This is a genomic window from Rhodococcus sp. 06-1460-1B, from assembly GCF_002258475.1.
Classification (GTDB): Bacteria; Actinomycetota; Actinomycetes; order Mycobacteriales; family Mycobacteriaceae; genus Rhodococcoides; species Rhodococcoides fascians.
In genome coordinates this window covers 1-55,945 of sequence record NZ_NOYS01000019.1, presented here as the reverse complement: position 1 = coordinate 55,945, position 55,945 = coordinate 1, and the positions used below count along the sequence as shown (strand labels likewise).

Genomic DNA, 55,945 nt, shown 5'->3' with positions numbered 1-55,945 from the left:
GCCGGCCTGCTCAGCTACAGCTGCATCCCGGCACCCGTCGAGGAGCCTGCCGAGTAGTTCCTCTCTCCACGCTTTCTCCCCGCTGCGCCGCGACGATCCCTGCTGATCGTCGCGGCGTACTGCTGTGGAGGGGCTTCGCCCCATGTGAGTAGAAGTTCGTAGCAGACACCGAATTTCCATGCACGTGCGGCGCAGCCGCTCCCTCGGGAACAAATTCGCCACACCCTCCGTTGTGCAGGTCAGCAGCCTTGAGTGGATGAGGCTCAAGTTGGAAGTTGACGCAACAAGACGCGTTGTGCAAACTTGAGCGGAGTTCGCTCACCCAGGGACTGAACCCCAGCAATAACAGGAGGAAACATTATGGCTCGTGCGGTCGGTATCGACCTCGGGACCACCAACTCGGTCGTGTCCGTCCTCGAGGGCGGCGAACCGGTTGTCGTCGCCAACTCCGAGGGATCACGCACCACCCCGTCGATCGTCGCTTTCGCCAAGAACGGTGAAGTGCTGGTCGGCCAGCCCGCGAAGAACCAGGCGGTCACCAACGTCGATCGCACGATTCGTTCCGTGAAGCGCCACGTCGGCACGGACTGGACCGTGGAGATCGACGACAAGAAGTACACCCCACAGGAGATCTCCGCGCGCACGCTGCAGAAGCTCAAGCGCGACGCCGAGGCCTACCTGGGTGAGGAAATCACCGACGCGGTCATCACCGTTCCCGCCTACTTCGAGGACGCACAGCGTCAGGCCACGAAGGAAGCCGGCCAGATCGCCGGCCTCAACGTCCTGCGCATCGTCAACGAGCCCACCGCGGCAGCTCTCGCATACGGCCTGGACAAGGGCGACAGCGAGCAGACCATTCTCGTGTTCGACCTCGGTGGCGGCACGTTCGACGTCTCGCTGCTGGAAATCGGCGACGGCGTCGTCGAGGTCCGTGCGACGTCCGGCGACAACCACCTCGGTGGCGACGACTGGGACGAGCGCATCGTGACCTGGCTCGTCGACAAGTTCAAGGCTCAGAACGGCATCGATCTGACCAAGGACAAGATGGCGCTGCAGCGTCTGCGTGAGGCCGCCGAGAAGGCGAAGATCGAACTGTCCTCCGGGCAGAGCACGTCGATCAACCTCCCGTACATCACGGTCGACGGCGACAAGAACCCGCTGTTCCTCGACGAGCAGCTCAGCCGCTCCGAGTTCCAGAAGATCACCTCCGACCTGCTCGACCGCACCCGTGCGCCGTTCCAGGCAGTGGTCAAGGACTCCGGCATCGCCGTCAAGGACATCGACCACGTCGTGCTCGTCGGTGGTTCGACGCGTATGCCCGCAGTGTCCGAGCTGGTCAAGGAACTCTCCGGTGGACGCGAGCCCAACAAGGGCGTCAACCCGGACGAGGTCGTGGCCGTCGGCGCTGCACTCCAGGCCGGTGTGCTCAAGGGTGAGGTCAAGGACGTTCTGCTCCTCGACGTCACGCCGCTGTCCCTCGGCATCGAGACCAAGGGTGGCGTGATGACCAAGCTCATCGAGCGCAACACCACCATCCCGACGAAGCGTTCCGAGACCTTCACCACCGCTGACGACAATCAGCCGTCGGTGCAGATCCAGGTCTTCCAGGGTGAGCGCGAGATCGCCTCGCACAACAAGCTCCTCGGCTCCTTCGAGCTGACCGAGCTGCCCCCGGCTCCTCGCGGCGTCCCGCAGATCGAGGTCACCTTCGACATCGACGCCAACGGCATCGTGCACGTCACGGCCAAGGACAAGGGCACCGGCAAGGAGAACACGATCAAGATCCAGGACGGCTCCGGCTTGTCCAAGGAAGAGATCGACCGCATGGTCGCCGACGCGGAAGCTCACGCAGACGAGGACAAGGCTCGTCGCGAAGAGGCCGAGGTCCGCAACCAGGCAGAGTCGTTGGTCCACCAGACGGAGAAGTTCGTGAAGGACAACGAGGACAAGGTCGACGCCGAGCTCAAGGGACGCGTCGAAACCGCTATCGCCGACGCCAAGACGGCTCTCGCGGGCAGCGACATCTCGGCAGTCAAGGCCGCCGTGGAGAAGCTCTCGACGGAGTCGCAGGCTCTCGGCACCGCCATCTACGAGGCTCAGGCCAAGGAGCAGGGCGGCGCAGAGGGTGGCGCGCAGGCCGCTGACGACGGTGTCGTCGACGCAGAGGTTGTCGACGAGCCCGCCGACGACACGGACAAGAAGTGACGTCGGACAACACCGAGCAGGAACCGGTCACTTTCGTGGACAAGCGGAAGATCGATCCCGAGACCGGTGAAGTACGGGAAGGTGACGCAGTTCCGGAGCCCCTCGCGGGCACCGGTACTGCGCCCCAGCCCGGCTCGGTGGACGAAGGGACAGGCGAGATCGTGGTCGAGGCGGAGGACACAGAAGATCCGCGCGACACTCAGGTCGCCGAACTCACTGCCGATCTGCAGCGCGTGTCGGCCGAGTACGCCAACTACCGTCGCCGCACGGATCGGGAGAAGCAGACGGGAGCGGAGAACGCGAAGGCGTCCGTCGTGTCCCAGCTGCTCCCCGTCCTCGACGATCTGGAGCGAGCTCGCCAGCACGGCGATCTCGAAACCGGACCGCTCAAGTCCGTGGCGGACAAGTTGGCGGGGGTGTTCTCGAACATCGGTTTGAGCACCTTCGGGGCCGAGGGCGACGCCTTCGACCCGGCCATCCACGAGGCCGTCTCCCATGAGGGCGACGGCAGCAATCCGGTCGTCGGCACGCTGATGCGTCCGGGCTACAAGCTCGGCGAGCGCGTGCTGCGTACCGCGATGGTCGGTGTGGTCGACAGTGCTTCCGAGGGCACGGCAACAGAAGAATCGGACGCACCCGCGTCCGACGAGCAGTAAAAAGAAATAGCGCGAGAGGAGGAAACGCCCGGTGAGCCAGCGGGAGTGGATCGAGAAGGACTTCTACAAGGAGCTGGGCGTTTCCTCCAGCGCTACTGCAGAAGAGATCAAGAAGGCGTACCGAAAGTTGGCGCGGGACAACCATCCCGACGCCAATCCAGGTAACGCCGCGGCCGAGAACAAGTTCAAGGCGGTCAGCGAGGCGCATGCTGTTCTCGCCGACCCGGCCAAACGCAAGGAATATGACGAGGCCAGGCGGCTGTTCGCGTCCGGTGGCTTCGGTAGCCGCGGCGGAGGCGGATTCTCGCCCGGCGCAGGCGGATTCGGCGGCGGCGGCCAGACCTTCGACGTGGGCGACATCTTCGGTCAAGGCGGTGGCGGCGACGGCGGCATCGGCGATCTGTTCGGTGGCCTGTTCAATCGCGGCGCAGCCCAGCGCCCGCAGAGCAACCGTCCCCGACGCGGCAGCGATGTCGAGACCGAGACGTCGCTGCAATTCCGTGAAGCAGCGCAGGGTGTGACGGTCCCGTTGCGGTTGACCAGTCCGTCCTCGTGCACCACGTGTCACGGCAGCGGTGCGAAGCCCGGAACGAGCCCGCGGGTCTGCCCCAAATGCAACGGCCAAGGTGTCGTCAACCGAAACCAAGGCGCGTTCGGCTTCAGCGAGCCCTGCGACGACTGCCGCGGAACCGGATCCATCATCGACGACCCGTGCGTCGACTGCCGCGGCACCGGAGTGCAGAACCGCACCCGCACCATCACCGTGCGAGTACCCGCAGGCATCAGCGACGGCCAGAAAGTACGACTCGCAGGCCAAGGCGAGGCCGGGCTTCGTGGAGCACCGTCCGGCGACCTGTTCGTCACCGTTCGAGTCAAGCCCGACAAGGTTTTCGGCCGCACCGGCGACGACCTCACGGTGACCGTGCCGGTCAGCTACGGCGAATTGGTCCTCGGCACCACACTGTCGGTGCCCACCCTCGAAGGACGCGTGGGCGTTAAGGTGCCACCGGGCACCGTCGACGGCCGAGTGTTGCGGGTGCGTGGACGCGGCATCCCGAAGAAGTCCGGCGCAGGCGACCTGATGGTGACCGTCAAAGTTGCCGTCCCGCAGAAACTCGACGATGCTGCTACCGACGCTCTGAAGACCTATCTGGAAGCCGAGAAGGCCAGCGGATTCGACCCGCGGGCCGGGTGGGCAGGTGTGTGATGTCGGTCCCTCCCGAGGGCGGTTCCGCGAAAGCCGGTGGGACACAAGGTGATCCCGACGCGCAAATCTTCGTGATCTCCGTCGCGGCTCAGCTGGCCGGTATGCATGCGCAGACGCTGCGCACCTACGACCGACTGGGCCTGGTCATCCCGCACCGCACCACCGGCGGGGGTCGACGCTACACACCGCGCGACGTTGCGCTGCTCCGTGAGGTGCAGCGACTCTCGCAGGACGAGGGCGTCAACCTCGCCGGTATCAAGCGCATCATCGAGCTCACCAACCAGGTCGAGGCCCTGCAGGCCCGGGTCTCGGAACTGGCGCAGGAGGTAGCGAACGTGCACGCGAGCTATCGCCGCGACCTGGTGCCGATCCAACGCAACGCCCTGGTGGTCTGGAAGCCGAAACACCAGCGCTGAATTCGCCGCCTTCCCCGCAAACGCGCGCGCATTTGTCAGGTGCGCGCAGATTTGCCAGTGATTCGGTCACTTTTCCGCGCGCCTTCCCCGCAAACGCGCGCGCATTTGTCAGGTGGGCGCAGATTTGCCAGTGATTCGGTCACCATTCCGCGCGCGTTCAGCAAACGCGCGCGCATTTGCGGCATAGGCAGCGGCGAACCCCGCGCGCGTTTGCGAGACACCCGGCATCGACCCCTATCCTGGTCCGCATGCAGGCGTGGAATTCGACAGTCGTTCAGTACCATCGCCTTCGGAACGACCTCGCGGTGATCAGGCTCGAGGGCGACGCGATCCCGTTCAGGGCCGGGCAGTCGGTGTCCGTGACAGTTCCTCAGAACACTGCTCTGACGCGGCGATATTCGCCCGCCCTGCCGCCGTCGCTGGACGGCAAGCTCGAATTCCATGTGCGCGCGGTACCCGCGGGGTGGGTGAGCGGGTCGATCGTCAACGAGACCCGGCCCGGTCATGTCTGGCAGATCAGTGATCCGCAGGGCGGTCTGCACGTCGACGATTCCGGGCGTGACGTCGTCATGATCGCGGGCGGTACCGGTCTCGCTCCGTTGCGCGCGATTCTGCTCGATCTCACGCGCTGGGAGCGGCCGCCGAATGTGACGCTGTTCTTCGGCGGCAAGTCGCCGCGCGATCTCTATGCAAGCGACATGCTGTGGTTGATGGCGGCCGAGTTGCCGTGGCTGACCGTCGTTCCCGTCGTCGATCAGCTGCACGAGCCGTGGGCCTCGGACCGCTGGAACGATCGTATTCACGAGGAAATTGGTTCCAGCACATCATTTTTCGAGCCGGAGCACTGCTGGGAGGGTGCTATCGCCGACGTCGTCGCCGTGCAGGGGCCGTTCCCCGACAGTCAGATCCTGGTGTGTGGTTCACCCGGCATGGAGGCCGCCACCGTGCGCGCCCTCGTCGAGATCGGAACCCCGCTCGCAGACATTCGCCGCTGAAGCCGAAGCCGAAGCAGAAGCCGAACCGCCGCCCCACCACATCAGGGCAGTCGCAGTATTCGACGCAGATGCGCCAGGTCCTCCGGCGGTAGTGCCGTGAATTCCGGCGGCGGGGCGTCGGCGATCGCGCGGGCTTTCTCGGCGAGGCGGCGTCCGGTGTCGGTGAGTCCGATGATGCGTCGTCGACGATCGTGGGGGTCTTCGGTACGCACCACCAGGTCTCGCTGTTCGAGTTCGCGCACGTTCAGAGATACGTAGGGCACGTCGGAGGCGAGCAGATCGGCGAGTTCGGTGACCGTCCGATCGCCGCTCAACAGCTTGATCAGCAGTTTCGCCCGCAGGAAGCTCATTCCGGTGGCCTCGGCGACGGCCCGTCGAGTGTCGTGTACCTCGAGCATCAGCGCTCGCATCTCGCGCCAAGTCTGCGCTGCTTCGCTCGTCATACGAGCACCGGCTGGTCGATACGTTCGGCGGTCGATCGTGCCCATCGGCCGGTGGTGACCAGCGCGAGCACGGTGACAACCACGCCGGCACCGGCGATGACGAACCAGGCGGGCACGGCGGCTGCGGTGAATCCGTCGGAGATTTCTCCGACGATGCTCGCGGTGACGATCGATCCCATGACGGCCACGCCGAGCGACTGACCCACCTGCCTGCTGGTCGACGCGATGGCCGAGGCCACGCCGGCTTGGCTGCGCGGCATCCCGGACACTGCGGTGTTGGTGATCGGGGCGTTGACCATGCCGAAGGAGATTCCGAAGATCACGTATGCCGTCGCCAGCCAGGCGAAGGACGTCGTCGGCGTCGTTCTGGTGAGCATCAGCGCCGAGATCACGAAGCCGAGGCCTGCCACGAGCAGGGGGATGCGAGCCCCGAGGCTGCCGACGATGCGTCCCGATATCGGCGCGAAAATCAGCGTCATCAGTGCCATCGGCAGAGTGTAGAGACCAGCGTGCAGAGGTGAGTAGCCGCGAACGTCCTGCAGGTACAGCGTGTTGAGGAACAGGAACCCGCCGAGGGACGCGAACGCACACACGGCGATCACCGTAGCGCCACTGAACGGCGCACTGCGGAAGAACTTCAGCTGGATCAGCGGTTCATCGATTCGCGATTCGACCACCAGCAGCCCGACGAGAGAGCCGATCGCGACGGCACCCGTGAACACGATCAGCGGTGATCCCCAACCCTTCGCGGGACCTTCGATGATGGTGAAGACCAGGGACGCGAGGAACGCGAAGATGAGGAACTGACCTACCGGATCGAACTTCCTCGCGTGCTCGGCCTTGGATTCCGGGACGAACTTCAGTGTCATCGCCAAAGCGAAGATCCCGACGGGGACGTTGATCCAGAAGATGGACTGCCAGCCGGCGCTGGTGACGAGCACGCCGCCGAGTGCCGGTCCCGCGGACATCGAGATTCCGACGACGGCACCCCACATGCCGATCGCGCCGGCGCGCTCTTTGGGGTCGGTGAAGGTGTTGGTGATGATCGACATCGCGACGGGATTCATCATCGAGCCGCCGATGGCCTGCAGCATCCGGAAGGCGATGAGCCAGCCCAGCGACGGTGCGACGCTGCACAGCAGCGAGCCGAGCACGAACGTTCCGGTGCCGATCAGGAAGAAGCGTTTGCGGCCGTACTTGTCGGCCATCGACCCACCGAGCATCAGCAGAGATGCCACGACCAGCGTGTATGCATCGATGATCCATTGCAGACCCGATACCGATGCATTCAGATCTGCGCGCATCGACGGCAGCGCTACGTTGACGATCGTGTTGTCGGTGCTGACGAGAAACAGGCTGAGGCAGCAGATCCCGAGCACGAGATATCGGTGTCGTCGAGTCAGCTCGGCCACGTGCACCTCCGCATATTTGCTTGTACATCTACAACTATTACATGAGTACTCCTAACTTGTTCGACGAGCAAGTGGCGTCGGGCTGGTCGGCGCCCGATAGGGTGTGTGTCACAGACTTGCTCGACCCCCGATACCTGCTCGGTGAATGGAGAACAACAGTGGCTTCCGAGATCGCACCAGGCGACCTGGTTCAGGCGTCCGGGCATGCAGGCCCGTGGAAGGTGCTCGAGATTCGTCAAGGGTTGGCGTTGCTCGAGCATCACGACGGGCATCGGCTGTCGGTCCGGACGACGACGGTCGAAGTGGTGCGCAAGGCGTCGCCGCGCGAGGGCTCGGCTCCGCTGGAAGAGGCGGAGTCCGAGAGCCCCTCGCTGTTCGACGAGAGCTGACCTAGCGCCGCCCACCGTCGGCTGCGTACTTCTGGCGTAGCGACTTGGTCATCTGCTTGTATTCCCTCAACTTCTCGCTGCGCGCCCGCGCGTCGTGGCGTGACGTTGTCCAGGCGTTCTCCCGCAACAGCTTTCGGTAGTTACCCAGCCGGCGTTCGGAGAGTTCGCCTGTCTCGACGGCGGCAAGAACGGCGCAACCGGGCTCGTGTGCGTGCGCGCAGTCGCCGAAACGGCACAGTGCGGCCAGCTCGTCGATATCCGAAAAGGCGCTCGCCACTGCGTCTTCCGATCCTTGTACACCCACCGATCTCAATCCGGGAGTATCGAGCAGGGTCAGTCCCAGTCGTGGTACCGGAATCAATTCCCGACGCACCGTCGTGTGTCTGCCCTTGGCGTCCGCCTCGCGAGTGGTGCCGGTGGCGAACGCGGTGCTCCCGATCAGAGCGTTGCCGAGAGTCGATTTACCCGATCCCGACGGCCCGATCAGCGCGACCGTGCCGTGCAGATGCGCTGTCAGCGAGTCGATTCCATCGGCCGACACCGCACTGGTGCTGCAGACGGTGACACCCGGCGCGGCGGCCAGTACCGACTCTTCGGTGACGCGTCCGCTGTCGGTCTTGGTGATCGCGACGACGGGTACGCCGCCGCTGCCCCACGCCAGCGTGAGGTAGCGCTCGACGCGGCCGAGGTCGAGAACCGTGTCCGACGCGACGGTGACCACGACAGTATCGACGTTGGCACCGAGAACCTGTGCGGCCGAGGTCGATCCGGCACTGGCGCGAACTATGGCCGTCCGGCGGGGCAGGATGTCGATCAGCCGGAACGATTCCGCGTCCAGTGCCAGCCAATCCCCGGTGCAGAGGTCGCCAGGAGTGGAGCCTGCGGAACGACCGCTGACACTGCCGGTGCCGCGCGCGATTCCGTGCTCGGTGATGGCGTCGAATTCACCGCGGTCGACGCGAACCACGCGAGCGAGAACTGCGCTGTGAGAATGCTGTTCGAACTCGTCACGCCAGTGTTGGTCGAGTCCGTATTCGAGTAGAGAAGACATGCGAGAAGTCCTTCGTGGAGGAGGTGTGAGGGCTCGGGTGTGTTCTCGTCCAGGTGGCCACGATGCCCACCTCCTCACTTCTCGCATGCACTAAACCGTCGACGGCAAACTAACAGCCGTCGACGGTGGGGGTAAAGCGATTTATCTGACGAGGTTGGTGCCCTCGGCCGGTTGTGCCAGAGCGGACAGGAACGAGCGAGCCCAGCGGTCGACGTCATGGGCGAGAACCTGCCGGCGCATGGCTCGCATGTGACGCTTACCTGCCTCGGGTTCCTGTTCGAGCGCTCCGGTGATGGCGTCCTTCACGCTGTCCAGATCATGAGGGTTGCACAGGTACGCCTGGCGCAATTCTGCAGCAGCACCGGTGAATTCGCTGAGGACCAGCGCGCCACCGAGGTCGCTGCGGCAGGCCACGTACTCCTTGGCGACGAGGTTCATGCCGTCGCGCAGGGGAGTGACCAGCATGACGTCGGCAGCGACGAAGTAGGCGAGCAGGTCCTCGCGGGGAATGGGACGGTGCAGGTAGTGGACCACCGGGTGGCCCACCTGGCCGTACTCGCCGTTGATGCGTCCCACCTGCTGCTCGATCTCGCCGCGCATGGCGACATAGCTCTCGACGCGTTCACGGCTGGGCGTCGCCAATTGCACGATGACGTTCTCGGCCGGATCGACTCGGCCTTCTTCGAGCAACTCTCGAAATGCGTTGAGCCTAACGTCGATTCCCTTGGTGTAATCCAGTCGGTCGACGCCGAGCATGATCCGTTTCGGATTGCCCAGGTCTTTGCGCAACTGCTTGGCGCGGTCTCGGACGGCTTTCGTGCGCGACTTGGTGTCGAGGTCACCGGAGTCGATGGAGATCGGGAACGCTCCGACGCGTACGGTCCGGAACCCCACCTGGACGACGCCGAGCTTGGACCGCACACCGACGGTTCCGCGTGAGGTGGTTCCCCCGGCGAGGCGTCGGGCAAGGTAGAGGAAGTTCTGCGCGCCGCCGGACAGATGGAAACCGATCAGGTCGGCTCCGAGCAGTCCTTCGACGATCTCGGTGCGCCACGGCATCTGCATGAACAGCTCGATCGGCGGGAACGGGATGTGCAGAAAGAAGCCGATGGTGAGATCGGGCCGCAGCATCCGCAGCATCTTCGGGACGAGCTGGAGCTGATAGTCCTGAATCCACACCGTCGCACCCTGCGCGGCTGCCTCGGACGTCTTCTCCGCGAAGCGGCGGTTGACTTCGACGTAGGCGTTCCACCAGTCGCGGTCGTACTCGGGCTTGACGATGACGTCGTGGTACAGCGGCCACAGCGTGGCGTTGGAGAAGCCCTCGTAGTACTGGGTGTATTCCTTCTCGCTGATCGGCACCGGACGCAGGTGCAGGTCGTCCTCGACGAACGGCTCCACGTCGACGTCGGATACGCCGACCCATCCCACCCAGGCACCCTTGTTGGCGCGCAGGATGGGCTCGAGCGCGGTGACCAGCCCGCCGGGGCTGCGCTTCCATCGTGTGCTGCCGTCGGGAAGTGTCTCCAGATCGACCGGCAACCTGTTGGCTACGACGACGAAATCCGAACCCTGCGAGGCGTCAGCCACAACTGTCCAATCCGCTTGTTGATCCCTGGGTAATCAGCCCTGCGAAAACCTGTCAGTCGGTCTTCGCTACGGGGTCTATACCCAGCATCGACAACAACATGCGGCACTCGTCTGCATCGGTCGCATAGGCGGCGACGACGCGCTGGGCCTGACTGGCGGTCTCGTACTCGAGTGGGACGATGTCTTCGTCGGCGATGTCGTTGTCGGTCGATGTCTTGGCAGGCATGGTGATCTCCGTACTCTCTGCTGGACTTACTCGGTGTTCGCTGGTGCCAACTCTATGTAAATGTGACACCCCATCGCCACTTCCCGATGCCATAGGCTGCAGCGAATGATCGATTCTGTCTCGCTTCACCATGCTCGAAACGTGGTGGAGGCACCTTTCCCGGCCACCGGTGGCGCGATTCTGCGCCGCACCGTACGACGTCGTCGCACCCGCTTGATCGTCTCGTCCCTGCTCTTCGGGGTGCATCAACTGTGCGAAACGATGGTTCCGGTCGCGATCGGTCTGATCGTGTCGCGGGCGATCGACACCGGCGACGTGACGGCGATGATCGTCTCGTTGGTCGGTCTCGCGGCTCTGTTCGTCACACTGTCCTACGCCTGGCGCATCGGTGCCCGCATCATCGTCGTCGCCATCGAGCGTGAGGCCCACGATGTGCGGGTGGAGGTCGCCGGCCGCGTTCTCGACCCACGCGGACTGCGCACCGATCTGTCGGCCGGGGAATTGCTGACGGTCTCGACGTCCGATGCCGAGAAGGAATCGTGGATTCTCGACCTGATCGCGCGAGTCTTCGCGTCCGCAGTGGCGGTGGTCGCGTCCGCGGTGGCATTGCTGATCATCGACATTCCTCTCGGCCTGGCCGTCGTGATCGGCACTCCGGTGATTTTGATCGCGCTCCAGCGTCTCGCCCCGTTGCTCACCCGCGCGGCCACCGCACAGCAGGCCGAGATCGCCGGGGTCTCGGGAATGGCCACCGATCTGGTCAGTGGAGTGCGTCCGCTGCGCGGAATCGGAGCCGAGGACGCCGCGACCCAGCGGTTCGTGACGTCGAGCCGAACGGCACTGGCGGCCACGCTGAGGTTGGCCCGCGCCAACAACGTCTATCAGGGCCTGGCGGCGGCGGTCAACGCGTTGCTCGCCGTCGGAATCGCCGGTACCGCAGGCTGGTTCGCGTTGCAGGGCCGCATCTCGGTCGGCGAGCTGATCACCGTCATCGGGCTCTCGCAATTCGTCATCGAACCGCTGACCGGGCTGTCCAAGATCCCCGGCGTGGTGGCGATGGTGCGTGGCTCGGCCGATCGGCTCGCACTCGTACTCGGTGCCGACCACGTTCTGCCGCAATCCGATTCCGCTGTGCCCTCGGGTACCGAACTCGCCGTCGACGAGGTCGGGTTCCGTTCGCTCGACGGCCTCACCTTCTCAGCTGCACCCGGCGAGATGCTCGGAATCGTCGCCTACCGGCCGCAGGACGGGGAGGCACTCGCCCAGGTGCTCTCGGGTCAGATCTCCGAGTCCGACTACGCCGGAACGGTACGGATCGGCGGCATCGCAACAGGGGACATCGATCTCCGACGCGCCCGCGAGACCGTGCTCGTCGAGCCGCACATCACCGACCTGTTCGCCGGCACCGTTCGCAGCAACGTCACCGCAGGTCGCGCGCAGCCCGACGCCGAACTCGCCCGCGTGCTCGAGGCCTCCGCGGCCACCGATGTCGTCGAACTGCACGAAGCCGGGCTCGACCACGCCGTCACCGACCGCGGTGCCAGCCTCTCCGGTGGCCAACGTCAACGGGTCGCGTTGGCGCGGGCCCTGTCGGTCGACGCCCCGGTGCTGGTGCTGCACGACCCCACCACTGCGGTCGACGCCGTCACCGAGCACACGATCGCGCGCGGCATCGCCGAGCTGCGACACACCGACAGCGCGGCGCAGACCACGATCCTGATCACCACCAGCCCTGCGCTGCTGTCGGTGACGCATCGCGTACTCGTGGTCGACGACGGCCGCGTCGTCGCCGAAGGAACCCACCACGATCTCGCGTCCTCGGACGCGCAATACAAGGAGACGGTGCTGCGATGACCGCCCCCGAACTTCTTCCCATCGCCACCGGTGCCCGGTCGGGCCGATGGCTGTTGGAACAGCTGCGCCTGCGCAAACTCCGTACCGCGGTGACGCTGCTGCTCGGCGCAATTGCCGCGGCGATGTCGCTGGTGCCCGTCTACGTGCTCGGCGTCCTGGTCGACCGCGTCCGCGACGGGGCCGACTCGTCGACCATCGTCGGGGTCGTCGTCGTGATCGCGGTGGCAGCGGTCATCGGCGGTGTCGTCACCGGGTTCAGCGGCTACTTGATCAGTACCCTCGGTGAGGGCATCCTGGCGTCCCTGCGTGAGGCGGTCGTTCGACGCGCTCTCCGTCTGCCGGTGGCCACGCTGGAGCGAGTGGGCAAGGGTGACTTGCTCTCCCGCGTCGGCGACGACGTCGCAGTGATGGCCAAGTCGATCGGCGAAGTGATTCCACAGCTCGTCGGAGCATTCCTGCTCGTATGCCTGAGCATGATCACGATGCTCGGAATCGACTGGCGTCTGGGGCTTGCCGGTCTGGTGGCATTGCCGATGTATGTCCTCGCACTGCGCTGGTATCTGCCCCGATCGGCTCCGCTGTACGCGGCCGAACGAGTCGCTATGGGCGAGCGGGCGCAGTCCTTCGTCAGCAGCATGCAGGGCGCAAAGACTGTGCGCGCCTACGGACTCGAAGCAGAGCACCTCGGTGAGGTGGATCGAGCGTCGGCGAAAGCCCGCGACATCGGCGTCGACGTCTTCCGCCTGTTCACCCGTTTCGGCTCACGCAGTAACCGCGCCGAATGTGTCGGTCTGTCGGTGATCCTGCTGGCCGGATTCCTGCTCGTACGAGGCGATTACGTGACCGTCGGTGAGACCACGGCCGCGGCGCTGCTGTTCCATCGCCTGTTCAATCCGATCGGCACCCTGCTCTTCACGTTCGACGACATCCAGTCTGCCGGAGCTTCTCTGGCCCGACTGGTCGGTGTCGTCGACATTGCCGACGAGCGGCCGGTGGGCGACGGTTCCGTGCCTGCCGACGCCACCCTCGATGTCGTCGACCTGCGTCACTCGTACGACGGGGGTCACGAAGTACTGCACGGGGTCGACCTGCGTGTCGACGCAGGTGAGACGGTCGCGCTCGTGGGATCCACCGGTGCCGGGAAGTCGACGATCGCGGCCATTGCGGCCGGGTCCATGGCATCGACGTCGGGCACGGTTCGTGTCGGCGGCGCGTCCCTGGACTCGTTGGGCCACCAGGGTTTACGCCGGCATGTCGCGATCGTCAGCCAGGAAGTGCACGTCTTCGCCGGCCCTTTGATCGACGACGTTTTGCTCGCGGCACCGGACGCCGGCCGCGACGACGTGGAAGACGCACTGCGGACCGTCGGTGCCTGGGGATGGGTCGAGGCGCTCGAGAACGGCCTCGACACCGCCGTCGGCGAGGGCGGTCACCAGTTGACCGCGGCGCAATCGCAGCAATTGGCTCTGGCGCGGCTGGTTCTCGCCGATCCGGCTGTCGCGGTGTTGGACGAGGCCACCGCCGAGGCCGGCAGCTCCGGTGCCCGTGAGCTCGAACTGGCTGCGGAGGCGGCGACGAGAGGCCGCAGCACATTGGTCGTTGCGCATCGCCTCACCCAGGCCGCTGCAGCGGACCGCGTCGTGGTGCTCGAGCACGGGGAAATCGTGGAGCAAGGTCCGCACGACGAGTTGGTCGCTGCCGGTGGGCGTTACGCAGAGCTGTGGGAGGCGTGGCAGGGTCGCTGATTGCTATAGCAATTTGCCTATAGCTATTAGTTTTGGCTACGGTGTCCTCTGAAGATGGAGGAGGCCGACATGGCACGCGCAGGATTGACCGCGCAGCGCATCGTGGCAGCAGGAGCGGATCTTTCCGATGAGGTCGGCTTCGATCGAGTGACTGCCAGTGAGTTGGCGCGACGCTTCGACGTCAAAGTGGCGAGTCTGTATTCGCATCTGAAGAGCGCGCATCAGCTCAATGTCGGCATCGCTCTGCTGGCGTTGGAGGAATTGGCCGACCGGGTGGCAGAAGCGTTGGCGGGCAGGGCAGGCAAGGACGCGTTGGTAGCAGTGGCCGACGCGTACCTGGTCTATTCGCGCGAACATCCCGGCCGGTACGCGGCGACCCAATTTCCTCTCGACCACGAGACGGCGATCAACAGTGCCGGGGTGCGGCACTCGGCGATGATGAAGGCAATTCTTCGTGGGTATCACCTGAACGAGGCCGATCAGGTGCACGCTGTTCGATTGTTGGGCAGTGTTTTTCACGGTTTCGCCAGCCTCGAAGCGGCCGGCTCGTTCGCTCACAGTGCGCCCGACTCGCAAGAGTCGTGGGCCCGAATCCTCGACGGAATAGACACACTCCTACGGCAATGGAGGCAGGAACAATGAAGCCGATCTCCGAACGCGACATCAGATCGTCGTTCGTCAACTCGTCCAAGGGTGACGCCACTCGGCTTTCCCTCCCCGATATGTTCGACGAAGTGCCGTGGGAGGATCTCGATTTCCTCGGCTGGGGCGACCCGAAGCTGGCGGGACGAAGCTACATCGTCGTACCGCAGGAAGATCGACTCCGGGGAATTGCGTTGCGATACAAGGCAGGTGGCCCACGGACTGCGCAGATGTGCAGCATCTGTCTCACCACCCACACCAACGGCGGTGTGTCGCTGATGGCCGCTGCGAAGGCAGGGGAGTCCGGGCGACGCGGCAACACCGTCGGTACCTACATCTGCTCGGATCTCGCATGTTCTCTGTACGCACGCAAGAAGAAAACACCGGCCCTGGGACGACAGTTCAAGGAGGACTTCGACGTCGACACCCGCACGGCGACGGTGAAAGACAATATCGACGCATTCCTCGCTCGCATCGTCAGCTGATCGTCGCTCCGCTCCCGTCGTGCGCGTTGTGCGCCCTCAGAGGTACGCACAACGCGCACGACCTAGCTCTTTTTTCTGGACCGCTGTGGCCGCAAAGCTGTGAAAAGCCAAGCCGTTGCCGCGACAATTGCCAGACCCCAGCCCGCCATGCCGGCCCCAGGGAAGTCCAGTCTTGGGATGGCGAGAACCCCGAAGATCACCAGAGTGGCGAACAGCGGCGAGAGTCTGCGCTGGGCGCGGTTAGGTGGAGTGGACTCGGGTCCCGTTTGTCGCATGCGCATCTACCCGCCTTGTCGATGTGTTCGGCGAGCCTACAGTAAACCGGGCAGTCGGGCTTCGCTGGTGCGCCCCGGTCGATGCTCTCAGAGTGTGGCACCCAACGGTTGCAGCGCGCACCAGCCCCGCACCGAGAACACGGTGCGGGGCTGGAAGGGGTTGTAGCTGAGCTCGATTCGAGAGAATCGGGCTGTCAGTCCTTGTTCTTCTCCGCGATGAACAGCTTCTCGATGCGCTCTGCCTCGTCCTTCTTGGCGTCGGCTTCCTCGGATCGCTCTGCGGCCTCGGCCAATTCGGCCTCGGACGGTGCTGCAGCCAACTTCTCCTGCTTGTCGACCTGAGCCTGCTGAGTCTTCTTGCGGTCCTCGGCTGCCTTGGCCGCCGCGGCAGCTTGCTCGTCGGCCTTCTTCTTCTTTGCAGCCGCTTCGCGTTCGGCTTCCTGGGCGGCCTCGCGCTTGCGCTGCTCGGCCTCCTGTCGCGCGTCGCGGGCGGCTTCCTGGGCTGCGGCGTCGGCGGCCCGCCGGTCCTGCTCGGCGGTCTCACGAGCCGTCTTCAGGTCGGCGTCCGCAGCAGTCTTCTTCGCACGTGCCTCGGCGTCCAGGCGTGCTGCTTCGGCGCGGTTCTCGGTGCTGTCGACCAGCGTCTCGCCGCGATCGGCAAGGCTTCTGTCTCCCAACAGGTTTCCGACGGCACGATCGAGGGATCCGAGCGTGTGCTCGTAGGCGAGCCGCGCCGGTGATTCCGCATCCATCTTCACGACGACGTTGGTCTCGATGAGCTGCAACGGAATTCGTGCGATCTTGTACTGAAGTCTCAGGATGGTCAGTGGTAGGGCCAAAACACTCATGTAGTCGAACTCCTAGATCAGCAGTGGTGGGTCAAGCCTGGTTGCGAAGCTCTTCGGCTTTCTTGCGGTCGGCTTCGGCCTGCAGCAACGCTTCCTGGTGCTTTTGCGCAGCGACCATTTCGTCCGCATCTGCCGCGGCCTGCTCGGCTTTGCGCTCCTCGGTCGCTTCGATCTGTTCGGCCGTGGCGTCTACCTCGGCTGCCGCTCGTTCCTGCGCCACGGTCTCACGCTTGTTCTGTTCGGCCGCGGCCACCTGGGTCTCGCGAACACGATCTGCGTTCGCCTCGGCAACTGCCGCATTCTCTTCCGCGGCCTCGCGTCGACTGTCTGCCGCAGTCCGCACGTCGGCGAGCTCCTCCGCGGCCTCGGTGGCCTGCGCATCGGCGACGCGTTCGGTGGCCTGCGCCTCCTTGCGTTCGCGAGCCTGAGCGGCCTGCAACTGGCCCTCGGCCGTCAACGAGTCGTTGCCGGTGACAGCGCCGACGACCTCTTTGGCTTTGCCCTTGATCCCGTCGAGCATTCCTTTGCGTGCTTCGCCCGCTACGTTCTCGTCAGTCATGTAACTGCAGGTACCCACTGGCTGTTCGAGTAACCCCACGTCGACCTCGGACGATACGATCGCCGACGAAAGCATCAGCAGTGAGGAGACGTATGCCTATCGCGAAGATCAACGGCATCGACGTGAACTACCAGGTCAAGGGCAGTGGAGACCTGGTCGTTCTGATAATGGGCACCGGCAGTCCCGGCCGAGTGTGGGAACTGCATCAGGTACCGGCCCTCCTGGCGGCCGGCTACCGGGTGTGCACCTTCGACAACCGCGGTATCGCGCCGTCGTCGGAAAGTGCGACCGGTATCACCATCGACGCCATGGTCGCCGACACCGAGGGCTTGATCGAACTGGTCCGCGACGGTGCCGAGAAGGCCTTCGTCGTCGGAACGTCGATGGGCTCTCGCGTCGCGCAGGAGTTGGCTCTGAAGCGTCCCGATCTGGTTCGCAAGGCGGCATTCCTGGCCGGGCACGCGCGGGTCGACGAGTTCCAGAAGACGCTCGCCCAGGGCGAGCGGGCGCTCTACGACAAGCGCGTCGAGCTGCCGGGCACGTACTCGGCCGCGGTGACGGCGGTGATGAACCTGTCGCCCGCCACGTTGCGCGATGCGCGAACGGCTCGCGATTGGCTCGACCTGTTCGAGTTCTCGGCATCCTCACCATCCGCCGGGGTGCGCGCGCAGTTGGGCATGGACGACGATTTCGACCGCACCAACGCCTACCGGGCAGTGTCGGTGCCGTGTCTGTCGGTCGGGTTCGCCGACGATCGGATGATCCCCGCCTACCTGGGCAAGGAGCTCGCCGACGCGATTCCGGGGGCTCGATACGTGGAGATCGCGGACGCCGGGCATTACGGATATCTCGAGCGGCCCGAGGCCGTCAATGCGCACTTGCTCGACTTCTTCAAGGCCTGACGCCACCTGAGCACGACCTGCGTTGCTAGGGTCGTGTGGCACCTCACGGTGCAGACTTACCAATCAAACGTTCGCGACGAGTGAGGCGAGATGAGTACCAACCCGTTCGATGACGAAGACGGACGCTTCTTCGTGCTGGTCAACGACGAAGATCAGCATTCGCTGTGGCCGACGTTCTCCGAGGTCCCTCAGGGGTGGCGTGTCGTCTTCGGTGAAGACACCCGCGCTGCGTGCCTGGAGTACGTCGAGAAGAACTGGACCGACATGCGTCCGCGCAGCCTGCGTGAGGCCATGGAGGCCGACGCAGCTGCCCGCGCAGGTGCTGAGGGAACCCCCAGCACCGAGGCCTGAGTTCCGCCTCCTACGAAGGACTCGTACCGCGCCGCCGACGAACCGTCGGTCGGCGCGGTTCTTCTCTGCGGCGAAGCGTCGGGCGCAGTAGTTCCTCGGTGCGTGCCAGGATCCGGGGTCGACGCAATGTTCGCGCACCCCACTCACCCAATGTGACGCCCGCAGCCAGGCCACAGCCGATGCCGAACGCCGCGAAGAGCGAGCTGATACCGAGCAGCAACTGGTCGTTGAGAATCGCGTACAGACCTCGGTAGAGCGAGAGACCGGGCAGCAACGGAGTGATTCCGGCGACGGCGACGATGAGCGGCGGAATGAGCGCTCGACGCGCGAGGAGACCACCGGCGAATCCGACGACCGTGGCCGCGATGGCAGACGCGATGATCGGACCCACAGCCAACGTCTGTGACATCAGGTAGACGAGCGCGCCCGCGAAGCCGCCCATGAATGCAGCCGTCAGTGCGCGCCGCTCGGCGTAGCAGGCGAGCGCATAGAACAGTGACGCGGCCGCGCCGGCCAGGACCTTGGTGGGCACCTGTGTGATGTCCGGGGGCGGCAGGTTGCTGATCTGCGGCAGGTCACTTCCGATCAGAGCAGCCAGCCGCAGCGACGTGGCAACGCCGGCAATGATGCCGCCCGTCATCATCAACACTTCGAAGAATCTGGCCGACGCGGTGATCGGTGCCCCGGTGATCGCGTCCTGTACCGAGCCGACGAGTGAAAGCCCCGACAGCAGCACCGTCACCCCGGCACCGATGATCACCGACGGGGAGATGTCGATATTGAGCTGATCCTGAAAGTTGTACAGAGTGATCGCCGGGGTGGCAGCGACGAACCCGCCGACCACCTGCTGAAAGAAGAAGGGCAGTCCGGCGCGGTTGAGGATGCGGCCGATTCGGTCGATCACCATCGTCGTCAGGAAGCTGACGACCGCGACCAACGCGCCGCCGCCGAGCAACACACCGATCGCCGCCGCCATGCCGGCCCACGCGAAGGTCGCGATCCACCGGTTGTAGGGGTGCGGGGCCGAGGTGATCTCGTCGAGGCGGTCACGCGCGATGCTCGCCGGGACCACCTTGACGCGCACCGAGCGAATGAGGCGGTCGACCGCGGCCAGCCGTGTGAAGTCCATCGAGCGGTAATGAACGATGCGCATCGTCGACGCCGGCGGCCGCGTGGGACCGCGATGTGCGCTCAACGTGATCGAGTTGTACGTGACGTCGACATCGCATCGTGCGAGGCCGTACGTCGCGGCGATGAACTGCACCTGCGTCGCCGTATCCACCGCGGACGTGCCCGACGCCAACAACACCTCGCCGACACGAACCGCCAGCTCGAGGACCTCGGCGACCGTCGCGTCGTCCGTCAGATCGATAGGGCGAAGAGGTGACGGCGCGGCGGTCGGTGTATCGATGGTGGCCCGACGCTCACCGGTGAGACGGCTCAGCGAAGCCGTCAGGTCTTGCAGGAAAGTCATGACCGTCTTTACGTTGCTGGGGTGATCCACCGACAAGGTACCTGTTGTCGCTGAGCGTCCGTTGAACGGTATGCTTGGCTCGCTTCACTGCCTCCTTAGCTCAGCGGTAGAGCACTCGCCTTGTAAGCGAGCGGTCAACGGTTCAATCCCGTTAGGAGGCTCCACAGAAAATGGGGTCTGAACTGGCCTTTTGAGCTACCTCTAATGAAATTCATTGCCAATTAGGCGAGCCCGGTGTCACAGAATGTCACAAGTGCTTCATAACTCGCCGGAACAGCGCCTGATGAGACCGCATGCTCCTATGTGGACGGTTGCGGACAAACGCCGGTCAACGCGCATCGTCGGATGGCTCGTCGCGACGCCGGACGAGTGCCTGCAACGTATCGGCCGCGCCCAGTAGCGCATGGTTCTGAGAATGGACGTAGGTGCGCATTGTGAATGCGTTGTCCGAGTGCCCGAGCCATGCCGAGATCACGGCAATCGGCACACCTTGAAGGTGTAGCAGAGTCCCACAGGTGTGGCGCGCGTCGTGGAGGCGGATGTCGGACACCTCGCTGTTGGCGCATAGCCTGCGCCAATAGTCGCTGACCGTATCGGGATGAAATGGTCGCCCTACAGCGTCGGACACGACGTAGGTGCCGGGGCCGACGTAGGTCGAACTCTTCCGTTCCACGCCCTGCAAGCGGTGTGCAGCCTCGAGTGCGGATTTGAGGGCCGGCGTGAGGGGAAGCGTGCGCTTGGACCTTTCTGTCTTCGGCGGGCCCTCTACGACGCGTCCATTGACCGAGACTCGCGTGTTATTGATTGTCAGGCTGCCGGCGTGAAGATCGACATCGTTCCACCGAAGCCCGCACAGCTCACCGCGTCTGAGGCCGCTCAGGGCAAGCAGCCAGGCGTGGCCGTTCCTGTCGCACGTCGATGCCTCCAGGAGGCGTTGCACTTCGTCCTCCGTGAATGTCTGCATCTCGACGTGCACACGGGGCGCGCGGTCGACGAGCGCGGCAACGTCTCGTACCAATCGCCCTTCTCGCATCAGCCCGGAGAGGACCGCGCTTACAAGGTTGAGCATCGGATTGATCGAAGTGGCCTTCCATGGACGTCGCAGTTGGCCATCGGGTTTGACCGAGCTGCCGGCCAACAGATCGTTCACTAGAGCGTCCAAGTGACCTTTGGTCAACTTCTGCACCGCTAGCCCGCCGTAAGTGTCGCGCAGCGGTTGAAGGGCATGGGTGTACGCGGCTTTTGTGGACTCTCGTACGCGTCGTCCGGCAAGCCATTCAGCGCAAGCCTCTTCGACCGTGGTGGTCGAGGAGGGAACGAATGTCCCCTTCGAGACTTCCTCGAGAATCTTGGACAGGGCTGCGCGAGCGTCCTTCTCTGTAAGAAATCGACGACGCAACTGCGTTCGCTTCGATGCCCGGGTGCCGTTGGCGTCGGCAACACCAGCGTCGACAGTCATTTGATACCGCAACTCGGTACTGCCTGTAGACCGATTGGTGACGTAGATCTTCTTGATCTGTGGCGGCAGTTGCTGCCTAGCCATCCTCTTCGTCCTGTGTGTTCATGCCCAGTTCGGTCATCCGTCGAAACAGCTCTTCCGAGCGCCGTCGTGCATCTTCGTATAGGTACTGCATCGACTCGATATGTTCAGCTGATTCATTCTTGGAAAGGCCGTTTCGGAGCTGTACCCGAGCACGCCGCATCGCCTTCAACGCATCGAGCCATTCACGAGTGATCCCAACGCGATCGTTCTTCGGGTCGAAGGTGTCACGTACCCACATCTCGATAGGAGCGTCGGATTCCTCCTCGGTCCAGTCGGAGCTCGGCCGCATCAGCCCGGCCTCCCCACTGAACCAGCGGAGGGCATCGTGAGACTCCTGCTGGAGCCCTGGGAGTACTTCGACTCTTCCCTTGGGGAGGTCCGGGTAGACCAGTTGTGCTGGTGAGACTCCCAGTGCCGCAGCCAAAATCAAGAGTTCCGAGACGTCCAGGCTCTTCTTGCGTCCGGTCTCCAAGTCCGCGACTACAGATCGCGAGATGCCCCACCCGAAGTCAACCGTCCTGTCGGCAAGCTTTGCTGCGGACAGAGCGGAGTGGTCTTTACCTCGAAGTCGGCGCACTTCCGAGGCGACCCGGGCAACGATCGATTCCGCCCACGACTGCGTCATGGTTACGCAGTCTAGCGGAGAATGTCTCCCCGTTGTGGGATGGCTACGTACTTGTTACTCTGTGGTGGAACCACGTGGACTGACTAGAAATGTCCTGCAGAATGTGGCTCTACTACACAATTCAGTGGAGGTGCTGAAGATGCCCAGACGGTTGTTGTCTGTCCCGGAGGCTATGGCTTGCACGGGACTTGGACGTTCCAACTTCTTCAACAAGATCGCGTCCGGAGAAATCCGGAGCGTGAAGGTCGGCAAGCGCCGGCTGATCCCGGATACGGCCATCGATGAGTACATCGAAGGTCTCGAGGCGCAATCCGACGCCAGCTCAGGCGTCGCGTGAGGCCGAGAGCCAATTGTCCCTCAGGAAACTGAAACGCCCCCGGAGGATCTCAGTGTTACCAGCACCGAGGCCGAGGGCGTCGAAACCACATCCCGTGAGGAAGGAGTTCCGCCACCGATCATAGAGCGTCTTGATAAGTCATTCAAGACATTTCGCCGAGTTACCGTTCTCCGCCCTCGATTTACGTCAGGGGCCGAGCGGGCGGTGACGCATGTTTCGACCCGCGACAGCGCGGTCGAGTTCTTCTGCTCGCGCCGCACAGGCCTTGTCTACGGAACTTCCTAGCGAGGCCTGATGTGCCGCAGCAGCGTCGTTTTCTGGCAGAGCCCGACGTAACACCAGCCTGCAGCCGGCCTGTGCACCCTTTGTAAATCCTCGGAAACCGGCCCCGAGGCACCACCAGCTCGACTGATCATCGAACCGGTGGCGATACCGATTAGCCGCGCGCCCACCGAGGCGCGGGGCTATCGGGCGTGGAGCGGACAACGTGGGTGCGGAAATTGGCTCAGGGGCCATGGGGGGTCCGGAGGGAACGAACGAAGTCCCTTGTCTTTCATACGTCACCACTATGGAGGTACCAGTTGAGCTCTCGGCCCATCTGCAATGCAGACATGACCAAGTTGTCCGGCATGACGAACCGTCATTCAGGCCTCGATCTTTCAGTCCACGCCGCTCGCTTACTCATATCCGTTGTGCACGTCGATTCCGTGAAGATCCAAACAGAGCAACATATTTGGGTACTTCAGCTCAAGCGCGGCAGTTCGCCGGTGCAGGCCGCTCCCGCTAGCGGTGCGGCGGCGTTCCGCAAAACTGACGTACCTGAATTACCCGCAAAGAGTGCCTCAGATGACTCGCTGGCGACGGGCGTCATACATCCCGCAGTGGCCATACCTCCAATGCCTGCAAAGGTAGAGAGTCAAGCTCGGGATGTGTTGGTGGTAAATGCTTCTCATGCCACTATGGCGCGTCTTTCGCCTATGGCACGCGACTCACGCATCGCGCCCCTCACCTGTAATTCACCCGACACTTTTACAGGGTGCGACTCATCCCTCGGTTCCAAGGCGTGCATGACGTCCCATACCCGCAATACCGCCAGTTCGTCCCATTCATCCATGGAAAGTGAGACCCACCATGCCCGCTGACATCTTTGCGTTCTGCAACCAGAAGGGCGGCGTGGGTAAGACCACCACCGTCTTTCACCTCGCCTACGCCGTTGCCCAAGCGGGGAAGCGAGCACTCGTTATCGACGTGGATCCGCAAGGCAACGCCAGCACAGTCCTGACCAGGACCGAGCTAGAGAGCGACGATGTCGGTGTTGCCGACGTACTCGCCGAGTCGTCGAACGCGACCATCGCCGATGCTGTTGTCCCCACCATCTGGCCTGGCGTAGACCTGGTACCCACGTCGCCGGGAAACGAGTCCCTGGCCTATGTCCGCGATCAATTGGTCGTCGCCGGTGCCGGCCGAGAACGGCGGCTTCGCGACGCAATCGACGTCGTGCGAGGCGTCTACGACGTGGTCCTGATCGATTGCCCACCTAGCCTCGATCTGCTGACCATCAACGCCCTTGTGGCAGCGCGCGCAGCCGTCGTCGTGACTCAGTCCGCGCTGTTCTCAGCGAATGGACTCGCGCGGCTACTGCGCACCATCGACGCAGTCAAGCGCAGCTACAACCCGGACCTCGACATGCTCGGGGCGATCGTCAACCTTCACGAGATCGCGACAATCAGCGGTCGAGAACAACTGATCGAGATCGCCGCGAGCATCAACGTTCTCGGCGATGCCGTACCCAAACGTGTTGTCATCAAGGACTCGATGGAGGCCCAAACCAGCCTGATCGACTGGGGGACAACACAATCTCGCAGCCTGTCGGCGATCTACCGCGACACACTTTCGCTGCTCACGAGGGGACACCTGTGATGGGCCGCCCCGAACGTATGAAGAGCGCACTCGCCGGGTCGAGCCCGGTCGACCCGCCGGAGCACACGCAGCACGCACCCGACACCGTTTCGGCGGCCGAGACCGGTGCGCAACCGTCACCGGACAACGCAAAACAGAAGCGTTCGTACTACCTCTACCAGTCCACCGTCGACGATCTTCTCAACGCAGCCGAAGCACTGTCCGCAACACCCGGCGCGCCGCGGGGCCCGTCGGATCTCGTCAATGCGGCGATCGAAGAGTATTTGGAGTTGTTGCGCAACAGATTCAACGACGGTGCGCCCTTCCCGCAACGAACCGGCCCTCTCGCACGAGGACCGAGAATCCGATGAGCCGATCACATTCAGCGGCAATCCCGTTGACAACGAAGCCGTCGGATGTCGTTGCGCTGCACCCAGCGACTTTGCAGTGGGCCCTGGCAACAGCCATTGCGTTGACAGTTGGCATCGCCGGGGCGTCCTTCTGGCTCAGTTTCGCTGTGTTGCGGGATCTCGCGGTGAGGGCTGGGATAGGTCCCGGCGAAGCGTGGGTGATTCCAGTCGTGTTGGACGGGGCGATCGTCTCGACAACCGTGACAGCCATAGCGCTGTCCAACCACACGGACAACCGCACGATCAAGGGCCGTCGCTTCGTCGTCACGATCTTGCGTGTTGCCGCATCGGCGTCGATTGCGGGTAACTCGTACCACGCAGTGTTGAGTGCGACCTTGCTTCCGGCCGTCGTCTCGGCGGGTATTGCCACCATCGCACCTATTGCGCTCCTTGCGATGACCGAAGTGCTGGCCGTCATACTTCGTGCGCCTCGCGGGACCGTAGGGGTGCATCCCGCTCCGAGCGCTGCAACAGAAGAGTCAGATCGTCCATCTGGCGAGTTCAGCCAAGACAGCCACAGCCTGGGCGGGGATGATCCGGAGGGCGAGGACGGCTTGTGGGGAGAACAGGTCGACGCGGTGGGCTTGGAACGACGACATGTAGACGCCCTCACACCGGAAGTTGCGGAGACAGCGCGGCTTCGACACGCCCACCGCGAATGGTCGTGGGCACGAATCGGTAGAGAAACGGACGGCTCCGTTGCATCGACCGCGATGCGCCGATATCGAAAGTGGGAAGAAATCACCGCGGGGATCCGCGAGGGTCACCCGGACAGGCAAGTCGAATTCGATGACACGCCAGCCAGCGACCGAAATTGCACGCTTGTGAAATAGAAGTGCTGCCGCGACGTCGAGCCTAGTTGCTTTCCGTCGCTCCCGCGCAATCACCCCAGGCTGTTGATGGCTGTGAGGTGGTCGCGCCCCGGACGGCTCAGTCTGCGTCGAGGCGCGCGCCGCCCTGGGACCACCTCCGGCGGCCTCCGGATTGAGCTTCGCTCCGCTCCGCACAGCAGAAAGAACAATTTCCTTCGCACATCTGGCTCCGATCGAGCATGCAACACCTTGACCCGTCTTACCCAACCCTGACTCCGCCTTGCTCCGGCCCGAAGGGCTCCGAAAACTTTTCAAAGCGCCTGCGGCTGAAAACTTTCCGGATCAGGGCCAGGACGCCGGTCCAGTGCGCCGCCTTCTCTCCTTCGAGCCAGATGACGGCGAAAGAAATTGGCAGAGCGAAAGGGCCGGGTGAGCCGGTCCCGCAACAGAAAGAGAGCCCGACATGCCGCAGAATGTTTCCAACACAGGACGAAGGACCACCGCCGCACACAACGCCCGAACCACCGGAATAGTCACCCACACCACCGTCCTTGTCTCCGGACCCCAGCAGGCCACTATCACCGCTACCTCCGCAGCAACCGACGAAGCACAGATGATCGTCGCACTGGGTCACGTCATGATGACCTTCCGCAGCGCCGAAACAGTATCCGCAGTCATCACCGGATTTGCCACCGTCCGGGCCGCACTCGCCGGAGCCGATGGACAAGCCCCCCACCCCGCCCAACCAGGCGCAGAATTCGGTGCCGCCGCGATCTCCGTCCTGTGGCTCGACAGCCCCGAACACACCGCAGTGCCGCACCACCGCTACAGCTCCGAACAACGTCGCACCATCCACTGGGTAGACCTGCACATGGGACCTGTCACCTGGCGCATCACCGACCGCATCGGGTACGACACATTGATGGCCGAACTCCGACGCGTTCACCGCGCTGCCGTCGGAGTATTTCTCGACGGAAGCCGCTACCGCCGCGACCCCGCCAAGCTCCTCGATGTCTTCGACGACGTCTAATACCACACGTTCGGCCCCAGTCCCGGGGCCGAACGTCGTTTGTCCACAGGCTGACTCGGCACGACAGTTATCCACACCCTCGCCTGATCGGTCTCCGCGCCAAACCCGTTTTTCCGGACCTCGTGTGACCCTCGACAACAAGCAGCTGGCCGGCACGAGCGACAAGGAACCAACGATGATCACCTGGACCGTCACCACACACCCCGAAGATAACCCCGAAATTCTGACCGCAACCGGAGCAGAACCCAATCTCCGAGGTGCGAAACGCGCCGCCGCCGATGCCGTCCGTATCGCCCTCCTCGACGCACGCGAGCACGCATCGTCCGACAACGGAACGCCGCCGTCCTACCTCGTCACACTCGACGGAACCTGTGCCCTCATCATCGGACTCGGAAGCTGCAGGCCCGAGAACTACAACGCTGTCCTCGACAGCCTCGAGCAATTCGACGGCACCGCACCACCGAACCTTCTCTACATCTGACCCACACCTCCGCAAGGACGACGAACGCGGCAGGACCGAGCACAGCGCCACCGGAATATCGAATCCAGTTCTCCCGCAACAGAACCGCACATAGAAACGAGGCGAACAGATGACCCCGTTGAGAGCAGTAGAACCCACCGACGACGAAGATCACGCTGATCTGACGGACCATCCGGAGACGGCGCCGGAAGCACTGGTCATCTGCGCGCTGATGTGGTTGCAGGACACCGACGAGGCCGTCCACATTGCAGCCTCATTGCAGGCCAATGATTTCCATGATCCCGTGTATCGCGAGCTGTACGGCATCGTGCAGGAGCTGATCATCGACAACCTCCCACGCGACCCCGCGAGTGTTCTGGGCGTTCTTGTCCGGTCAGGTGCCAGTGGACACCGCGGTGCACGGCTGCGTCGAACCCTGACCGACGTCACCGCAGCAAACGCATGCGGAGCATCGGCAACCGACTACGCCGGCATGGTCCTGTCGGAAAGTTACCGACGTAGCTTCTTCGACGCAGGGATCAGAATTCAGCAGCTCGCCGAGGAAGCGCCGGAAGAATTCTTGTTCGATCAGCTCGTCGACATCGGAAGTGCGCAACGTGAAGCTACGAACCGCCTGAACGCCTTCCGTAGCGGCAGCGCACAGTGACGGCGCGGGGAGAGACAGAGTCGGGCGATGAGCGGCGTCGAGCTGCCCTCGCTTCTGTCCGGTTGGCCGCCGCAGATGTCGCGCATCTCGATAGAGACGAAGTCGAGGACCTCGCTGCCGGGCGTGAGATAGATGAAGCGCTGGCTGCCGGCAAGACACTTACTGAGGTTGCGCGGTCCATCGGTTACACCGAGGCAGTCGCCTCAGACCTTCTAGGAAAGTTCCGAGGGTTCCGCGAGAGTCTCGCTGCACGCAACCAAATTCCTCTGTTCTGAGCAACTTTTCACGTACACCACGCATTGCCGCTATGACTCGAAGAGGCCGACGCCATGAACTTCATCCGAATCGACACCGACCGAGGCACCCTCTACGGGCCAACCTTCGCCGAGACGCTGACACACTTCTTCGGACAAAACCAGCACGTCGAATGGGACTGCCACAAGCTCACCGCCGGATACTTCGGTGGGCGGTGCACAGTGTCGACTGCCATCCGAGTGCCTCACCGCGGACAGTGGATCGTCGCAGCTAGATCCTTCGGCCCTCGCACCGTCGACGCGATCCCCGAGTGCGCAGCTCGCAGCGGATCGAACTTTGCTACCGCACCGTTCGATGCACCTGCGTTGCCTCGCTGGGTGTACGAGTGGGCGTATGACCTGCTGGTCTGATTCACGGTATAGGTCGACTGGTACAGATCGAAAGCGAAGAACTTCTCGAGTTCGTAGATGCAGAAATGCCGGAGTGCGGCCAATAGTCTTCAGCGCGCGACGATCCCAAGAGGGTCACCCCGCAGAAGCGACCCCCCATTGTGAGTGAGTCAGTGAACATCGCACCGAACGACGACCGGGTTTGTGTCGAAAGTCCGCACGCGGGCTTCACGGTCTCTGGGTGCGGGGTGGTCGTGTCGCTGGTCCTCGTCTTGTCGTGCGCTTCCGATCCACTGCATCGATGTCCGCGTTGATGGTTCGACGAAGTTTCCTGAGGGTCAGTGCCGACAGCGGCAGGCTTGCTGCGAGTGCGATGAGAAGAACCAACACGAAGGGGATGTCGAGACTGGTCAGCGCGTCGACGGCCAAAAGCACTCCTGCGGCCACGCACACGAGGAACAGACGCACGGCGTTGTAAGCCAGAACATGTAGGACAAGCTGTCCTCGAGCAGTTGAGGGTGTGCGGATCAGTGGCATCTGCCGTCCTGTCGTGCGTCGTGGCTCATCGTGCTTTCCATTCAGGCCGCTAAGCGTGTCTGGCGTCATCGTCCGGTGCGGGCCCGGGTTTCGGTGCCGATCTGTTTGAGGAAGTCGTTGTAAGCGTTCAGTTCGCTGTATCCGTCCTCTTCGGCTTGGCGATCCGCGACGGCCGATTCCTCTTTTTCGTCCCGGTTCCATTGAATGCAGAAGATGAGCACGACCAGTAGGGCGACCGGTTCACCGTAGGACCACGCCAACGCTCCGGCGAGCTTTTGATCGGATACCGGATCGATGCCCCATTCCGGGGGTGGGAAGGCGAAGGTCGCCAGCATGGGGGTGCTCGACATCATCAAGATGACACCGAAGAACACGTGCAGCGGCATCTCGACGAACAGGTCGAACAACCGGCCCAGATTGCTCTGCCGAACGGGGAGGGGGCCGACGGCGAGCACAGGGATGATGAACAGCAGACCGCTGGCGAAGAAGAAGATCTCCATCGATACGTGCCCGATGACTGTGATGGCGAGAACATCGAAGATCGACGACAGATACAGCCCGTAATAGCTGAAAAGGAACAACGGGATCGTCAGCCCGGGATGGAGAGCGATGCGCCCGGCGCGGCTACGCAACCCCGACAGCGCCGCGATCAGTACCCACCTCCCGGCTCCGTGATGCGCGGTGGCACGCAGGAGAAGTCGTCCGGGCGAACCCACCACCAACAACGGTGGGATGGTCATCGACAACGTCAGATGCTGGAACATGAAGACGCTGAACAGGCTGTAGCCGTAGCGTTCGATCTGCAGTCCGGTCACCAGGACCAGCGCCGCGCAACCGAGCAGAAAACTCGCACTCCGCCACCGCGACCATGCGATACCTCGACCGCGGACCCGATAGAGCCCCCAGACGTACAGCCCGGCCATGACGACACCGGCGATCGGCAGGATCGGTAGGGGAGGAAGATCCCAGCTCAACAACGCTGCCAGCGTCGGCGGCCCTTCCGGGGGAGCAACGGCAGCGATGATCATCGGCACCCTGTCATTGCTTGTTCTTGCCTCGGATCACCAGGGTCAGGGCGATGGCACCGAGACCGAGCACAGCCAGGCCCACGATCGAGAGCAGCATCATGGTGTTCTGTTTCGGTGGCCGGTCTTCGCTGGCGGACGGATTGTTGGGATCGTAGGGCTGCGTTGCCGTGGTAACAGGAGTCGGCGAGGTCGAGGTCGCACCGCCCTGCGACTGCTGTGCAGCGGCGTCCTGAGGGGTGGCGGTCGCCGCAACGTCGACGGAGAAACCGTACGACCCGGTGATCGGGTGCCCGTCCGCGGAGGTGACACGGTAGCCGACGGTGTACTCCCCGTTGGGGAGTCCGTCCTCGAGCAGGACCGATACGTCGGGGCCCTCGACCGTGGCCGTTCCCTGTGCCCACTGAGTGTCGCCAGGACCCACGACGCTGATGGTCGCGAACGATTCGTTGATGTCCTGGTTGAACACCAGACCGACACCGATCGGCGCGAACTCCAGGGTGGCATCGGCGGGCGGGTCGGAGCTGACCAGCTCACTGTGCGCCGACGCCGGCGCTGCAGCGAACAATGCTGTCCCGCAGATCATCACAGCGATCAGCATCAGACGTTTCACGTGGGGTACTCCTCTGTATCGAGCCCGACCCAACAACTACGGGACATAGTAGTAGGGGGGGCGGTTTAGCGGTGGGTCACTTCTGCGGCGATGGTTATTTCACCGGTCCGGCGGATCGGATCGTTCACGGCCGGCGATGGCTTCGGTGATCACTTCCGAGGGCGCGATCGAATCCGAGTGCGGGCCACCGACGTGCTGCTCGGCGCGGATGCGTTCGACCATGTGCGGATAGTGAAGCTCGAACGCCGGCCGCTCGGAGCGGATCCGGGGCATCTCGATGAAATTGTGCCGCGGGGGTGGGCAACTGGTCGCCCACTCGAGGGAGTTACCGAACCCCCAGGGGTCGTCGACGGTGACCACTTCGCCGTAGCGGTAGCTCTTGAACACGTTCCAGATGAACGGCAGCGTCGAGGCTCCGAGAACGAACGATCCCACGGTCGAGACCTGGTTGAGGGTGGTGAACCCGTCGGACGGGAGATAGTCGGCGTAGCGGCGCGGCATTCCTTGCGCTCCGAGCCAGTGCTGGACGAGGAAGGTGGCGTGGAATCCGAGGAACGTCATCCAGAAGTGCCACTTGCCCAGTCGTTCGTCGAGCATGCGGCCGGTCATCTTCGGGAACCAGAAGTAGATGCCCGCATAGGTCGCGAACACGACCGTTCCGAACACGACGTAGTGGAAGTGCGCGACGACGAAGTAGGTGTCGGTGACGTTGAAGTCGATGGGCGGGCTCGCCAGGAGCACTCCGGACAGTCCACCGAAGACGAACGTGATCAGGAATCCGATGGAGAAGAGCATGGGGGATTCGAGGGTGACCTGGCCGCGCCACATGGTGCCGATCCAGTTGAAGATCTTCACCCCGGTCGGCACGGCGATGAGGAAGGTCATGAACGAGAAGAACGGCAGCAGCACGGCACCGGTGGCGTACATGTGGTGCGCCCACACCGCGATGGACAGGGCGGCGATGCCGACGGTGGCGTAGATCAACCCCTTGTACCCGAAGATGGGTTTGCGGGAGAAGACCGGGAAGATCTCCGAGACGATTCCGAAGAACGGTAGCGCGATGATGTAGACCTCGGGGTGTCCGAAGAACCAGAACAGGTGCTGCCAGAGCAACGCCCCGCCGTTGGCGGGATCGAAGATGTGGGTGCCGAGTTTACGGTCGGCGAGCAGGCCCATCAGTGCTGCGGTCAGCAGTGGGAACGCCAGCAGGATCAAGATCGAGGTCACCAGGATGTTCCAGGTGAAGATCGGTAGCCGGAACATCGTCATTCCCGGTGCGCGCAGGCACACCACGGTGGTGACCATGTTGACCCCGCCCAGGATGGTGCCCAGGCCTGCGACGAGCAGGCCCACGATCCACAGGTCGGATCCGATACCGGGGGAGTAGACGGCGCTGCTCAACGGGGTGTACGCGGTCCAGCCGAAATCTGCGGCACCGCCGGGGCTGATGAACCCTGCGGTGGTGACCAGTGCGCCGAACAGGTACAGCCAGTAGGAGAAGGCATTGAGCCGGGGGAAGGCGACATCGGGTGCGCCGATCTGCAGCGGCAGGATGTAGTTGCCGAAGCCGAAGACGATCGGGGTGGCGTAGAGCAGCAGCATGATCGTGCCGTGCATGGTGAAGAGCTGGTTGTACTGCTCGTTGGAGAGGAACTGCATTCCCGGCACGGCGAGTTCGGAGCGCATGATCAAGGCCATGAGGCCGCCGACGAGGAAGAATCCGAACGAGGTCACCAGGTACATCAGTCCGATGACCTTCGGATCGGTGGTGGTGACCATCGTGTGCAGGAACGACCCCTTGCGGGCCCCGCGGGGTGGATAGGGGCGAACCGCCGGCGCAGCCGGAGGAGATGTCAGCGCCGTCATGGAACCACCTTCGAATCGCACGCGAATTACAGGACGCGTCCGACAGCCTAACTCAAATACTATGCTGCATAGTATTTGGGTGGGTCAGGTCAGGACGGCCGCACACGCCGCGGCGGAGATCGCACTGAGGGTGAGGATTGCCATGGCGGCCGGCACCACGAGCGGCAGTACGGCGGCGGCAGCGTATGCGCCGGGCACTGTCCGGGCCGGCATCTGCGCGCTCGTATCGAGGTGGCGGAGTCGTTCGGTGGTCGATTCGCCGATCAGGCCCAGTGCCCACAGTGGACGTGCAGAATGCGCCTGCGAGACCGTCGACAGTGCCGAACGCACAGTGTCGGCGCTGGTGACCGCGGCCGCGGACCGGTCGGCTGCGACCTCGACCAGAACCCGCACCGCTGCAGGTGCTGCGGCGAACAGGGGAACGCGAGGGAACGCCGCGGCCAGGATCTCGCAGATGTTGACGATGCGGTGGTGGCGCCCGCGCAGGTGGGCGCGTTCGTGTGCGATCACAGCTCGCTGTTGATCGGGATCGAGATGGGCGAGCAGGCCTTCGGTGGCCACGACGTAGCCGGGGCGACCATCGATGCTGTAGGCCAGCGGGAGCGGGTGGTCGAGCCACATGATCGGTTCGGGTCCGGGGTCCGTACGCGCGACGACGGCGATGACATCGCGGTGATAGTCGCGGACTTTGGACCGGGCTCGAAGCTGACGGCGAGTCGAGCGCAGGACGCGCGCCGACGCCGACGCCGCGAGGACGACCGATGCTCCGGCGACCGCTTCGCCGATCCACGGCTGGGCCGCGTGTTGCAGTGAGCCCAGACAGCGGACGGCGAGTTCGACCATGCCCTCGGCGGGCGCATGGCCAGGCCAGAGCAACACGGTCACCGCGGATCCCACGAGAAAGAACACCCCGGCGATGCTGCCGATCCATGCGGTCAAGGCGAGAGTGGGGCTCACGGTGCGGGTGAGAGAGGTCAGCGGCCGCGGCAGGGCGACGGCCGCGATGATCGCCGCGAGGAGCAACACCAGCGCGACGATCACCGGTTCACGTCCGGCAGGTTCCCCCGCAGAGCGTCGAGCTCGTCGTCGGTGACGGTTTTCGCGAAATGCATCAGGACGGCGGCCGAGTCGGTACTGGTGTCGAGGATTTCGCGCAGCGCTTGCGAGGTGGCCTCCGCGCGCGACTGCACCGGGGAGTACAGGTACGCGCGTGACTGCTTGGTCCGCTCGACCCACCCCTTCTCGTGGAGATGGGTCACGACGGTCAGGATCGTGGTGTAGGCGGGGTTTCTGTCGGCCATGCGTTCACGCAGGTCATGGACCGACTGCGGTCGATCGCATTCCCAGAGCACGTTCATCACCTCCGCTTCGAGATCACCGAGCCTTTTCATCGCCAGTTCTTCTTTCCTCGTCGTGTCAGGTGATATCGACTCCGCGTGCCGACAGCCACGCCGTCGGGTCGGACTTGGCACCGTCGGGTTGCCACACTTCGTAATGCAGGTGGGGTCCGGTGGATTGGCCTCGGTTGCCTACCGTAGCAATGAGCTCGCCGGCTTTCACACGTTGACCGGCGGTGACGAGCGCCTGGTCTATGTGCCCGTACACCCCGATCGTGCCGTCGTCCTGACGAATACGCACCCACAGGCCGAACCCTTGCGCCGGCCCTGCTTCGATGACCTCACCGTCGGTCACCGATACGATCGGCGTCCCGATCGTATTGGCGATGTCGAGTCCGTAATGCGTTGTCCCCCAACGTGGCCCAGAACTGGAAGTCAATGTGCCCGACACCGGCACCACCGAGAGCGGGCGCCGCGCCTCGGCATCGCGTGCAGCGCGCTCCGCCGCCCGAACTCCCCCCTCGGCGAGTTGCTCGGTCATGCGCTGCGCGACCCGGCCGACATCGAGATCGGGTAACTGCAACACCTGCGGGGGTGAGGCAACGACCGGGCTCGGCGGCAGGACGCCGGCGGGAGGGCTATCGATACTCGCGGCGCTGAGCGCCACACTGTCCTGCGACCCGGTGTTCGGAGACGTCGCTGCCGCGGACAGAAAGGCACCGACCGCGACCGACGCAGCGATGGCGCGGCCACCCGGCTTCGGCACCCGGCGGCGATGAAGTCCGCGGCGAGCACGTCGCGACACGGCCTGCACTACATCGCGGTCACCCTCGTTGTGCGTCGTCTCGTCCGGACCGGCCACGTGCACCCACATCGACGCGGCAGTGTCCGCGGCCGCGGTGTCCCAGGCGTCGCTGACCGCGTGAGCGGGTCCATCCGGTGCGGGCGTCTGCGCCGCGGGCGTGTGCTCGTCCTCCGACAGAGTGTCGGAGTACCCGGCATCGGCGGGCGACTCGGTCACGAAACGCGAGGGTGCGAACCCGGCGTGTCGATGACGGGGGCGATCGATGAGCGCCGTCGGCCTGGTGCCGACGGGCATCGAGATCACGCCGCCGCGCGCCGGCGCTGCGCAGTCGTCGTCGATCGGATCGGGTGTGCGGTGTCGGGCCAAGATCACAATCCTTGGTGGCTACGAGGCCGAGGCCTCGCTTGAGATAACGAAATGGTGACGGTCAGGCCACAGGTTACTACTATCAAGCATAGTTTTTCCATCCCACTCGACCCGGATTCGCCCATACCGCTGGTCACGGTTCTCGGCAGGACATCCCGCGGGCTGCGGCGACCCTGACCGAGAACGGATTCTTCGGGTATCAGGGGTGATCCCGCCGAGAGGACAGGCCACCGAGCATGGTGTTGTACGCCTCGAGTTCGGTATCACCTTGATCGTCGACTCGGCGATCTCGTTGCCGTGCAGCGCTCTCGTCGGCCGCCGACCACCGGACCGCGGCGAGAACCGCGGCAGCGAGCAACGGCAACTCGCCGATGCCCCACGCCAGAGTGCCGCCGCGCCGCTGGTCGGCCATTAGGTCTGCGTTCCAATCCAGACGCAGTCCGCTGTAGAAGCTCGCTCCGAGCGCGGTCTCGAGATCGATCGTCACGACGAGGAAGAATGCGAACCCGGCCAATGCGGTGATACTCGCGAGCAACTTCGTCAGTCCCGCGATCGGTCTCGGTACCGGGTCTTCGCCGACCGTGCCCCAGAACATCACCATCCCGACGGTCAGGAACCAGCCCTTCATCACCATGTGTGCCACATGAGAGTCGGCGACGGTGTCGAACAGTCCGCCGGGGTAGAGCAGGTAGAAGCTGCTCAGGAACACCGTGGTGCTGACCCACGGGTGGATTGCGATCCGGGCTGCTCGGCTGTGCCATGCAGCCCGGAGCCATTCGCGCGAGCCCGGTGCCTCGGCTGCCGGCGCGGTCGGCAGGACCGAGGCGACCAAGGTGGCCGGCCGGCCGAGGACCAACAGCAACGGCACGGCGATGGCGACCGCGGTCAGTCCCGCCATGTGCACGCTGAACATAGCCGGGCTGTAGAGCCCGGCCCCGGACGAGGTCGCCACGAGCAGCACCGCAGTGCCCGTCAACCAGCTCGCTGTCCACCGCCTCCGCCATGGCAGGCCTGCCCGCCGGCGGCGCCGCACGGCCAGCAGGTACAGGACGGCCGCGATCACCGCCGCGGAGCCGAACACCAGGTCGAAACGCCACTCGAACGCCAACCGCGCAGCGGTGGGAGGGCCGTCCAACACGTAGCCCAAGGCCTCTTCGTGCGCCTGGGGCAGCGAGGTGTCCTGCGGCGGGGGCGGGGGAGTGCGGCCCAGTGCGACCGCCAGGCCCACTGTGGTGACGAGAACGAGGGTCTCGATCATCGACAACGTGATCAGGGATCTGCGCCTCGCGGGGTCGTGAGCCAGAGCGCGGACCGTTCGTCGTCGCTGCATCCACCCGAGGGTCCCCACGATCGCCAGAGCTGCGATCTTCGCCAGTATCAGAGCGCCGTACGTCGAATCCCACAGCGACGTCACGGGTACTCGCACGGCAGCGTTGACCACTCCGGAGACCGCCATGATCACGAACGCGACCAGAGCGAGCGTCGAGTAGCGGCGGGTCGCGACGGCGAGGTGTCCACCTCCGCGCAGCGCATGAGCGAGAAGTGCGAGGAGTCCGCCCACCCAAAGTGCGGCAGCGAGGATGTGCAGGATCAACGAGTTCGTCGCGATGTCGTGATTGCCGCCGGTCGAGGAGTGGCCGGTGACCGCGCGCGGGATCAACGCGAGCATCGACAGGGCGAACAAGGCGGGGGTCCATCGATGCCGCAACACCGCCGCGCATGCTGCGGCGGTGATCGCCGCGACCGCAGAGGTGATGGCCCATGCAGTGGAGGAATCGACATCGCCGATCGCACCGAGGAACTGCACCGGTTGCGCTGCAACGGATCCGACAGGTTGACCCGAGGCGTCCGAGAGTGTCAGCGGCACCAACGCCGCCGCGCACACCGCCCACACTGCGGAGGCCTTCGCCGCGGTGCGGACGGCTACGTACCCGTCGATGTCGAGCACACCCGACCTCTGAGGCGGAACGAGAAATGCTGCGAGGAGCAGCGAACCCGCCGCCACGACGGCAGCCACCTCGCCGATCGCGGTCAGTGCCGGGATCCCGTACGTGGTGATCGGGCCGGGATCGGGCAGACCCAACAGGACGAGCGCTTGGGACGTCGACATCGCGGCGAGCAGTGCAGCGACCACCGCGGCAATCGCTGCGCACAGCACCATCACCTGCGATCCGGAGCGTCGATCCACTGCGCCGCGGGTCGAATGGGCCGCTTCGGTGGCCATGGTGTGCGCCTCTTCCCGGTGGATCGTGTTTTCGTCATAGGCGCGAGGCAGTCCGACCTGCGCCGACAATGAACTACTACGAATGATAGTTGTACGAGTCCGGGCAGCCGCCGCCGGACGATCCTTCAACACTTGCATATATGCGCATATCGTAATATGTTGTCGTTCTGCGGATCTGACACGACGAAGGAGCAACGATGGGGCACGGACACGGCCACGGGATCGAGCCGGGTTCACCGGCCAGCGCGTCCGGAAAACACCTCGGCCGACTGTGGATCGCCGTCGGCCTGGGGGCGGTCACACTCGTGACGCAGGTAGTGGTCGGCCTGTCCACCTCGTCGTTGGCCTTGCTCTCCGATTCCGCACACGTGTTCACCGACGTGTTCGGGGTTTTGATGGCGATCGTGGCGATCACACTCGCACAGCGGCAGTCTCGCAAGACCGGCCGCACGTTCGGACTGTATCGAGCCGAAGTGTTCGCGGCTCTGTTCAATGCAGTGCTGCTCTTCGGTGTCGCTGGGTGGATTCTCTACGAAGCCGCGCAACGCATCACGAACCCACCGGAGGTGCCCGGGATTCCGGTCATGTTGGTGGCACTTCTCGGTCTGGCCATGAACCTCATCGCGTTCCTCCTTCTGCGCAGTGGTGCGAAAGAGAGCCTCAATGTTCGGGGTGCGTATCTGGAGGTGATGGCGGACATGCTCGGCTCGATCGGAGTGCTCGTCAGCGGACTGGTCACCGTCGTGTTCGGGTGGCGGTACGCCGACCCGGTCATCGCGGTCGCCATCGGGTTGTTCGTTTTGCCGCGTGCATTCACTCTGGGGCGTCATGCCGTACGAATTCTGCTGCAACACGCTCCGTCGGGCATCGATGTCGCCGCCGTGAACAAGGCCCTGGCCGGTGTCGACGATGTCGAAGAGGTACACGATCTGCACATCTGGACACTGACTTCGGGGATGGAGGTCGCGTCGGCGCATCTGACGGTCGCCCCGGAGGCCGAGACACCCCGGGTGCTCGCTGCAGCGCAGCAGGTTCTCCGCGACGAGTTCGGTCTCGAGCACGCCACTGTGCAGGTCGAACCCCAGGAAGGCGAAGGCCGTTGCCGAGAGGTCAATTGGTAGGCAGGTCTCGACCCGGTGCGAGATTGGCACGCAGTGCTGTCGTCGACACGGCGACGATGTACCGAAACCGGCACCAGGCGGGTGGGGCAGAGAGTGGGTCCTCGATTGCCGCACATCGGCCCGGTCGAGACCGTTCACCCCGAACCCGTCCACCTCGCGTGTTCGGTCGCCCGGTGATGGATCAGTCGACTGTGAGGGTATCTACGGTTCTGGTCACGGCACGGTTCGGCAGTGGCTCGGTAGCGGGGCTGCGCATGACCGCCCCGTCGGTGATCGAGAAGGCACTGTTGTGGCAGGGGCACTCGATCGTGCCGTTGCGGACTCGGTTCACTGTGCACCCTTGGTGAGAACAGATAGCCGAGAAGGCCCGGAAGGTACCGGGTTCCGGTTGGGTGACGACGACCTGCCGGTCGGCGAGCACGATTCCACCGCCGACAGGAACATCGTTCACCGACAAGGTGATGGGACCGTCGGAAGCGGTGTCCTCACCGGACGGGGCTTCGCCGACGCTGCATCCGGCGGCAGCCAGGCACGCTGTAGCGCAGCTCGTAGCGAGAAAAATACGGCGCGGTAGCGCCGGGATGTCCTCGCTCATACAGCAGGCTCCCCTCGGTACGCCTCGGTGAGCGAGAGGCGACGATCGCGTGTCGGTGGTTGTAGTCGACTATGTTTCGAGCAGTTCCGGTGTCGATCACCCTCACTGTTCGAGCGGATCAGCAAGATTGTCCTGTCGCGAATGTATGTGCACTGCAGGGCATTCGATTCGAACGCCGAGATATCTCATGCACGTTCACGATCCGGCGCTGTCGGGCACTGCGGGCAGAGGGGCAACCCTTGTGCCCTCTCGCGTGCCAGTGCCGCCCCGATCATCAGCACCACCCCGCAGGTGATGTAGATGTCGGCGAGGTTGAATGTCGGCCACCAACCGGTGTGAAAGTAGTCCGTGACCGCACCGTCGACAAGCCGGTCCAGAACGTTGGACAGCGCGCCGGCGAGGATCAACGCCAGCGCCACCGTGGTCCACTGCTCCCCGTGCCGAGCGCTGTGCCATCCGTAGGCCGCGACCCCGGCGGTGATCGTCGCCGTGACCGACACGATCACCCATAGGGGCAGCGAATTGCCCAGACTGAAGGCCATTCCGCGGTTGAAGGCGAGCCGCAATTCGAGGATCGGTAGTGGGATCGGAGAGCCGACCAATGCTTCTTGCGCCCAGTAGTCGACGGTCAGCGCGGTAGCGACCAATGTCAGCACGAGAGTCACTGCGTAAGCACGCAGCCGCGTGGGAGACGTGGTGGGCGAGCGGTTCACGGATCCTCGTTCTCGGGTGTGTATCTCGGACAGGTGCTGGGTGTCGACGGAAGGGGATCGGTCACCGCCGCAGAGTTGCCATCACATAAAATACTATGCACCATAGTAGTTGATGAACGGCAGAGGCTCCTCCGGTACCGGCTGCACGCGCGTGCCGTCATGAGATCGGCTCCCGGCATCGAGCCCGGGCCTCGACCTCTCGTCTACGACCCGAGCCGGGCGCGGTGGGTGACCGGCAGCAACGGAGTCCGCGCGTGGATCCGGCTCCTCGCCGCCGCCTCATCCGGGCTGATGTTGTATGCCACATTCCCGCCCATCGATCTGTGGTTTCTCGCTCCGGTAGCACTTGCAATGCTGCTGTTGGCTGTGCGCGGGCGAGGGGCGCGTGCGGGGGCCGGCTACGGCTTCGTCGCCGGCTCGGCGTTCTTCGTGCCTCTGCTGCCGTGGGTGGGGGAGTACGTCGGATCGGTGCCGTGGCTGGCGCTGTCCGTCGTTCAAGCACTCTTCGTGGCACTGTTCGGTGCGGTAGCGGATCGGATGTCCCGACTGCCGTGGGCGCCGGTCTGGGTGGCGAGCGCCTGGGTGGCGATGGAAGCGGCACGATCTCGGGTCCCGTTCGGCGGCTTCCCTTGGGGCCGCATCGCATTCGGTCAATCCGACGGGCCGCTGCTGCCTCTGGCTGCGGTGATCGGCGCGCCGGGGTTGTCGTTCGTCGTGGTGCTGATCGGGTCCGCTCTGGCCGGCGTCGTTGCCTCCGGTCGCATCACCCGCAGAACTGCAGCAGCGTCGTGCATCGGTGTGGCCACTGCTGTAGGGGCGCTCACGGTGGTGGCTCCACTGTTCGCTCCGCCGCAGCAGGACACGGTCACCGTCGCCTTGGTGCAAGGCAACGTCCCGCGGCTCGGTCTCGACTTCAACGCCCAACGACGAGCGGTGCTCGACAACCACGTTCAGCGCACCATCGAGCTCGCCGACGACATCGACTCCGGCCGCGTACGCGCACCCGACCTGGTCATCTGGCCGGAGAACTCCTCCGACATCGACCCCCTGCGCAACCCCGACGCCGCCGCACGTATCGACGCCGCGGCCCGCGCCGTCGGAGTCCCCGTACTCGTCGGCACGGTTCTCCGCCGAGACGACGGCACCACGAGCAACACCTCGATCGTGTGGGATCCCGTCACCGGGCCCGGGCAGAGGCACGACAAGCGGCAACTGGTGCCGTTCGGGGAGTACCTGCCGATGCGCACGATCGTCACCGCACTCTCTCCCTATGCCGCCCAGGCAGGAAACTTCACCCCGGGCCAGGGCAACGGCGTCCTCGACCTCGCCGGAGTGCACGTCGCGGTGGCCACCTGCTACGAGGTCGCCTTCGACTCGTTGCTCACCGACTCCGTGCGCGCCGGTGCCCAGCTGATCGCAGTGCCCACCAACAACGCCACTTTCGGTCGGACGAACATGACCTATCAACAACTCGCCATGTCGCGGGTACGAGCGGTCGAACACGGGCGCAGCGTCGTCGTGTCGGCCACCAGCGGCGTCAGCGCCGTCATCGATGCACGCGGGGAGGTCGTCGAGCGCACGGAGCTGTTCACCCCCGCAGCTGTCGTCACCGAGGTGTCACTGAGCACCACCCTCACCCCGGCGACGATCACCGGCAGCGTTCCGGAATGGATTGCCGCCACCGGCGCTGGTGCAGCACTGACGTTCTCGCTGCTGCGCCGACCACGCTCCATCACACCGAACCCCGCAAACTACTATGTCGCGTAGTATTTAGATGGTGGTCGGTGAAGGGCGTGCGGAGATGACGATCGACGAACACCCCCGTGCGCACTCGCCGGGACTGGTGCGCAGAACAGTGGCGATGCTGCGCAACCGGTGGCGACAACTGACGTCGATGCGGACAGCGTTGGTGCTGCTGTTCCTCCTCGCCGCCGCAGCTGTCCCCGGCGCTTTGCTGCCGCAGCGCAATCTCAATACCCAGGCCGTCGATTCTTTCATTGCCGCGCGTCCGGTTCTCGGGCCGGTGATGGACACGCTGGAATTGTTCGACGTGTTCGCGAGTTCCTGGTTCACCGCGATCTACGTCCTGTTGTTCGTGTCGCTGATCGGCTGTCTGACTCCCCGGTTGATCGAGCACGGCAAAGCTCTTCGCGCACAACCTGTTCGAGTACCGCGAAACCTCACTCGACTACCGTTGCATCATTCGGGCACCCTCGCCGGTGACCCCGAGAAGGTGATCGCCGACATCGCGCGGCACTTGAAAGGGTGGCGTACCGCCGTTCGACCCGAGCCCGATGGGGCACTGACTCTCTCGGCGGAGAAGGGCTACACCCGCGAGGCCGGGAACCTGCTGTTTCACTTCTCGCTGATCGGTCTGCTCGCGGCCATCGCGATCGGCAAACTGTTCGGCTACGAAGGCTCGGTCATCGTCATCGCCGACAACGGGCCCGGTTTCTGCAACACCTCGCCCGCGATCTACGACTCCTTTCGCGCCGGCAACAGCACCGACGGCACCGGACTCGAGCCGTTCTGTATCCGGGTCAGAGATTTCACCGCCGACTACCTCGAGAACGGTCAGGCCGAGATGTTCACCTCGAACATCTCCTACCAGAGCGCCGACGACATCGCCGCCGACACCTGGCGCGACTATCAACTCAAAGTCAACGAACCCCTCCGGCTCGGCGACGAACGCATCTACCTCACCGGACACGGCTACGCCCCCGAGTTCACCGTCACCTTCCCCGACGGCCAGACCCGCACCGAAGCGCTGCAGTTCCGCCCCGACGACGCCACCACGTTCCTCAGCAGCGGCGCGCTGCGATTCGACCCACCCGGGGGGACCTACGCCACCGCCGAGGAGCGCCGCCGAGGGCAGATCGCCATCGAAGGACTCTTCGCGCCCACCGCGCAATTCAACGGCAACCTGCTCTCCTCCCGCTTCCCGGAACTGGTCGATCCCGCGGTGGCAGTGGACATCTACAAAGGCGACACCGGTCTCGACACCGGCATCCCGCAGTCGATCTTCTCCCTGGACCAGGAGATGATCAACCAGGGCCGGCTGGTCAAGCAGGACCGGGTCAACCTGCGGCCCGGAGAATCGACGACCCTCTCCGACGGCACCGTCGTCCGGTTCGACGGTGCCAAGGAATTCGCGAACCTCCAGGTCGGATACGACCCCGCGCAGCGGTGGGTGCTCGTGTTCGCGGTCACGATGATGACCGGACTACTGGTGTCCCTGGTCATCACACGTCGCCGTGTCTGGTTCCGGGTCCACCCCGGCGAGCGCGGTCTCTCGCCAGTGGACATGGGTGGCCTGGCTCGCACCGATCACGCCGGCTGGGGACCGGAATTCCAGACCCTTCGGTTGAAGATCTGGCCGCACACGCAGAGCCCGTCCGAGAACCACGACAGAGAAACGGTGTAGCACCATGCCGATCGACGACACCCTCGCCCGGTGGAGCGACATCAGCTTCGAGACCGCCTTCGTGGTCTATCTCCTCGCCGCGATCGCATTCCTCGCACAGCTCGCAACGACCCGTAGCGCGGAACTGCACAATACGGAGCGACTTCGTGCTCGGATCATTGCTGCCACGTCGACGACGCCCGGACGCATTCCCGACGCACCCCGGCGAGTTCCATCCGAACGTTTCGGGCGTAGCGGACTCGGGCTGGTGATGGTGGCACTGACCCTGCATATCGGGTCGATCATCCTTCGCGGGATCGCCACCGGCAGGCCGCCGTGGGGCAACATGTACGAATTCGTCTCGGTCACCTGCGCAGCAGGTGTAGTCGCTGCACTGGTGGTGCTGCGCTCGACGCAGCTACGCACCCTGTGGTTGTTCGTTCTGGTGCCGACGTTGATCCTGCTGTTCGTCGCCGGCACCGTGCTGTACGCCGACGCAGCACCGGTGGTACCGGCACTGCAGTCGTACTGGCTGCCGGTGCACGTCTCCATCGTCTCGCTCGGCAGCGGGGTGTTCCTGATCTCCGGGGTTGCGAGCATACTGTTCCTGATCCGCATGAAGCATCCCGAGGACTCGGGCAGCCGCGTGAGCCGGATCGCAGCCCGCCTGCCCTCCGCGCAGACACTGGACATCGTGGCCTACAAGACCACGATCTTCGCCTTCCCGCTCTTCGGCGTCGGCGTCATCCTCGGCGCTATCTGGGCCGAAGCCGCGTGGGGCCGGTTCTGGGGCTGGGATCCGAAAGAAACGGTCTCCTTCATCACCTGGATCGTCTACGCCTCCTACCTGCACGCCCGCGCCACCAGCGGGTGGCGCAACACCCGCGCAGCATGGATCAACATCGCCGGATTCGTGGCGATGCTGTTCAATCTGTTCATCATCAACATGGTCGTCTCCGGCCTGCACTCCTACGCAGGCCTGAACTGATGACCGCTATCTGCCTCTCAGCGCGTCCGTACGGTCCTGCGGAATGGGCATCGGCGACATCGGTCCCGCCTCGACCCGGCCGGTGTTACCGGCCGGGTATCGCCCCGACCACGATCCTGGAGCAGCGATCACGATCCGGATCACCTGACCCCAGGATTCGCGCCGATCATGTTCTACCGCCGCAGCTTTCACCATCGCGGCGTGGTTGAGAGCATGCAATCACGGATAGTGCTGCGAGAGGATGTGTGTTCGTTCGAGGTGGTGCCAGCGCACCTCTGTTGTCGATGCCGCTGCTGCTGGGGTCATGTCGATCCCGTAGAGCCTGCATGCAGTCCGATCACCGCCCGCAGGTCTCTACCTTCCCTGACCGAGTTCGCTTCGCGCGGGAGTCGATGTGCAGCAGGTACATCCATCCGAGCACCCGGAGCTGCTGCCGTCGTCTGCTCCGATCGCCGAGGGTGACGGTGCGGTGGTGGCGGCCAGTAGGTTCCCAGATGCGAGAGGCGCAGCGTTCCTCGGCGTCGGGGCCGGAGCGCAGCAGGCATCCTCGAAGGCCGCTGCGGGTGCGATCGTGACATTGAGGGCACCGGATGCCGTAGGCGGTGGGACGAACCCGTCCAACGGTGTGGTGCGGGCGGCACGAATCGCATTGGCGATCACCAGGACTTCGGCGAGTTCGTGGACGAGCACCACAGTCGCCAAACCGAGGACGCCGGTGGCAGCCAGTGGGACGAGCACGCCGATGATCGCGATCGACAGGGCGATGTTCTGGACCATGATGCCGCGGGCATGCCGAGCGTGGGCCAGCACCTGCGGTAGATGCCGGAGGTCTTCCCCCATGAGGGCAACATCGGCGGTCTCGATGGCAACGTCGGTTCCCATTGCGCCCATGGCGATACCGACATCTGCGGTCGCCAAGGCGGGAGCGTCGTTGATGCCGTCGCCGACCATGGCAATCTTGCGTCCGGCCGCGATGTCGGCGAGCAGGGCCGCTTTGTCCTCGGGCAGTAGTTCGGCGTGGACGGCGGTGATACCCGCCTGGGTCGCCAGGGCCTGCGCAGTGAGTGCGTTGTCGCCGGTGAGCATCGCAGTGTCGATACCGAGCGCGGTGAGTTGGCGGACAGCCTCGGCGGCCTCGGGCCGCAGTTCGTCGCGGACGGCGATCGCAGCGATCAGGACTCCGGCGCGTTCGACGAGAACGACTGTGGCACCGCTGCTTTGGAGACGAGCGACGTCGGCGCGGAACTCCTCGGAGCTGGGGTGGGTGTCGAACCAGCTCGGTTTCCCGAGCCTGATCGCGGCTCCGTCGAGGGTGCCGGTCAGGCCGTGTCCGGCGATGGCAGTGACATCATCGGCTGCCGCGACGGTCGATACGGAAGCGAGGATGGCGCGGGCGAGTGGATGCTCGCTGCGCGCTTCGAGCGCAGCAGCAACGGCCAGCGCGGCGTCGCGGCCGATTCCCGCAGCGGTGACGACGTCGACGACCTCCGGTCGTCCTGCGGTGAGGGTGCCGGTCTTGTCCACGGCGACGACGCGGATGCGGCCCAGCTCTTCTACTGCTGCACCGCCTTTGATCAATGCCCCGTTGCGGCTCGCAGCCCCGATCGCCGCCACCACCGACAGCGGCACCGAGATGGCCAACGCGCACGGTGATGCCGCGACCAGGACCACCAGTGCGCGTTCGAGCCACAACATGGGGTCACCGAGCACCGCACCGACGCCGGCGACGAGGGCGGCGAGAATCATGATCGAAGGCACGAGGGGACGTGCGATCCGGTCCGCGAGCCGCTGGCCGGCCCCTTTGCGGTCCTGGGCCTGTTCGACGATGCGGACGATGCGCGCAAGCGAACTCTCCGATGCCGGCGCGGTGACGGTGATCTCGATGGCTCCGCCGCCGTTGATGGCACCGGCATGCACCTCGTCGCCGACACCGGCTTCGATGGGCACGGACTCGCCGGTGATCGCGGACACGTCCAGATTCGTCGAACCGCGTGCGATGGTGCCGTCCGTGGCAGCTCGCTCGCCCGGTCGCAGCACCATGGTGTCCCCGATCACGACATCGTCGGGGGGCAGGGCCTGCTCGGTTCCACCGCGCAGGACCGACACTGTCGGCGGCACCAAGGACAGAAGTGCGCGTAGTCCGCGGCGGGTCTTGGTGACCGCGTACTCCTCGAGTCCCTCGGCGACGGAAAACAGGATGCCGAGCATCGCGGCCTCGGGGATCTGGCCCAATGCGATGGCACCGAGGAGCGCGATCGTCATCAGCGTGCCGACACCGATGCGGCCGTGTCGCAGATTTCTCACCGTCGCGGGAACGAAGGTGACGGCCGCGATCGCGGCAGCGATCAGAGCGCCGACGGTCGCGACCGCATCGGCACCCGTTCGACCGAGCAACCACGATGCGGCGAGGATGATCGCGGCTACCGATGCGAGTTGCAGCTCGCGGACCTGCCACAACCTCTGGGGTACGTCGGTCGGAGCCGGACCTGCCGTGCCCGTACCGTCGGCGGCCGGTTCGGTGGTCGGCGCAGCGGGGGTCGGTCCGCAGCACGCGTCAGCCATGATCGACCCCGGTGAGATCAGCGGTGGCCGAGGCGGTGGCCAGTGGCTCGGTCAGTATCGAGAGCAGTCGGGCGCCGCGATCGGTGAGCGAATACATGACCAACTTTCCCTCTCTGTTCGATGTGACGGCGTCCGCGGCTTTGAGTTTGCGGAGATGGTGGGAGACCAGCTTCTGGCTCTGTCCCACGATCCACGCAACATCGCAGCCGCACATCTGCCCGCCGGCGTTCAACGCGAGCGCGATGGTCAGTCGGGTGGGGTCACCGAAAGCTCGGGCAGCGTCGGCGACCGGTTCGATATCGCCGAGAGCAGGCAAGGCTGCGCGCACCCTCTCGGCGTGAGGGAGGTCCATACACAACAGATCGCACGAGTCCAAAGGTTCCAAGGCCATGGGCACAATCTAACAATCATGCGATCGTCAGGGAAGACCTTTCGGTCGACGTTCGTACGATTGTTAGTCTCACAACGGGTCGAAACGCCCATATCGGGCCCGTTGATCAGTCCGAACGAGTCGAGAAGGTAGTTGTATGAGCCGAGCGTTGAAGATTTCCCTGTCCCTGGTGGTCGTGTTCGCCGCCGCGTTGGCTGTATTTCTGGTGGTGGACCGATCGGGCACGCCGGATGCTGCCGCCGCCGAGCAGGCCGCCGCCGACCCTGCCTCGATCGCGGTGCGCGAGAACAGTCATCGGTTGAACTCGGTGCCCGACGGCCGGGTCACGTTCGTGGAGTTCCTCGACTTCGAGTGCGAGGCCTGCCGGTCTGTCTACCCAGCGATCGAACAATTGCGTGAGGAGTACGGCGACCGGGTGAGCTTCGTGGCCCGCTACTTTCCCATCGCCTCGCACTTCAATGCCGAACGCGCCGCACGCGCTGTCGAAGCCGCAGCACAGCAGGGCGGCTTCGAGGACATGTATCAGCGCATGTACGAGACGCAGGCGCAGTGGGGCGAACAGCAGGTTCCGCAGGACGAGTTGTTTCGGAGCTTCGCCGTCGAGCAAGGACTCGACATGAGCGCCTTCGATGCCGCTTACACCGACCCTGCGACGCTCGAACGCATCGAGGCCGACGTCGCCGACGGGATCGCGCTCGGCGTCCAGGGCACCCCGACGTTCTTCCTCAACGGCACCAAGATCGAACCCACCACCTACGGAGACCTCACCGATGCCCTCGACGCTGCACTCGGCTGACCGCGCAGCCGCTCTCACCCGACGCAGCGGACCGTTCGCCCGAAGCCTGCCCTGGCTGCTGCTGGTAGGAGGCGTGATCGGACTGGCCGCCGCGTTCGTACTCACGGTAGAGAAGTTCGCCCTTGCGCTCGATCCCGCCTACGCCCCGACCTGCAGTATCAATCCGGTACTCAACTGCGGATCGGTGATGGACACCCCGCAGGCGTCTGCGTTCGGATTTCCCAATTCCCTTCTCGGGATCGCGGGCTTCGCCGTCGTGGCGGCAGTGGGTGCCGCCCTGCTCGCCGGAGCCGTGTTCGCGCAGTGGTTCTGGAGTGCACTGCAGGTCGGTGTCACTGCTGCTGCGGTCTTCGTGCACTGGCTGATCGTGCAGAGCCTCTACGACATCGGCGCGCTGTGCCCGTACTGCATGGCGGTGTGGGCGGTCACCGTACCGATCTTCTGGTACGTCACGCTGCGCAACCTCGACCGCGGGGCTCCGAGTGCGGGCCGGCGGCAGTGGGCGGGAGTGTTGATGCGCAATCACTCGATTGCGCTGACCGTGTGGTTTCTCGTCCTCATCGCCCTGATCGCGCAGCGTTTCTGGTCGTACTGGTCCACGCTCCTATGATCCGCGACGTACCGTTCGCCCCTCTGCCGATCTCTCGAGAAAGAAGGTCACGGCGATGACGCGCGGCTGGTCGATCGTCATGCTCGTCGTTGTCGTTGCATCGATCGTCGCACTGTGGCCCCGCTCCGGTGGCGTCGAGGGCGGCCCATCCGACGTCATCGCCAACAATGTCGCGCCGGTCGGACCCGAACCCACACTGTCCCGCCCGCCGGATGACGCGGCACGAGCAACAGCGCTACCGCTGTGTCCGCAGCCGGTGCCACACGAAGGTGGGCCGCTGGCGGGAGTGATGGCGCGCTGCATCGGCAGTGCCGACGATGTCGATCTCGTCGACGTTCTCGGCAGCGAGGTGACGCTGATCAACCTGTGGGCATCCTGGTGCGGCCCGTGCCGCACCGAGATGCCCGTAGTCGATGCCTACGCCGCAGAACCCGACGCGATCCCAGTCATCGGAATCAACGTCGAGGACCGACCCGCGGACGCGGCCGCGCTGCTCACGCAACTGGGCATCCGCTATCCGAGCTACATCGACGGCGGCAGCGTCCAGGACGCGCTCTCGGCACCGCCGGTCCTTCCCCTGAGTTTTCTCGTCCGCCCGGACGGAACGATCGAGCGCATCACCGACCCGACAGTGTTCGAGACGACAGACCAGATCCGCACTGCAATAAAGGACTTCACCTCATGACACGTTTCCTACCCGTGTGGGTCGGTACTCGACGACAAGGCGGCACGCCCACCGCGGCAATCGGATCGATTCTTGCCGTCGTACTACTGATCTCCGGATGCTCCGCTGGTGCCGACGCTGCACCGTCCGGCGGGAGCTTCGACTTCGTCGCGCCCGGTGGCCGAACCGACATCGTCTACGACCCTCCCGAAACACGCGGAACCATAGGCGAGCTCGCCGGCCCCGATCTGATGGAGGAGGGCAAGACGACCGCTCTGGCGGACTACGACGGAAAGGTCGTCGTGATCAATCTCTGGGGTCAATGGTGTGGCCCCTGCCGCGGCGAAGCCGACGACCTCGAAGAGGTCTACGAGGCCACCCGTGAGCGCGGTGTGCAGTTCCTCGGTATCAATGTCCGAGATCCGCAGAAGGACAAAGCGCAGGACTTCGTGGTCGACAACAACGTCACTTACCCTTCGATCTACGACCCCTCGATGCGGACGCTGATCGCCCTCGGCGGGAACTATCCGACCAGCGTCATTCCCTCGACGCTGGTACTCGATCGCCAGCACCGGGTGGCCGCGGTCTTCATGCGAGCCCTGCTCACCGAAGACCTGCTTCCCGTCGTCGAACGGATAGCCGCGGAATGACGACTCTTCTCGCCCAAGACATCGGGTCGACGTTCCAGAACGCGGCATCGAGTGGGCCCCTACTGCTGGCGATCGCGGCATGCATGCTCGCCGGGTTGGTCTCGTTCGCCTCACCGTGCGTGGTGCCGCTGGTGCCGGGATACCTGTCCTACCTGGCAGGCATCGCCGGCGCCGACGCCCAATCAGCCCGCGACGCCCAATCAGCCCGCGGCACCCAATCGGCCTGCGAGGCTCAGTCAGCCGATGCCCGGACACCCAGCACCGCGACCGCCGGTACGTCGTCGACGGGTCTCGTGAATCGCTGGCGTGTGGCCGGTGCAGCGTCGTTGTTCGTCGCCGGGTTCACCATCGTCTTCGTCCTCGCCACAGCCTCGGTCTTCGGAGTCATCGGCACCTTGCGCATCAACGAGCAAGTACTCCAACGCGTGGGCGGGGTCATCACGATCATCATGGGTGCGGCGTTCATCGGGTTGATACCCGCACTGCAACGCGACACCCGATTCGCACCCCGGCAGATCTCGTCCCTTGCAGGAGCGCCGCTGCTCGGTGGGGTGTTCGCGCTCGGCTGGACGCCGTGCCTGGGTCCGACCCTTGCCGGCGTGCTGTCCGTGGCGGCAGGCACCGAAGGTGCAACCGCAGCCCGCGGGGTCACTCTCATCGTCGCGTACTGCCTGGGACTCGGCCTACCGTTCGTCGTTCTTGCGTTCGGTTCGAGTTCGGCGATGCGCGGTGTGGGGTGGCTTCGGAGGAACTCTCAGAGGATCAAGGTGGCGGGCGGTGTCATCATGATCGCCGTCGGCATCGCACTGCTGACCGGGGTGTGGGGGTTGTTCATCGCCTGGATCCGCAACGAATTCGTCAGTGCAGTGATCCTGCCCATCTGATCGTGATGTCGCCGAACCGCCACGCCGCATTGCATTGTTCGGGAGGCCGAACTATATTTTCAGGGTTCTGACATATTGTTGGTGCCGGAGGGTGTGGTCATGTCTGTGCTGCAGCGCCGATCGTCTCGGCCGCCCTCGAGGTTTCGGTCTGGCCTCGTTCTGCTCGGTCCTGCTTTCGTCGCCGCGATCGCCTACGTCGACCCCGGCAATGTCGCCTCCAACGTCAGCGCCGGCGCGCAGTTCGGGTACCTGCTGGTCTGGGTGATCGTCGCCGCGAACGTGATGGCCGGCCTCGTGCAGTTCCTCTCCGCCAAACTCGGCATCGTCACCGGAATGACACTGCCCGAAGTGGTCCGCGAGAAGTCGAGCAAGAGTGTGCGACTGGCATATTGGGGGCAAGCAGAAGTGGTCGCCATGGCGACCGACCTCGCAGAGATCGTCGGCGGTGCGATCGCTCTTTACTTGCTCTTCGACCTGCCGCTCCTGATCGGCGGCCTCATCACCGGAGCCGTATCGATGATCTTGTTGCTGGTCCAGGATCGCCGGGGCCAGCGCCCGTTCGAGTTCGTGATTCTCGGTCTACTCGGTGTCATCGCCGTCGGATTTCTTGCCAGCGTCGTCGTGGAACCGCCATCGTTCACCGCCGCTGCCGCCGGGTTGATTCCGCGGTTCGACGGCGCGGAAAGCGTATTGATAGCCGCCGCTATGCTCGGTGCGACGATCATGCCGCACGCGGTCTATCTGCACTCCGGCCTTGCACGTGACCGGCACGGACACCCCGAGGCAGGGCCTGTCCGGCAGCGGTTGTTGCGGATCACCCGGATCGATGTCGGGTTGGCGATGCTGCTGGCCGGTGCAGTGAACATGTCGATGCTGCTGTTGGCGGCCTCGACGCTGGGAGGCCGAGAGGGCGTCGATTCCATCGAAGGAGCTCACACAGCAGTAGGAGACACTCTGGGGCCGGTGGTAGCGCTGCTGTTCGCGGTGGGCCTGCTGGCCTCGGGCCTGGCATCGACATCGGTCGGGGCATACGCCGGCGCGATGATCATGGACGGCCTACTACGTCAGCGCATTCCGATTCTGGTGCGACGACTGGTGACACTTGTTCCCGCACTGGCAATTCTGGCCGCGGGGGTCGACCCCAGTCGGGCACTGGTCGTCTCACAAGTCGTCCTGTCCTTCGGTATTCCGTTCGCGCTCATTCCCTTGGTGCGGTTCACCTCGGACCGCATCCTGATGGGCGGCGATGTCAATCACCGGATCACGGCATACGCGGCATGGCTCATCGCGGGAATCGTCGTCGCACTCAATGTCGCGTTGATCTATCTGACCGTCGCCTGACTGCGCGCGGGTGGACAAGTCCAGCATGCGCTTATTTCAGGACGATGACCACGCGTAGCGCGTCGACGGACGTCCGGGTCATCGAGTTTCTGCTCGAGGGTGCGGTCAGGGTGCGCCGTTGCCTGCCGTGGTGGGCTCGTGTTGGCTTTTTTCATCGGTATGGAAAGTGATCAGATTGCCGTCGGTGTCGACAGCTGCGAACTCCGTCGTTCCCCAGTCCGTCGAGACGGGACGACCCGCGTCTGCGGGATGGAGCACTCCCGCGCGGGACATCTCGGCGTAAAGGTCGTTGATCTCGTCCACGGCGATGCGGCAGCTGGCTGTGCCGGCAAGGAACGTCTCGGCTCCGCTGCATACGGGCCATGCCGCAGGGTCTGAACGGGTATTCCAGCTGTCGTCGTCGGCGGCCCACAAGTGGATCTCGACGTCGTCGCGGGTAAGTCTCGCGAAAGTCGGGTCGGTGTACCGGGTCGTGAAGCCGAACGCGCGGACGTATATCTCTACAGCGGTGTCGATGTCTCGTACCGGCAGCGCAGGTACCACTTTCGACATGCCCATAGGCAACACTAACGCCGACGAGCCGGAGTAGGAGCCGAACCCACATCAATTGCTGGCGCTCAGTGCATTCGACTTCTGACACAGTGAACGCGACTCCTGAAACTGACAGGATCGATATCGAGACTCAATCGTGATGTGTCTCAGAAACCTGTCTCAAGCTCTGACGCGCCGCCTGTGCCTTGTCGGCCGTTTCTGAGACAGTCATCCTCGTGAGCGCCGTTTTGGGATACATGAGGGTCTCGACCACCGATCAGTCGCTGGATCTACAGAGAGACGCACTGACAGCCGCCGGCTGCTTCCGCATCTGGGAAGAGGTCGCATCCGGAGCAGACAAAGACCGACCTCAGTTGCAGCTGCTCCTCGAGAGCGTGCGCGCCGGCGACGTCGTCGCAGTATGGCGACTCGATCGACTCGGCCGCTCACTGAGCCACCTCATCGAAACCGTCAACCTCATCGAAACCAAAGGTGCAACACTGCGCAGCATCACCGAAGGCATCGACACCTCGACAGTCGGAGGACGCCTGACCTACAACATCTTCGGCTCCCTCGCCGAATTCGAACGAGACCTCGTCAAAGAACGCACCATGGCCGGCCTCGCAGCCGCACGAGCCCGCGGCCGCATCGGTGGCCAACCAGCCAAGATCGACGCCGACAAAGCTCGTCACATCCGCAGAATGCTCGACGACGGCACACCCAAAACCGAAATCGCATCAGTACTCGGAATCGGCCGCGCCACCCTCTACCGGAACCTCAGTTCGCCTGCGGGTTAAGCGATTAGCTCCCATCACGGTGTACGTCCGGCCCCGGGTTCCTTTGGCGAGACACTTCCACCGGGTACACCAAAACGGCGACAGGAGGGGTCGCACGTCCTCTGTCTCTGCCAAGGAAAATTGGCGGCTCGCAAGGTCAGGACCGGAACAAATTTCCGTACAGCTGTGCAATGGATTCGAAGACTTCTACGGGATCCACATAATTGTTCTTGTCTCGTAACGCGTCTTCGAGGGCATCTTCGTTCACGATGTTGTCGGGGACCAGCACGTGCCACTTGTAACCCCGCGGTTGTGGACGAACTCCTGCCGAGGCCAAGTATGCATTGATGTCCTCGTTCTGTGCACGCAAATCTTCTTCAGTGAAGGCCTCGAACCAAACTTCCTGCGGGTCACCGGTTGCCTGGTGACCGCGTGACACTTTCACGGGCGGATGCAGCGCCGCTGGATACGACGTCCGAAAGCATCGGCCCGGACCCGCAGCCCAGGCAGTCAACGCCCCATGACCGTTGGCGACGAGCGGTACGTATCGACCCGTGGGCAGACCTTCAGGTATTTCACCCTCGTCATCCGCGACCGGGTAATCGCCCCAGTATTGAGCCATACCGTCTCCTTTAGGCTGAAACGAACTCTGGCCTCGGCCGCCGAAGCGCCGAGGCCAGAGGCGACGATCAAGATGCTAACCGATCTGGAACGACCCGATGGGGTCCCCGGTCTGTGACAGCAGGGGAATCGTCCGGGGAGCTGGCGTCGCGGCAGCGTCGACTACCGAACCAACCAAATCGTCCGACCTGACGTACCCCAGCTCACCATCGGTACCGATGGCGCTGACCAGGTCAGGGAGTTCAGCATCTGCCTGCGCGGCCTCGCCGGTTCCGTAGCTCTCACCGTCCGGATTTGTTCCTTGTGCGCGCGCAGCGTCGCCGTCTGCGCGAGGTGCAGCCAGGGCAGCGGGGGCAGGGTACTGGAGGGGGTCGGACGGGAAGGTGACGTACTCCGACATGTTTCCACCGGACGGCCACACCGCCACGAATCCATGACTGTTGTAGAAGCCGGGTCCGCAGTCTCGAGTGGACGTAGCGGTCTGAGAACTCGTGTTGAACAGGTTGAACTGGTAGTCCGTCGCCGAGCACAACGCACCCTCCCGGAAGAGGCGGGCTTTGGAGCCGATAACACCCTGCGGCACAGTGCTTCCGAAGGCCGTGTAAACACGCGTCGACGCTTTGGGAACTCCGGCGTTGTTCCTGACTTGTCATTGGTCGACATATTCGAGCGCGAACGGAATCAATGCAGAATGCACCGAATGCGTTCTCTACCAACAGGTCTGCAGCAATCCGCCTCGGTTGCAGACCGGCCGGTTTTACCTACCCTAGCGGCAAAGTTGCCGATTACGCTAGCGCAAGTAATGAAACGGTCAAAAGTATTGAATCGAGTCGAATCATGCTGTATCACTGCATGTTTTGTGACGGATGTGATTCCAACGGTCCAAGAACTCGACCTACCTGCGGGTCCATACGTGAAGTTGCAGCTAGGAGCTACCGCGGCACGAGCGTGGATGGTCTCCGTCGCTCCCGCACAATCACCTCATGTGATCCACAAGCGGGAGGTGGGCACTCCGCCTGCGTCGACGACCGATCGCACGTTATGCCGCGCGGCGGTGCCGGCGACTCTGCGGGCATCTCCCGACCCGAAGTCGCTGCACCCGACACCGACATCGCAGAGGACCACCACCGAATGCGAACGTCTAAATTTCTAGACCTCATCCGGCCGCTCCGAGGCCTCGCTGGCGTCGACCAAATCGAACCAGTCTTCGTAATAAGCCGGGTCCGGCGGCATCACCTCGACGCGCTCGCCGCCGAGAGTGCAGCCGTAAATTCGGACCCCGTAAGGATTGATGTCCGCAGCAGCAAACCCTGCCAAACGAGCCGTTTTCACGGCATCGTCACGTTCTATCCCGAGGCGGACCAGGATCTCCACCGCAAACTCCTCCGCACGTCCCCGGGACGGGTGCAGGCTCTCGCCGAACTTTCGGTTGGCTTCGGCAGCTACGCGGTCGACAACGAGAATATTCTCGAACTCGACGACGTAGAGGACGTGATCTCGAAGCGCTTTCAGGTCAGCAGCTAGACCGTCGATCTTCGCAGCCAGCGCAGTAAGCGCGCTACTCGAGCTGCGCGGATATCGAGAAATAAGAAAGTGACCTCCGTTCCGACCCTTTCTGACCTCTACCATTCCTTCGGCGATCAACGGCGCATAAGCCGCGCGACCGGCATGCGGCTGAGGCCGCGAGGGCGACGGAAAAAACTCCTGGTTCAACTCGTCGAGCGTAGGCATCGGGCCGCGCTCTCCATAGTCGCCCGCTCGAATTCGCGCCCGAAGAATCGCCGTTACGTCCGCCGGAGTCACCATTTGCGCCACCTATTCTCGAAAACATCACATTAGCTCATCTGAGGTTATCGGCTCTCGGGCAGATCGGCAACCGTGCTGTTTTGCGACGTCGAAGGTGGACACCGCTGGTGTCGACGAGCTGTCGGGTGTTCCGCCTGCCGGCGGTGCCGGCCACCCTGCGGGCGTCCCCCGAACTGAGCTCCGCTGCGCTCCGCACCGTGAAAAGACATCGAATTTCTTGTCGCACATCTGGCTCCCGGCGATACTGCATCACCCGTGCCCGCCGCCTCAACCCCTCGCTCCGCTGCGCTACGGCCAAGGCTCCCAACACTTTTCGTAGAGCAGTCGCTGCGCTCCCACGAAAACTGTCCGGCCGCGGCGTTGCCCCGTCGTTCCCGTGCGCTGCTGTCTCTCCTCACGCCAGATGACGGCGACAAGAAATTGGCAGAGCAGGCCGGGGGACCGGTCACGAGGGAGAGGGGCCAGTCATGGCATCACGGACCAAGACCAGCGCAGCGGACAAGGCCGAAGCACGCCGCGAGCTGGCGGCATCGCTGCACGCCTCGATCACCGAGAAGGTAGCCGAGCT

General features: G+C 64.2%; 58 protein-coding genes, 1 tRNA gene and 1 pseudogene (1 of these 60 cut by a window edge). 33 read left to right on the top strand and 27 right to left on the bottom strand.

Features of this window, described 5'->3' with window-relative positions; genetic code table 11:
* From CH268_RS08440 to CH268_RS08415, 6 genes are all read left to right on the top strand, one after another.
* Window positions 1–57, top strand: the final stretch of a protein-coding gene (locus CH268_RS08440; protein WP_094663308.1) for a Pro-kumamolisin, activation domain family protein. The gene continues 444 nt to the left of window position 1, outside the view; only the last 57 of its 501 coding nucleotides appear in the window; its start codon lies beyond the left edge, outside the window; it ends in the stop codon at window positions 55–57.
* Window positions 58–360: 303 nt separating this feature from the next.
* Window positions 361–2,205 carry a molecular chaperone DnaK gene (gene dnaK, locus CH268_RS08435; RefSeq protein WP_094663306.1) on the top strand — a complete coding sequence of 615 codons (1,845 nt, stop codon included), beginning with the start codon at window positions 361–363 and terminating at the stop codon, window positions 2,203–2,205.
* On the top strand, window positions 2,202–2,861 hold the full coding sequence (grpE, locus tag CH268_RS08430) for a nucleotide exchange factor GrpE (protein WP_094663304.1): 660 nt from the start codon (window positions 2,202–2,204) through the stop codon (window positions 2,859–2,861). The genes dnaK and grpE overlap by 4 nt, the downstream gene beginning before the upstream one ends.
* Before the next feature lie 31 nt (window positions 2,862–2,892).
* Window positions 2,893–4,068: a molecular chaperone DnaJ gene (gene dnaJ, locus CH268_RS08425; RefSeq protein ID WP_027495657.1), complete on the top strand. Its 1,176-nt coding sequence runs from the start codon at window positions 2,893–2,895 to the stop codon at window positions 4,066–4,068.
* Entirely contained in the window at window positions 4,068–4,484 is a 417-nt protein-coding gene (locus CH268_RS08420; RefSeq protein WP_094663302.1) for a heat shock protein transcriptional repressor HspR, read from the top strand. Before dnaJ ends, CH268_RS08420 begins: the two co-directional genes overlap by 1 nt.
* 248 nt (window positions 4,485–4,732) lie before the next feature.
* A complete protein-coding gene (locus CH268_RS08415) occupies window positions 4,733–5,479 on the top strand; it encodes an FAD-binding oxidoreductase (RefSeq protein ID WP_094663300.1) in 747 nt (248 codons plus the stop codon).
* Window positions 5,480–5,520: 41 nt separating this feature from the next.
* Here CH268_RS08415 and CH268_RS08410 read toward each other — a convergent pair whose 3' ends face one another.
* Entirely contained in the window at window positions 5,521–5,922 is a 402-nt protein-coding gene (locus tag CH268_RS08410) for a MarR family winged helix-turn-helix transcriptional regulator (protein ID WP_176457877.1), read from the bottom strand.
* Window positions 5,919–7,334, bottom strand: a complete 1,416-nt coding sequence (locus tag CH268_RS08405; protein WP_094663788.1) for an MFS transporter — start codon at window positions 7,332–7,334, stop codon at window positions 5,919–5,921. Before CH268_RS08405 ends, CH268_RS08410 begins: the two co-directional genes overlap by 4 nt.
* A 158-nt stretch (window positions 7,335–7,492) precedes the next feature.
* On the opposite strand from CH268_RS08405, the gene CH268_RS08400 reads away from it, so the two are divergent.
* Window positions 7,493–7,723 carry a hypothetical protein gene (locus CH268_RS08400; RefSeq protein ID WP_027495662.1) on the top strand — a complete coding sequence of 77 codons (231 nt, stop codon included), beginning with the start codon at window positions 7,493–7,495 and terminating at the stop codon, window positions 7,721–7,723.
* 1 nt (window position 7,724) lies between these two features.
* Here CH268_RS08400 and rsgA read toward each other — a convergent pair whose 3' ends face one another.
* The 3 genes from rsgA to CH268_RS27810 all read right to left on the bottom strand — a co-directional run bounded on the left by rsgA (window position 7,725) and on the right by CH268_RS27810 (window position 10,590).
* Entirely contained in the window at window positions 7,725–8,774 is a 1,050-nt protein-coding gene (gene rsgA, locus CH268_RS08395; protein ID WP_094663296.1) for a ribosome small subunit-dependent GTPase A, read from the bottom strand.
* Between the two features lie 141 nt (window positions 8,775–8,915).
* Window positions 8,916–10,364 (bottom strand): alpha,alpha-trehalose-phosphate synthase (UDP-forming), encoded by a 1,449-nt coding sequence (locus CH268_RS08390; RefSeq protein WP_027495664.1) that lies wholly within the window; start codon window positions 10,362–10,364, stop codon window positions 8,916–8,918.
* Window positions 10,365–10,416: 52 nt separating this feature from the next.
* The gene (locus CH268_RS27810) at window positions 10,417–10,590 is read right to left on the bottom strand and encodes a hypothetical protein (RefSeq protein WP_008710019.1); all 174 of its coding nucleotides are present in this window, start codon (window positions 10,588–10,590) and stop codon (window positions 10,417–10,419) included.
* Between the two features lie 105 nt (window positions 10,591–10,695).
* Here CH268_RS27810 and CH268_RS08385 point away from each other — a divergent pair, with 105 nt between their 5' ends.
* The 4 genes from CH268_RS08385 (at window position 10,696) to CH268_RS08370 (ending at window position 15,316) form a co-directional block, all read left to right on the top strand.
* Entirely contained in the window at window positions 10,696–12,444 is a 1,749-nt protein-coding gene (locus CH268_RS08385; RefSeq protein WP_176457876.1) for an ABC transporter ATP-binding protein, read from the top strand.
* Window positions 12,441–14,189, top strand: a complete 1,749-nt coding sequence (locus tag CH268_RS08380) for an ABC transporter ATP-binding protein (protein WP_094663294.1) — start codon at window positions 12,441–12,443, stop codon at window positions 14,187–14,189. The genes CH268_RS08385 and CH268_RS08380 overlap by 4 nt, the downstream gene beginning before the upstream one ends.
* Before the next feature lie 69 nt (window positions 14,190–14,258).
* Complete coding sequence (locus tag CH268_RS08375; protein ID WP_094663785.1) at window positions 14,259–14,831, top strand: TetR/AcrR family transcriptional regulator; 573 nt, start codon at window positions 14,259–14,261, stop codon at window positions 14,829–14,831.
* A complete protein-coding gene (locus CH268_RS08370) occupies window positions 14,828–15,316 on the top strand; it encodes an FBP domain-containing protein (protein ID WP_094663783.1) in 489 nt (162 codons plus the stop codon). The genes CH268_RS08375 and CH268_RS08370 overlap by 4 nt, the downstream gene beginning before the upstream one ends.
* 469 nt (window positions 15,317–15,785) lie before the next feature.
* On the opposite strand, the gene CH268_RS08365 is transcribed toward CH268_RS08370, so the two are convergent.
* Complete coding sequence (locus CH268_RS08365; RefSeq protein ID WP_032389807.1) at window positions 15,786–16,439, bottom strand: hypothetical protein; 654 nt, start codon at window positions 16,437–16,439, stop codon at window positions 15,786–15,788.
* A gap of 31 nt (window positions 16,440–16,470) precedes the next feature.
* Window positions 16,471–16,998 (bottom strand): hypothetical protein, encoded by a 528-nt coding sequence (locus tag CH268_RS08360; protein ID WP_032367327.1) that lies wholly within the window; start codon window positions 16,996–16,998, stop codon window positions 16,471–16,473.
* A 92-nt stretch (window positions 16,999–17,090) separates the two neighbouring features.
* Here CH268_RS08360 and CH268_RS08355 point away from each other — a divergent pair, with 92 nt between their 5' ends.
* Together CH268_RS08355 and CH268_RS08350 are read left to right on the top strand one after the other, a co-directional pair.
* The gene (locus tag CH268_RS08355) at window positions 17,091–17,900 is read left to right on the top strand and encodes an alpha/beta fold hydrolase (RefSeq protein WP_027495671.1); all 810 of its coding nucleotides are present in this window, start codon (window positions 17,091–17,093) and stop codon (window positions 17,898–17,900) included.
* 90 nt (window positions 17,901–17,990) lie between these two features.
* Complete coding sequence (locus CH268_RS08350; protein ID WP_027495672.1) at window positions 17,991–18,251, top strand: MbtH family protein; 261 nt, start codon at window positions 17,991–17,993, stop codon at window positions 18,249–18,251.
* Between the two features lie 10 nt (window positions 18,252–18,261).
* On the opposite strand, the gene CH268_RS08345 is transcribed toward CH268_RS08350, so the two are convergent.
* Entirely contained in the window at window positions 18,262–19,725 is a 1,464-nt protein-coding gene (locus CH268_RS08345) for a threonine/serine ThrE exporter family protein (RefSeq protein ID WP_027495673.1), read from the bottom strand.
* Window positions 19,726–19,814: 89 nt separating this feature from the next.
* Between CH268_RS08345 and CH268_RS08340 the strand changes: the two genes are divergently transcribed.
* Window positions 19,815–19,889 (top strand) — tRNA-Thr (locus CH268_RS08340).
* A 164-nt stretch (window positions 19,890–20,053) separates the two neighbouring features.
* On the opposite strand, the gene CH268_RS08335 is transcribed toward CH268_RS08340, so the two are convergent.
* Together CH268_RS08335 and CH268_RS08330 are read right to left on the bottom strand one after the other, a co-directional pair.
* Window positions 20,054–21,268 (bottom strand): tyrosine-type recombinase/integrase, encoded by a 1,215-nt coding sequence (locus tag CH268_RS08335; protein WP_094663292.1) that lies wholly within the window; start codon window positions 21,266–21,268, stop codon window positions 20,054–20,056.
* On the bottom strand, window positions 21,261–21,893 hold the full coding sequence (locus CH268_RS08330) for a helix-turn-helix domain-containing protein (RefSeq protein ID WP_094663290.1): 633 nt from the start codon (window positions 21,891–21,893) through the stop codon (window positions 21,261–21,263). The genes CH268_RS08335 and CH268_RS08330 overlap by 8 nt, the downstream gene beginning before the upstream one ends.
* A 139-nt stretch (window positions 21,894–22,032) precedes the next feature.
* Between CH268_RS08330 and CH268_RS08325 the strand changes: the two genes are divergently transcribed.
* From CH268_RS08325 to CH268_RS08285, 8 genes are all read left to right on the top strand, one after another.
* Window positions 22,033–22,230, top strand: a complete 198-nt coding sequence (locus CH268_RS08325; RefSeq protein ID WP_008709982.1) for a helix-turn-helix transcriptional regulator — start codon at window positions 22,033–22,035, stop codon at window positions 22,228–22,230.
* Between the two features lie 1,131 nt (window positions 22,231–23,361).
* Window positions 23,362–24,150, top strand: coding sequence for a ParA family protein (locus CH268_RS08320; protein ID WP_094663288.1), 789 nt, complete (start codon window positions 23,362–23,364; stop codon window positions 24,148–24,150).
* Entirely contained in the window at window positions 24,150–24,500 is a 351-nt protein-coding gene (locus tag CH268_RS08315; protein ID WP_037107059.1) for a hypothetical protein, read from the top strand. Before CH268_RS08320 ends, CH268_RS08315 begins: the two co-directional genes overlap by 1 nt.
* Window positions 24,497–25,372: a DUF2637 domain-containing protein gene (locus CH268_RS08310; RefSeq protein WP_094663286.1), complete on the top strand. Its 876-nt coding sequence runs from the start codon at window positions 24,497–24,499 to the stop codon at window positions 25,370–25,372. The genes CH268_RS08315 and CH268_RS08310 overlap by 4 nt, the downstream gene beginning before the upstream one ends.
* Before the next feature lie 442 nt (window positions 25,373–25,814).
* A complete protein-coding gene (locus tag CH268_RS08305) occupies window positions 25,815–26,381 on the top strand; it encodes a hypothetical protein (RefSeq protein ID WP_094663284.1) in 567 nt (188 codons plus the stop codon).
* Between the two features lie 124 nt (window positions 26,382–26,505).
* Window positions 26,506–26,862, top strand: coding sequence for a hypothetical protein (locus tag CH268_RS08300; RefSeq protein WP_255182322.1), 357 nt, complete (start codon window positions 26,506–26,508; stop codon window positions 26,860–26,862).
* Between the two features lie 109 nt (window positions 26,863–26,971).
* Window positions 26,972–27,508: a DnaB-like helicase N-terminal domain-containing protein gene (locus tag CH268_RS08295; RefSeq protein WP_094663282.1), complete on the top strand. Its 537-nt coding sequence runs from the start codon at window positions 26,972–26,974 to the stop codon at window positions 27,506–27,508.
* A gap of 329 nt (window positions 27,509–27,837) precedes the next feature.
* Window positions 27,838–28,173 carry a hypothetical protein gene (locus tag CH268_RS08285; RefSeq protein WP_057479107.1) on the top strand — a complete coding sequence of 112 codons (336 nt, stop codon included), beginning with the start codon at window positions 27,838–27,840 and terminating at the stop codon, window positions 28,171–28,173.
* 207 nt (window positions 28,174–28,380) lie between these two features.
* Here CH268_RS08285 and CH268_RS28410 read toward each other — a convergent pair whose 3' ends face one another.
* The 8 genes from CH268_RS28410 to CH268_RS08245 form a co-directional block, all read right to left on the bottom strand.
* Entirely contained in the window at window positions 28,381–28,689 is a 309-nt protein-coding gene (locus tag CH268_RS28410) for a DUF4229 domain-containing protein (protein ID WP_369597500.1), read from the bottom strand.
* Window positions 28,690–28,754: 65 nt separating this feature from the next.
* On the bottom strand, window positions 28,755–29,717 hold the full coding sequence (locus tag CH268_RS08275) for a cytochrome c oxidase assembly protein (RefSeq protein WP_094663276.1): 963 nt from the start codon (window positions 29,715–29,717) through the stop codon (window positions 28,755–28,757).
* 10 nt (window positions 29,718–29,727) lie between these two features.
* Window positions 29,728–30,327 (bottom strand): copper resistance CopC family protein, encoded by a 600-nt coding sequence (locus CH268_RS08270; RefSeq protein ID WP_094663274.1) that lies wholly within the window; start codon window positions 30,325–30,327, stop codon window positions 29,728–29,730.
* Window positions 30,328–30,426: 99 nt separating this feature from the next.
* Window positions 30,427–32,193: an aa3-type cytochrome oxidase subunit I gene (ctaD, locus tag CH268_RS08265; protein WP_094663272.1), complete on the bottom strand. Its 1,767-nt coding sequence runs from the start codon at window positions 32,191–32,193 to the stop codon at window positions 30,427–30,429.
* A gap of 84 nt (window positions 32,194–32,277) precedes the next feature.
* Entirely contained in the window at window positions 32,278–33,234 is a 957-nt protein-coding gene (locus tag CH268_RS08260) for a M56 family metallopeptidase (protein ID WP_094663270.1), read from the bottom strand.
* The gene (locus tag CH268_RS08255) at window positions 33,231–33,584 is read right to left on the bottom strand and encodes a BlaI/MecI/CopY family transcriptional regulator (RefSeq protein ID WP_094663268.1); all 354 of its coding nucleotides are present in this window, start codon (window positions 33,582–33,584) and stop codon (window positions 33,231–33,233) included. Before CH268_RS08255 ends, CH268_RS08260 begins: the two co-directional genes overlap by 4 nt.
* 25 nt (window positions 33,585–33,609) lie before the next feature.
* Window positions 33,610–34,404: a M23 family metallopeptidase gene (locus CH268_RS08250; protein WP_094663779.1), complete on the bottom strand. Its 795-nt coding sequence runs from the start codon at window positions 34,402–34,404 to the stop codon at window positions 33,610–33,612.
* Between the two features lie 496 nt (window positions 34,405–34,900).
* Entirely contained in the window at window positions 34,901–36,925 is a 2,025-nt protein-coding gene (locus CH268_RS08245) for a cytochrome c oxidase assembly protein (protein WP_094663777.1), read from the bottom strand.
* A 197-nt stretch (window positions 36,926–37,122) separates the two neighbouring features.
* Between CH268_RS08245 and CH268_RS08240 the strand changes: the two genes are divergently transcribed.
* Window positions 37,123–38,046, top strand: coding sequence for a cation diffusion facilitator family transporter (locus tag CH268_RS08240; protein WP_094663266.1), 924 nt, complete (start codon window positions 37,123–37,125; stop codon window positions 38,044–38,046).
* 181 nt (window positions 38,047–38,227) lie between these two features.
* Here CH268_RS08240 and CH268_RS08235 read toward each other — a convergent pair whose 3' ends face one another.
* Together CH268_RS08235 and lspA are read right to left on the bottom strand one after the other, a co-directional pair.
* Window positions 38,228–38,641, bottom strand: coding sequence for a Rieske (2Fe-2S) protein (locus CH268_RS08235; protein WP_094663264.1), 414 nt, complete (start codon window positions 38,639–38,641; stop codon window positions 38,228–38,230).
* Between the two features lie 185 nt (window positions 38,642–38,826).
* A complete protein-coding gene (lspA, locus tag CH268_RS08230) occupies window positions 38,827–39,354 on the bottom strand; it encodes a signal peptidase II (RefSeq protein ID WP_052061206.1) in 528 nt (175 codons plus the stop codon).
* A 291-nt stretch (window positions 39,355–39,645) separates the two neighbouring features.
* Between lspA and lnt the strand changes: the two genes are divergently transcribed.
* From lnt to ccsB, 3 genes are read left to right on the top strand one after another with little or no spacing between them, the layout of a single operon-like run.
* Window positions 39,646–41,121 (top strand): apolipoprotein N-acyltransferase, encoded by a 1,476-nt coding sequence (gene lnt, locus CH268_RS08225; RefSeq protein ID WP_255182343.1) that lies wholly within the window; start codon window positions 39,646–39,648, stop codon window positions 41,119–41,121.
* 34 nt (window positions 41,122–41,155) lie between these two features.
* Window positions 41,156–42,778 carry a cytochrome c biogenesis protein ResB gene (gene resB / locus CH268_RS08220; RefSeq protein WP_045841170.1) on the top strand — a complete coding sequence of 541 codons (1,623 nt, stop codon included), beginning with the start codon at window positions 41,156–41,158 and terminating at the stop codon, window positions 42,776–42,778.
* Window positions 42,779–42,782: 4 nt separating this feature from the next.
* Window positions 42,783–43,745: a c-type cytochrome biogenesis protein CcsB gene (ccsB, locus tag CH268_RS08215; protein ID WP_032373342.1), complete on the top strand. Its 963-nt coding sequence runs from the start codon at window positions 42,783–42,785 to the stop codon at window positions 43,743–43,745.
* A gap of 6 nt (window positions 43,746–43,751) precedes the next feature.
* On the opposite strand, the pseudogene CH268_RS08210 reads toward ccsB, so the two are convergent.
* The 3 genes and pseudogenes from CH268_RS08210 to CH268_RS08200 all read right to left on the bottom strand — a co-directional run bounded on the left by CH268_RS08210 (window position 43,752) and on the right by CH268_RS08200 (window position 46,698).
* Window positions 43,752–44,051 (bottom strand): annotated as a pseudogene (locus tag CH268_RS08210) (DUF3703 domain-containing protein).
* Between the two features lie 48 nt (window positions 44,052–44,099).
* Complete coding sequence (locus CH268_RS08205) at window positions 44,100–46,307, bottom strand: heavy metal translocating P-type ATPase (protein ID WP_094663260.1); 2,208 nt, start codon at window positions 46,305–46,307, stop codon at window positions 44,100–44,102.
* Window positions 46,300–46,698: an ArsR/SmtB family transcription factor gene (locus tag CH268_RS08200; RefSeq protein ID WP_032373340.1), complete on the bottom strand. Its 399-nt coding sequence runs from the start codon at window positions 46,696–46,698 to the stop codon at window positions 46,300–46,302. Before CH268_RS08200 ends, CH268_RS08205 begins: the two co-directional genes overlap by 8 nt.
* 136 nt (window positions 46,699–46,834) lie before the next feature.
* On the opposite strand from CH268_RS08200, the gene CH268_RS08195 reads away from it, so the two are divergent.
* The 6 genes from CH268_RS08195 (at window position 46,835) to CH268_RS08170 (ending at window position 51,643) form a co-directional block, all read left to right on the top strand.
* Window positions 46,835–47,494 (top strand): DsbA family protein, encoded by a 660-nt coding sequence (locus CH268_RS08195; RefSeq protein WP_008720127.1) that lies wholly within the window; start codon window positions 46,835–46,837, stop codon window positions 47,492–47,494.
* Window positions 47,469–48,104: a vitamin K epoxide reductase family protein gene (locus CH268_RS08190; protein ID WP_008720128.1), complete on the top strand. Its 636-nt coding sequence runs from the start codon at window positions 47,469–47,471 to the stop codon at window positions 48,102–48,104. Before CH268_RS08195 ends, CH268_RS08190 begins: the two co-directional genes overlap by 26 nt.
* 55 nt (window positions 48,105–48,159) lie before the next feature.
* Window positions 48,160–48,789 (top strand): TlpA family protein disulfide reductase, encoded by a 630-nt coding sequence (locus tag CH268_RS08185; protein ID WP_094663258.1) that lies wholly within the window; start codon window positions 48,160–48,162, stop codon window positions 48,787–48,789.
* Entirely contained in the window at window positions 48,786–49,418 is a 633-nt protein-coding gene (locus tag CH268_RS08180; RefSeq protein ID WP_080733221.1) for a TlpA disulfide reductase family protein, read from the top strand. Before CH268_RS08185 ends, CH268_RS08180 begins: the two co-directional genes overlap by 4 nt.
* Window positions 49,415–50,302 (top strand): cytochrome c biogenesis CcdA family protein, encoded by an 888-nt coding sequence (locus tag CH268_RS08175; RefSeq protein WP_032373339.1) that lies wholly within the window; start codon window positions 49,415–49,417, stop codon window positions 50,300–50,302. The genes CH268_RS08180 and CH268_RS08175 overlap by 4 nt, the downstream gene beginning before the upstream one ends.
* A 99-nt stretch (window positions 50,303–50,401) precedes the next feature.
* Entirely contained in the window at window positions 50,402–51,643 is a 1,242-nt protein-coding gene (locus tag CH268_RS08170; RefSeq protein ID WP_008720147.1) for an Nramp family divalent metal transporter, read from the top strand.
* Window positions 51,644–51,748: 105 nt separating this feature from the next.
* Here the strand turns inward: CH268_RS08170 and CH268_RS08165 are convergent, their stop codons facing one another.
* Complete coding sequence (locus CH268_RS08165) at window positions 51,749–52,195, bottom strand: bleomycin resistance protein (RefSeq protein ID WP_197077431.1); 447 nt, start codon at window positions 52,193–52,195, stop codon at window positions 51,749–51,751.
* Window positions 52,196–52,410: 215 nt separating this feature from the next.
* Between CH268_RS08165 and CH268_RS08160 the strand changes: the two genes are divergently transcribed.
* A complete protein-coding gene (locus tag CH268_RS08160) occupies window positions 52,411–52,971 on the top strand; it encodes a recombinase family protein (RefSeq protein WP_094663256.1) in 561 nt (186 codons plus the stop codon).
* 136 nt (window positions 52,972–53,107) lie between these two features.
* Here the strand turns inward: CH268_RS08160 and CH268_RS08155 are convergent, their stop codons facing one another.
* The 3 genes from CH268_RS08155 to CH268_RS08145 form a co-directional block, all read right to left on the bottom strand.
* Window positions 53,108–53,572 (bottom strand): DUF5956 family protein, encoded by a 465-nt coding sequence (locus tag CH268_RS08155; protein ID WP_032373337.1) that lies wholly within the window; start codon window positions 53,570–53,572, stop codon window positions 53,108–53,110.
* 75 nt (window positions 53,573–53,647) lie between these two features.
* Window positions 53,648–54,154 (bottom strand): hypothetical protein, encoded by a 507-nt coding sequence (locus tag CH268_RS08150; RefSeq protein ID WP_032373336.1) that lies wholly within the window; start codon window positions 54,152–54,154, stop codon window positions 53,648–53,650.
* A gap of 566 nt (window positions 54,155–54,720) precedes the next feature.
* Window positions 54,721–55,302: a hypothetical protein gene (locus tag CH268_RS08145; protein ID WP_141215099.1), complete on the bottom strand. Its 582-nt coding sequence runs from the start codon at window positions 55,300–55,302 to the stop codon at window positions 54,721–54,723.
* Between the last annotated feature and the right edge of the window lie 643 nt (window positions 55,303–55,945).

Bases quoted from the DNA above. Each gene is read 5' to 3' on its own strand.
- CH268_RS08165 (WP_197077431.1), bottom strand. From the start codon at position 52,195: ATGTCGAAAGTGGTACCTGCGCTGCCGGTACGAGACATCGACACCGCT.
- CH268_RS08175 (WP_032373339.1), top strand. From the start codon at position 49,415: ATGACGACTCTTCTCGCCCAAGACATCGGGTCGACGTTCCAGAACGCG.
- CH268_RS08385 (WP_176457876.1), top strand. From the start codon at position 10,696: ATGATCGATTCTGTCTCGCTTCACCATGCTCGAAACGTGGTGGAGGCA.
- CH268_RS08420 (WP_094663302.1), top strand. From the start codon at position 4,068: ATGTCGGTCCCTCCCGAGGGCGGTTCCGCGAAAGCCGGTGGGACACAA.
- CH268_RS08285 (WP_057479107.1), top strand. From the start codon at position 27,838: ATGAACTTCATCCGAATCGACACCGACCGAGGCACCCTCTACGGGCCA.
- CH268_RS08335 (WP_094663292.1), bottom strand. From the start codon at position 21,268: ATGGCTAGGCAGCAACTGCCGCCACAGATCAAGAAGATCTACGTCACC.
- dnaK (WP_094663306.1), top strand. From the start codon at position 361: ATGGCTCGTGCGGTCGGTATCGACCTCGGGACCACCAACTCGGTCGTG.
- CH268_RS08170 (WP_008720147.1), top strand. From the start codon at position 50,402: ATGTCTGTGCTGCAGCGCCGATCGTCTCGGCCGCCCTCGAGGTTTCGG.
- CH268_RS08330 (WP_094663290.1), bottom strand. From the start codon at position 21,893: ATGACGCAGTCGTGGGCGGAATCGATCGTTGCCCGGGTCGCCTCGGAA.
- CH268_RS08155 (WP_032373337.1), bottom strand. From the start codon at position 53,572: ATGGCTCAATACTGGGGCGATTACCCGGTCGCGGATGACGAGGGTGAA.
- CH268_RS08145 (WP_141215099.1), bottom strand. From the start codon at position 55,302: ATGCCTACGCTCGACGAGTTGAACCAGGAGTTTTTTCCGTCGCCCTCG.
- ccsB (WP_032373342.1), top strand. From the start codon at position 42,783: ATGCCGATCGACGACACCCTCGCCCGGTGGAGCGACATCAGCTTCGAG.
- ctaD (WP_094663272.1), bottom strand. From the start codon at position 32,193: ATGACGGCGCTGACATCTCCTCCGGCTGCGCCGGCGGTTCGCCCCTAT.
- CH268_RS08365 (WP_032389807.1), bottom strand. From the start codon at position 16,439: ATGAGTGTTTTGGCCCTACCACTGACCATCCTGAGACTTCAGTACAAG.
- CH268_RS08415 (WP_094663300.1), top strand. From the start codon at position 4,733: ATGCAGGCGTGGAATTCGACAGTCGTTCAGTACCATCGCCTTCGGAAC.
- CH268_RS08200 (WP_032373340.1), bottom strand. From the start codon at position 46,698: ATGGCCTTGGAACCTTTGGACTCGTGCGATCTGTTGTGTATGGACCTC.
- CH268_RS08235 (WP_094663264.1), bottom strand. From the start codon at position 38,641: ATGAGCGAGGACATCCCGGCGCTACCGCGCCGTATTTTTCTCGCTACG.
- CH268_RS08360 (WP_032367327.1), bottom strand. From the start codon at position 16,998: ATGACTGACGAGAACGTAGCGGGCGAAGCACGCAAAGGAATGCTCGAC.
- lnt (WP_255182343.1), top strand. From the start codon at position 39,646: ATGTTGTATGCCACATTCCCGCCCATCGATCTGTGGTTTCTCGCTCCG.
- CH268_RS08250 (WP_094663779.1), bottom strand. From the start codon at position 34,404: ATGTGGGTGCACGTGGCCGGTCCGGACGAGACGACGCACAACGAGGGT.
- CH268_RS08275 (WP_094663276.1), bottom strand. From the start codon at position 29,717: ATGATCATCGCTGCCGTTGCTCCCCCGGAAGGGCCGCCGACGCTGGCA.
- CH268_RS08310 (WP_094663286.1), top strand. From the start codon at position 24,497: ATGAGCCGATCACATTCAGCGGCAATCCCGTTGACAACGAAGCCGTCG.
- CH268_RS08370 (WP_094663783.1), top strand. From the start codon at position 14,828: ATGAAGCCGATCTCCGAACGCGACATCAGATCGTCGTTCGTCAACTCG.
- CH268_RS08255 (WP_094663268.1), bottom strand. From the start codon at position 33,584: ATGAAAAGGCTCGGTGATCTCGAAGCGGAGGTGATGAACGTGCTCTGG.
- CH268_RS08315 (WP_037107059.1), top strand. From the start codon at position 24,150: ATGGGCCGCCCCGAACGTATGAAGAGCGCACTCGCCGGGTCGAGCCCG.
- CH268_RS08205 (WP_094663260.1), bottom strand. From the start codon at position 46,307: ATGGCTGACGCGTGCTGCGGACCGACCCCCGCTGCGCCGACCACCGAA.
- CH268_RS08180 (WP_080733221.1), top strand. From the start codon at position 48,786: ATGACACGTTTCCTACCCGTGTGGGTCGGTACTCGACGACAAGGCGGC.
- CH268_RS28410 (WP_369597500.1), bottom strand. From the start codon at position 28,689: ATGCCACTGATCCGCACACCCTCAACTGCTCGAGGACAGCTTGTCCTA.
- CH268_RS08305 (WP_094663284.1), top strand. From the start codon at position 25,815: ATGCCGCAGAATGTTTCCAACACAGGACGAAGGACCACCGCCGCACAC.
- CH268_RS08190 (WP_008720128.1), top strand. From the start codon at position 47,469: ATGCCCTCGACGCTGCACTCGGCTGACCGCGCAGCCGCTCTCACCCGA.
- CH268_RS08195 (WP_008720127.1), top strand. From the start codon at position 46,835: ATGAGCCGAGCGTTGAAGATTTCCCTGTCCCTGGTGGTCGTGTTCGCC.
- CH268_RS08240 (WP_094663266.1), top strand. From the start codon at position 37,123: ATGGGGCACGGACACGGCCACGGGATCGAGCCGGGTTCACCGGCCAGC.
- CH268_RS27810 (WP_008710019.1), bottom strand. From the start codon at position 10,590: ATGCCTGCCAAGACATCGACCGACAACGACATCGCCGACGAAGACATC.
- rsgA (WP_094663296.1), bottom strand. From the start codon at position 8,774: ATGTCTTCTCTACTCGAATACGGACTCGACCAACACTGGCGTGACGAG.
- CH268_RS08355 (WP_027495671.1), top strand. From the start codon at position 17,091: ATGCCTATCGCGAAGATCAACGGCATCGACGTGAACTACCAGGTCAAG.
- CH268_RS08295 (WP_094663282.1), top strand. From the start codon at position 26,972: ATGACCCCGTTGAGAGCAGTAGAACCCACCGACGACGAAGATCACGCT.
- CH268_RS08350 (WP_027495672.1), top strand. From the start codon at position 17,991: ATGAGTACCAACCCGTTCGATGACGAAGACGGACGCTTCTTCGTGCTG.
- CH268_RS08380 (WP_094663294.1), top strand. From the start codon at position 12,441: ATGACCGCCCCCGAACTTCTTCCCATCGCCACCGGTGCCCGGTCGGGC.
- CH268_RS08345 (WP_027495673.1), bottom strand. From the start codon at position 19,725: ATGACTTTCCTGCAAGACCTGACGGCTTCGCTGAGCCGTCTCACCGGT.
- CH268_RS08245 (WP_094663777.1), bottom strand. From the start codon at position 36,925: ATGGCCACCGAAGCGGCCCATTCGACCCGCGGCGCAGTGGATCGACGC.
- CH268_RS08320 (WP_094663288.1), top strand. From the start codon at position 23,362: ATGCCCGCTGACATCTTTGCGTTCTGCAACCAGAAGGGCGGCGTGGGT.
- CH268_RS08325 (WP_008709982.1), top strand. From the start codon at position 22,033: ATGCCCAGACGGTTGTTGTCTGTCCCGGAGGCTATGGCTTGCACGGGA.
- resB (WP_045841170.1), top strand. From the start codon at position 41,156: ATGACGATCGACGAACACCCCCGTGCGCACTCGCCGGGACTGGTGCGC.
- CH268_RS08410 (WP_176457877.1), bottom strand. From the start codon at position 5,922: ATGACGAGCGAAGCAGCGCAGACTTGGCGCGAGATGCGAGCGCTGATG.
- CH268_RS08185 (WP_094663258.1), top strand. From the start codon at position 48,160: ATGACGCGCGGCTGGTCGATCGTCATGCTCGTCGTTGTCGTTGCATCG.
- CH268_RS08375 (WP_094663785.1), top strand. From the start codon at position 14,259: ATGGCACGCGCAGGATTGACCGCGCAGCGCATCGTGGCAGCAGGAGCG.